This window comes from Neoroseomonas eburnea, from assembly GCF_018129005.1.
GTDB classification, from domain to species: domain Bacteria; phylum Pseudomonadota; class Alphaproteobacteria; order Acetobacterales; family Acetobacteraceae; genus Neoroseomonas; species Neoroseomonas eburnea.
The window spans coordinates 56,123-112,729 of record NZ_JAAEDL010000005.1 but is presented as its reverse complement, the minus strand read 5'-3'; the positions used below and the strand labels follow the sequence as shown (position 1 = coordinate 112,729).

50 protein-coding genes and 1 tRNA gene (2 of these 51 only partly in view) are annotated in these 56,607 nt (G+C 71.6%); 25 read left to right on the top strand and 26 right to left on the bottom strand.

Annotated features, from left to right (window positions below; genetic code table 11):
• A protein-coding gene (locus GXW74_RS06990; protein WP_211845762.1) for a DUF6311 domain-containing protein crosses the window boundary here: on the bottom strand, positions 1–941 show its 5' portion. The gene continues 688 nt to the left of window position 1, outside the view; the window shows 941 of its 1,629 coding nt (coding positions 1–941); it begins with the start codon at positions 939–941; its stop codon lies off the left edge, out of view.
• A 387-nt stretch (positions 942–1,328) separates the two neighbouring features.
• Here GXW74_RS06990 and GXW74_RS06985 point away from each other — a divergent pair, with 387 nt between their 5' ends.
• The 9 genes from GXW74_RS06985 (at position 1,329) to GXW74_RS06945 (ending at position 10,184) form a co-directional block, all read left to right on the top strand.
• Complete coding sequence (locus GXW74_RS06985) at positions 1,329–1,916, top strand: sugar transferase (RefSeq protein ID WP_246523017.1); 588 nt, start codon at positions 1,329–1,331, stop codon at positions 1,914–1,916.
• A 28-nt stretch (positions 1,917–1,944) separates the two neighbouring features.
• Complete coding sequence (locus tag GXW74_RS06980; RefSeq protein WP_211845760.1) at positions 1,945–3,456, top strand: flippase; 1,512 nt, start codon at positions 1,945–1,947, stop codon at positions 3,454–3,456.
• Entirely contained in the window at positions 3,453–4,529 is a 1,077-nt protein-coding gene (locus GXW74_RS06975) for a glycosyltransferase family 4 protein (RefSeq protein WP_211845759.1), read from the top strand. The genes GXW74_RS06980 and GXW74_RS06975 overlap by 4 nt, the downstream gene beginning before the upstream one ends.
• Positions 4,526–5,650 carry a glycosyltransferase gene (locus GXW74_RS06970; RefSeq protein WP_211845758.1) on the top strand — a complete coding sequence of 375 codons (1,125 nt, stop codon included), beginning with the start codon at positions 4,526–4,528 and terminating at the stop codon, positions 5,648–5,650. Before GXW74_RS06975 ends, GXW74_RS06970 begins: the two co-directional genes overlap by 4 nt.
• A complete protein-coding gene (locus GXW74_RS06965) occupies positions 5,647–6,522 on the top strand; it encodes a glycosyltransferase family 2 protein (RefSeq protein ID WP_211845757.1) in 876 nt (291 codons plus the stop codon). The genes GXW74_RS06970 and GXW74_RS06965 overlap by 4 nt, the downstream gene beginning before the upstream one ends.
• Positions 6,522–7,391, top strand: a complete 870-nt coding sequence (locus GXW74_RS06960; RefSeq protein ID WP_211845756.1) for a glycosyltransferase family 2 protein — start codon at positions 6,522–6,524, stop codon at positions 7,389–7,391. The genes GXW74_RS06965 and GXW74_RS06960 overlap by 1 nt, the downstream gene beginning before the upstream one ends.
• 182 nt (positions 7,392–7,573) lie before the next feature.
• On the top strand, positions 7,574–7,990 hold the full coding sequence (locus tag GXW74_RS06955; RefSeq protein ID WP_211845755.1) for a Zn-ribbon domain-containing OB-fold protein: 417 nt from the start codon (positions 7,574–7,576) through the stop codon (positions 7,988–7,990).
• A 4-nt stretch (positions 7,991–7,994) separates the two neighbouring features.
• Entirely contained in the window at positions 7,995–9,143 is a 1,149-nt protein-coding gene (locus GXW74_RS06950; protein ID WP_211845754.1) for a thiolase C-terminal domain-containing protein, read from the top strand.
• A gap of 69 nt (positions 9,144–9,212) precedes the next feature.
• Complete coding sequence (locus GXW74_RS06945; protein WP_211845753.1) at positions 9,213–10,184, top strand: Bug family tripartite tricarboxylate transporter substrate binding protein; 972 nt, start codon at positions 9,213–9,215, stop codon at positions 10,182–10,184.
• A 295-nt stretch (positions 10,185–10,479) separates the two neighbouring features.
• Here GXW74_RS06945 and GXW74_RS06940 read toward each other — a convergent pair whose 3' ends face one another.
• Together GXW74_RS06940 and GXW74_RS06935 are read right to left on the bottom strand one after the other, a co-directional pair.
• The gene (locus GXW74_RS06940; protein ID WP_211845752.1) at positions 10,480–11,685 is read right to left on the bottom strand and encodes an LLM class flavin-dependent oxidoreductase; all 1,206 of its coding nucleotides are present in this window, start codon (positions 11,683–11,685) and stop codon (positions 10,480–10,482) included.
• A gap of 45 nt (positions 11,686–11,730) precedes the next feature.
• Positions 11,731–12,438, bottom strand: coding sequence for an NUDIX hydrolase (locus tag GXW74_RS06935; RefSeq protein ID WP_211845751.1), 708 nt, complete (start codon positions 12,436–12,438; stop codon positions 11,731–11,733).
• A 97-nt stretch (positions 12,439–12,535) separates the two neighbouring features.
• Between GXW74_RS06935 and GXW74_RS06930 the strand changes: the two genes are divergently transcribed.
• The gene (locus tag GXW74_RS06930) at positions 12,536–14,077 is read left to right on the top strand and encodes an AMP-binding protein (protein WP_211845750.1); all 1,542 of its coding nucleotides are present in this window, start codon (positions 12,536–12,538) and stop codon (positions 14,075–14,077) included.
• A 136-nt stretch (positions 14,078–14,213) separates the two neighbouring features.
• Here the strand turns inward: GXW74_RS06930 and GXW74_RS06925 are convergent, their stop codons facing one another.
• The 8 genes from GXW74_RS06925 to GXW74_RS06890 form a co-directional block, all read right to left on the bottom strand.
• On the bottom strand, positions 14,214–15,182 hold the full coding sequence (locus GXW74_RS06925) for a Bug family tripartite tricarboxylate transporter substrate binding protein (RefSeq protein WP_211845749.1): 969 nt from the start codon (positions 15,180–15,182) through the stop codon (positions 14,214–14,216).
• Between the two features lie 151 nt (positions 15,183–15,333).
• Positions 15,334–16,494, bottom strand: coding sequence for an acyl-CoA dehydrogenase family protein (locus tag GXW74_RS06920; protein ID WP_211845748.1), 1,161 nt, complete (start codon positions 16,492–16,494; stop codon positions 15,334–15,336).
• Between the two features lie 151 nt (positions 16,495–16,645).
• Positions 16,646–17,770, bottom strand: a complete 1,125-nt coding sequence (locus GXW74_RS06915; protein ID WP_211845747.1) for a CaiB/BaiF CoA transferase family protein — start codon at positions 17,768–17,770, stop codon at positions 16,646–16,648.
• Between the two features lie 3 nt (positions 17,771–17,773).
• A complete protein-coding gene (locus tag GXW74_RS06910) occupies positions 17,774–18,514 on the bottom strand; it encodes an enoyl-CoA hydratase/isomerase family protein (RefSeq protein WP_211845746.1) in 741 nt (246 codons plus the stop codon).
• A 1-nt stretch (position 18,515) separates the two neighbouring features.
• Positions 18,516–19,478 (bottom strand): Bug family tripartite tricarboxylate transporter substrate binding protein, encoded by a 963-nt coding sequence (locus tag GXW74_RS06905; protein WP_211845745.1) that lies wholly within the window; start codon positions 19,476–19,478, stop codon positions 18,516–18,518.
• Positions 19,475–21,622: an acetate--CoA ligase family protein gene (locus GXW74_RS06900; RefSeq protein ID WP_211845744.1), complete on the bottom strand. Its 2,148-nt coding sequence runs from the start codon at positions 21,620–21,622 to the stop codon at positions 19,475–19,477. The genes GXW74_RS06905 and GXW74_RS06900 overlap by 4 nt, the downstream gene beginning before the upstream one ends.
• Before the next feature lie 42 nt (positions 21,623–21,664).
• A complete protein-coding gene (locus GXW74_RS06895) occupies positions 21,665–22,537 on the bottom strand; it encodes an MBL fold metallo-hydrolase (protein ID WP_211845743.1) in 873 nt (290 codons plus the stop codon).
• A 16-nt stretch (positions 22,538–22,553) separates the two neighbouring features.
• Entirely contained in the window at positions 22,554–23,759 is a 1,206-nt protein-coding gene (locus tag GXW74_RS06890; protein WP_211845742.1) for an MFS transporter, read from the bottom strand.
• Positions 23,760–23,964: 205 nt separating this feature from the next.
• Here GXW74_RS06890 and GXW74_RS06885 point away from each other — a divergent pair, with 205 nt between their 5' ends.
• The gene (locus tag GXW74_RS06885; protein WP_211845741.1) at positions 23,965–26,265 is read left to right on the top strand and encodes a heavy metal translocating P-type ATPase; all 2,301 of its coding nucleotides are present in this window, start codon (positions 23,965–23,967) and stop codon (positions 26,263–26,265) included.
• Positions 26,266–26,418: 153 nt separating this feature from the next.
• Here the strand turns inward: GXW74_RS06885 and GXW74_RS06880 are convergent, their stop codons facing one another.
• The gene (locus GXW74_RS06880; protein WP_211845740.1) at positions 26,419–27,165 is read right to left on the bottom strand and encodes a dienelactone hydrolase family protein; all 747 of its coding nucleotides are present in this window, start codon (positions 27,163–27,165) and stop codon (positions 26,419–26,421) included.
• 103 nt (positions 27,166–27,268) lie between these two features.
• On the opposite strand from GXW74_RS06880, the gene GXW74_RS06875 reads away from it, so the two are divergent.
• The gene (locus GXW74_RS06875; RefSeq protein ID WP_211845739.1) at positions 27,269–27,868 is read left to right on the top strand and encodes a glutathione S-transferase N-terminal domain-containing protein; all 600 of its coding nucleotides are present in this window, start codon (positions 27,269–27,271) and stop codon (positions 27,866–27,868) included.
• 127 nt (positions 27,869–27,995) lie between these two features.
• Here the strand turns inward: GXW74_RS06875 and GXW74_RS06870 are convergent, their stop codons facing one another.
• A complete protein-coding gene (locus tag GXW74_RS06870; protein ID WP_211845738.1) occupies positions 27,996–28,709 on the bottom strand; it encodes a creatininase family protein in 714 nt (237 codons plus the stop codon).
• Positions 28,706–30,298, bottom strand: coding sequence for an ABC transporter substrate-binding protein (locus tag GXW74_RS06865; RefSeq protein ID WP_211845737.1), 1,593 nt, complete (start codon positions 30,296–30,298; stop codon positions 28,706–28,708). The genes GXW74_RS06870 and GXW74_RS06865 overlap by 4 nt, the downstream gene beginning before the upstream one ends.
• Before the next feature lie 17 nt (positions 30,299–30,315).
• Here GXW74_RS06865 and GXW74_RS06860 point away from each other — a divergent pair, with 17 nt between their 5' ends.
• The 5 genes from GXW74_RS06860 (at position 30,316) to GXW74_RS06840 (ending at position 35,983) form a co-directional block, all read left to right on the top strand.
• On the top strand, positions 30,316–31,362 hold the full coding sequence (locus GXW74_RS06860; protein WP_338148168.1) for an ABC transporter permease: 1,047 nt from the start codon (positions 30,316–30,318) through the stop codon (positions 31,360–31,362).
• Positions 31,359–32,219, top strand: a complete 861-nt coding sequence (locus GXW74_RS06855; RefSeq protein ID WP_211845736.1) for an ABC transporter permease — start codon at positions 31,359–31,361, stop codon at positions 32,217–32,219. The genes GXW74_RS06860 and GXW74_RS06855 overlap by 4 nt, the downstream gene beginning before the upstream one ends.
• Positions 32,216–33,187 (top strand): ABC transporter ATP-binding protein, encoded by a 972-nt coding sequence (locus GXW74_RS06850; protein ID WP_211845735.1) that lies wholly within the window; start codon positions 32,216–32,218, stop codon positions 33,185–33,187. The genes GXW74_RS06855 and GXW74_RS06850 overlap by 4 nt, the downstream gene beginning before the upstream one ends.
• Positions 33,184–34,164 (top strand): ABC transporter ATP-binding protein, encoded by a 981-nt coding sequence (locus tag GXW74_RS06845; RefSeq protein WP_211845734.1) that lies wholly within the window; start codon positions 33,184–33,186, stop codon positions 34,162–34,164. The genes GXW74_RS06850 and GXW74_RS06845 overlap by 4 nt, the downstream gene beginning before the upstream one ends.
• Before the next feature lie 205 nt (positions 34,165–34,369).
• A complete protein-coding gene (locus tag GXW74_RS06840) occupies positions 34,370–35,983 on the top strand; it encodes a GMC family oxidoreductase (protein ID WP_338148167.1) in 1,614 nt (537 codons plus the stop codon).
• A gap of 12 nt (positions 35,984–35,995) precedes the next feature.
• Here GXW74_RS06840 and GXW74_RS06835 read toward each other — a convergent pair whose 3' ends face one another.
• Positions 35,996–36,328, bottom strand: coding sequence for an FKBP-type peptidyl-prolyl cis-trans isomerase (locus GXW74_RS06835; RefSeq protein ID WP_246523016.1), 333 nt, complete (start codon positions 36,326–36,328; stop codon positions 35,996–35,998).
• Positions 36,329–36,553: 225 nt separating this feature from the next.
• Positions 36,554–37,876: a C69 family dipeptidase gene (locus GXW74_RS06830; protein ID WP_211845731.1), complete on the bottom strand. Its 1,323-nt coding sequence runs from the start codon at positions 37,874–37,876 to the stop codon at positions 36,554–36,556.
• A gap of 143 nt (positions 37,877–38,019) precedes the next feature.
• Here GXW74_RS06830 and GXW74_RS06825 point away from each other — a divergent pair, with 143 nt between their 5' ends.
• The 3 genes from GXW74_RS06825 to GXW74_RS06815 all read left to right on the top strand — a co-directional run bounded on the left by GXW74_RS06825 (position 38,020) and on the right by GXW74_RS06815 (position 42,106).
• Positions 38,020–39,624: a GMC family oxidoreductase gene (locus GXW74_RS06825; protein WP_211845730.1), complete on the top strand. Its 1,605-nt coding sequence runs from the start codon at positions 38,020–38,022 to the stop codon at positions 39,622–39,624.
• Positions 39,625–39,641: 17 nt separating this feature from the next.
• On the top strand, positions 39,642–41,237 hold the full coding sequence (locus GXW74_RS06820; protein WP_211845729.1) for an ABC transporter substrate-binding protein: 1,596 nt from the start codon (positions 39,642–39,644) through the stop codon (positions 41,235–41,237).
• A gap of 89 nt (positions 41,238–41,326) precedes the next feature.
• Complete coding sequence (locus GXW74_RS06815) at positions 41,327–42,106, top strand: enoyl-CoA hydratase-related protein (protein WP_211845728.1); 780 nt, start codon at positions 41,327–41,329, stop codon at positions 42,104–42,106.
• Between the two features lie 216 nt (positions 42,107–42,322).
• Here GXW74_RS06815 and GXW74_RS06810 read toward each other — a convergent pair whose 3' ends face one another.
• From GXW74_RS06810 to GXW74_RS06800, 3 genes are read right to left on the bottom strand one after another with little or no spacing between them, the layout of a single operon-like run.
• The gene (locus GXW74_RS06810; RefSeq protein WP_211845727.1) at positions 42,323–43,486 is read right to left on the bottom strand and encodes an acyl-CoA dehydrogenase family protein; all 1,164 of its coding nucleotides are present in this window, start codon (positions 43,484–43,486) and stop codon (positions 42,323–42,325) included.
• A gap of 18 nt (positions 43,487–43,504) precedes the next feature.
• On the bottom strand, positions 43,505–45,586 hold the full coding sequence (locus tag GXW74_RS06805; protein ID WP_211845726.1) for an acetate--CoA ligase family protein: 2,082 nt from the start codon (positions 45,584–45,586) through the stop codon (positions 43,505–43,507).
• Between the two features lie 10 nt (positions 45,587–45,596).
• Complete coding sequence (locus tag GXW74_RS06800; protein WP_211845725.1) at positions 45,597–46,388, bottom strand: enoyl-CoA hydratase/isomerase family protein; 792 nt, start codon at positions 46,386–46,388, stop codon at positions 45,597–45,599.
• Between the two features lie 121 nt (positions 46,389–46,509).
• Between GXW74_RS06800 and GXW74_RS06795 the strand changes: the two genes are divergently transcribed.
• Positions 46,510–47,928, top strand: coding sequence for an MmgE/PrpD family protein (locus tag GXW74_RS06795; RefSeq protein ID WP_211845724.1), 1,419 nt, complete (start codon positions 46,510–46,512; stop codon positions 47,926–47,928).
• Positions 47,929–48,067: 139 nt separating this feature from the next.
• Here GXW74_RS06795 and GXW74_RS06790 read toward each other — a convergent pair whose 3' ends face one another.
• The 5 genes from GXW74_RS06790 to GXW74_RS06770 all read right to left on the bottom strand — a co-directional run bounded on the left by GXW74_RS06790 (position 48,068) and on the right by GXW74_RS06770 (position 52,479).
• The gene (locus GXW74_RS06790) at positions 48,068–48,877 is read right to left on the bottom strand and encodes a GntR family transcriptional regulator (RefSeq protein ID WP_211845723.1); all 810 of its coding nucleotides are present in this window, start codon (positions 48,875–48,877) and stop codon (positions 48,068–48,070) included.
• A 264-nt stretch (positions 48,878–49,141) separates the two neighbouring features.
• Positions 49,142–49,285, bottom strand: coding sequence for a hypothetical protein (locus GXW74_RS06785; protein ID WP_211845722.1), 144 nt, complete (start codon positions 49,283–49,285; stop codon positions 49,142–49,144).
• A 16-nt stretch (positions 49,286–49,301) separates the two neighbouring features.
• On the bottom strand, positions 49,302–49,865 hold the full coding sequence (locus tag GXW74_RS06780; protein ID WP_246523014.1) for an invasion associated locus B family protein: 564 nt from the start codon (positions 49,863–49,865) through the stop codon (positions 49,302–49,304).
• A gap of 135 nt (positions 49,866–50,000) precedes the next feature.
• On the bottom strand, positions 50,001–51,698 hold the full coding sequence (locus GXW74_RS06775; RefSeq protein WP_211845721.1) for a sensor histidine kinase: 1,698 nt from the start codon (positions 51,696–51,698) through the stop codon (positions 50,001–50,003).
• Entirely contained in the window at positions 51,664–52,479 is an 816-nt protein-coding gene (locus GXW74_RS06770; RefSeq protein WP_246523012.1) for a response regulator transcription factor, read from the bottom strand. The genes GXW74_RS06775 and GXW74_RS06770 overlap by 35 nt, the downstream gene beginning before the upstream one ends.
• Positions 52,480–52,481: 2 nt before the next feature.
• Here GXW74_RS06770 and creD point away from each other — a divergent pair, with 2 nt between their 5' ends.
• The 3 genes from creD to GXW74_RS06755 all read left to right on the top strand — a co-directional run bounded on the left by creD (position 52,482) and on the right by GXW74_RS06755 (position 55,613).
• On the top strand, positions 52,482–53,813 hold the full coding sequence (gene creD / locus GXW74_RS06765) for a cell envelope integrity protein CreD (RefSeq protein WP_211845720.1): 1,332 nt from the start codon (positions 52,482–52,484) through the stop codon (positions 53,811–53,813).
• A gap of 175 nt (positions 53,814–53,988) precedes the next feature.
• The gene (locus GXW74_RS06760; protein WP_211845719.1) at positions 53,989–55,173 is read left to right on the top strand and encodes an MFS transporter; all 1,185 of its coding nucleotides are present in this window, start codon (positions 53,989–53,991) and stop codon (positions 55,171–55,173) included.
• Positions 55,174–55,340: 167 nt separating this feature from the next.
• Positions 55,341–55,613, top strand: a complete 273-nt coding sequence (locus GXW74_RS06755) for a DUF2190 family protein (RefSeq protein WP_211845718.1) — start codon at positions 55,341–55,343, stop codon at positions 55,611–55,613.
• A gap of 326 nt (positions 55,614–55,939) precedes the next feature.
• Here GXW74_RS06755 and GXW74_RS06750 read toward each other — a convergent pair.
• A tRNA-Glu gene (locus tag GXW74_RS06750) sits at positions 55,940–56,015 on the bottom strand.
• A gap of 133 nt (positions 56,016–56,148) precedes the next feature.
• Complete coding sequence (locus GXW74_RS27910) at positions 56,149–56,424, bottom strand: DUF6476 family protein (protein WP_338148166.1); 276 nt, start codon at positions 56,422–56,424, stop codon at positions 56,149–56,151.
• Between GXW74_RS27910 and GXW74_RS06745 the strand changes: the two genes are divergently transcribed.
• Positions 56,411–56,607: the 5' portion of an RluA family pseudouridine synthase gene (locus GXW74_RS06745; RefSeq protein ID WP_408903860.1), read on the top strand. 808 nt of this gene lie beyond the right edge of the window; 197 of the gene's 1,005 nt are visible here — the first part of the coding sequence; it begins with the start codon at positions 56,411–56,413; its stop codon lies beyond the right edge, outside the window. The genes GXW74_RS27910 and GXW74_RS06745 overlap by 14 nt on opposite strands.

Here is a 56,607-nt window from a genome sequence, read left to right as displayed (position 1 = left end):
GGCATCAGGACGACCACCGCGAGCATCCCCGCGATCAGCCCCGCACCGAGCCAGTTGTAGCCTTCCCATCCGCCATGGCCGGTGGCGTCGATCTCGCCCGAAACCAAGCCCGGCAGCAGGCCGGAGCGATGCGGCCAGAATGGCGAGAGCAGGTTCAGGGCAAAATCCCCGAAGCCGCCGTCGCCCCGCGCGCCGAGATAGCCGAAGGCTGCCATCGTCGCGAGCACCGCCCCGGCCGCCGCGCAGAAGCCTGTCGCCGCCCCCATCCAGCGCCGGTCCGACCGCAGCAGCAGCGTCGCCGGCGCGGCGCCGAGCAGCGCCAGGACCATGGCCGCAAGGTAAGGGTGGACGAGCAGCGTCGCGACCGCCGCGACAACTGCCCCCGCCCACAGCGCGGGCGAGGGCACCCGCACCAGCCGGAGATAGAAGCCGAGCGCGATCAGCAGCGTGAAATGCCCGGTCAGCGCCGCATGGCCATAGCGATTGATGAAGGCCGGCATCGAGGCCGCGGCGAGTGCGATCGCCACCGCCGGCAACACCCGCTTCTCCCCCGTGCCGCGCAGGCACCAGACCGCCGCCGCCGGCTGCGCCAGCCAGGCGATGCCGTAGAACAGGCCGATGCCGTGAAAACCCTCGGGCAGGGTGCCGCGCAGCAGCTTCAGCACCAGCGCGAGCAGCGGGATTCCGTCGGAGAAGGCGATGTTGAGGCCATCGGGCGGGAGGATGTTGCGCGCCATCAGGGGCGGCCAGCGCCAGTCGTCGCCCAGGAAATAGCGCTGGGCGATGGCGTGCTGCGCGGCATCGCCCTGTGGCGCCCAGTCGATGCCGGCATGCGGCAACAGGAAATCGATCGGGAAGGTCGCGGCCACCAGCACCGCGCCGAGCAGCAGCGCGAAGCCGTAGGACAGGACCGAAGCGACGCGGGGGGTCAGGGCGCGCACTCCGTTAGGGGGCGCTGGCCGTCTAGGGCCGGGCCATGGAGCGAGCAAGCGGCACCGTCACGAAAGATTCCGGGCGTGGCCGGCCGTCGCGCCACAATTGCGCCGCAAGCAGGTCCCAAATCCGTCAGCGCCAAGGGTCATGTCTAGGGTCATTCCGAGGACCGGCCTCGCCCCCTCCCCGCAGATGCGGAAGGGCGATGAGGTCCAAGGGCCCCCTTTGGCCGTTGCCGGACCCCCGCCGGCAGCGGTGACACCAGAAGGCCGTTATCGCTCATGTCCAGCGTTCCGGTTGGTCCCCTCCCCCCACATGGCGCCCCTGCCGGCGCCGTCGCCGGCGTTTCCGCCCGCGACCGAGCCGCCCGCCGGCTGCCGCTCGCCAAGCGCGCGATGGACATCGCCATCGCCGGCGCGGCGCTGCTGGTCGCCCTGCCCTTCTTCATCATCGTCGGCGCGCTGGTGCGGGCCGATGGCGGGCCGGCCTTCTACGCCCACCCGCGCGTCGGCCGCGGCGGCCGCATCTTCGGCTGCCTCAAGTTCCGCTCCATGGTGATCGACAGCCAGGCGCGGCTCGACGCGCTGCTCGCCGCCGACCCCGCCGCGCGCGAGGAGTGGGAGGCGACCCGCAAGCTGAAGAACGACCCGCGCATCACCGCCATCGGCCGCTTCCTGCGCGCCACCAGCCTCGACGAGTTGCCTCAGCTCATCAACGTGCTGAAGGGCGAGATGAGCATCGTCGGCCCCCGCCCGGTGCAGCAGTCCGAGCTGGACCGCTACTACGGCGCCGCCGCCGCGCACTACCTGACCGTCCGCCCGGGCATCACCGGCCTGTGGCAGGTGAGCGGCCGCAGCGAGACCTCCTACGACCAGCGGGTGGCGCTCGATGTCGCCTATGTCTCGCAGCCCTCGCTGCTGGCCGACATCCGCATCCTGCTGAAGACCCCGATGGCGGTGCTGTCGCGCCGCGGCGCACACTGAGCCCCGGGGCCACCAAGGAATCCATCCCATGACTGGTACGGCGTCCGAGGGCCCGGAGGACCGGGCCGGCGGGCGCCGGCTTGTCTCCGGCGTGCTGTGGAACGCGTTCGGGCGCGGCATCCCGCTGCTGGTCGCGCTCCTCATCACCCCGGTGCTGGTGCACCTGCTGGGGACGGAGCGCTGGGGGCTCTTCACCCTCGCACTCGCCATGATCGGCATCTTCGGGGTCTTCGACCTCGGGCTCGGCATGGCGCTGACCCGCGCGGTGTCGGAGCGGATCGGCGAAGGCCGCGGCGCCGAGGCGCCGGCCCTGGTTGGCGCCGCCCTCTATGGGCTGCTCGGCCTCTCGACCGTGACGGCGGGCCTCGCCTGGTTCTTCATGCCGGTGCTGATCGGGCGTGTGCTGCTGGTGCCGCCGGGGCTGGAGGCCGAGGCGCTCGTCGCCTTCCGCGTCCTCGCCGCCGCGGCGCCGCTGGTGGTGATGAACGCGGCGCTCTGGGGCGTGCTCGCGGCCTGGCAGCGCTTCCGCGCGGCCAATCTCGTGAACATGCCGGTCAGCATCTTCTACTACCTCGGCCCGGTGATCGCCCTGCTGCTGTGGGACAGCCTGGTGAGCGTGATGCTGGCGCTGGTCGTGGTGCGGCTGGCGAGCGGCCTCGGCTATGCGGCAATCGCCTGGAAGATCGTGCCGGGGCTGGGGCTTGCGCGGCCGCGCTTCGGCCTGCTGCGGCCACTGCTGCGCCAGGGGGGGTGGATGAGCCTCTCCGGGGCGCTGACCCAGGTGCTGCTCTATGCCGACCGCTTCCTGGTCGGCGCGCTGATCGGGCTGACGGCCGTCGCCTTCTATGCGACACCGCTCGACCTCGTCATGCGCATGTGGATCCTGCCCGTGGCGGTGGCACAGACGCTGCTGCCGGCCATCGCCTCCTCCTTCCGCACCTCGCCGGAGCGCACCGCGCTGCTGGTGCGGCGCGGCGCCCTGATCGTGGCCGGGCTGGCGCTGCCGGCCTGCCTGGTGCTGGTGACGCTGGCCGAATGGCTGCTGTGGCTGTGGCTCGGCACCGCCTTCGCCGAGGGCGGCGGGATGGTGCTGCGCATCCTCGGCGTCGGCATCTTCTTCTCCTGCCTCGCCTTCGTGCCCGGGACGATGCTCGACGCGATCGGGCGGCCGGAGGTGACGGCGACCTTCTCCCTGGTGCAGGCGGCGGTGTTCCTGCCGCTCGGCGCGCTGCTGCTGGTGCTGATCGGGATCGAGGGCGCGGCCATCGCCTGGACGCTGCGCGCGGCGACGGATTGCGCGGGGCGCTTCCTGCTTGCCGCGCGCTTCTACCCTCCATCGGCGGAGGCCGGGCGCGCGCTGATGCCGATGCTCGTCGCGGCCGGCGCGGGGATGGCGCTGATGGTGCCGCTGCCGGGCCTGGTGCTGCCTGCGCTGCTGGGGGCCGTGACGCTCGGCGCCGTGCTGTGGCTTGGCTGGCGGGTCGCCCCGGCCGATGATCGCGCCGCGCTGCTGCGCCGGATCGGAAGGGGGGCCGCATGAGCGGCATCGTCATCAACGGCCGCTTCCTGACCCAGGGCATGACCGGCGTGCAGCGCTTCGCGACCGAGATCGTCGCCGCGGCGGATGCGCTCGCAGGCGCCGGCGCCTGGCCGTCGGCGCGGGTGCTGCATCCGGCCGGAGCGCGCGACCCGGGGCTGAAGCACCTGCGCGGCGAGGCCGTCGGCACGCGCGGCGGCCAGGCCTGGGAACAGATCGACCTGCCACGCGCGGCGAAGGGCGATCTCCTGGTGAACCTCGGCAACACCGGGCCGCTGCTGGCCGGCGCGCGACAGGCCGTAGTGATCCACGACGCCGGCGCCTTCGACACGCCGGACTCCTATTCCTTCGCTTTCCGCACCTGGTACCGGCTGCTGCAGAAGCGCCTGGCGCGGGCGGGCGCACGGCTGCTGACGGTGTCGGAATTCTCGCGCGGGCGGATCGCCGCGGCGCTCGGCGTGGATGCATCCTCGATCGGCGTGCTGCCGGAAGGCGGGGAGCACATCCTGCGCGTGCCGGCAGACGAGACCGTGCTGGCGCGGCACGGGCTGGAACCCGCGCGCTACGCGCTCGTGGTCGGCAATCCGGCGGCGCACAAGAACCTCGCGGCATTGACGGCGGCGGCGGATGTGCTCGGCCGGCACGGGCTGACGCTGGCGGTCGCCGGCGCGGCGGATCCGGCGGTGTTCCGTGGCGGCGGCGGCGTGGCGGCGGAGGCGGCGCGGGTGCTCGGGCGCGTGTCGGATGGGGAGTTGCGCGCTCTGTACGCTAACGCGCTCTGCCTGGTCTTCCCTTCCCGCTATGAGGGCTTCGGCCTGCCGCCGCTGGAGGCGATGGCTTGCGGCTGCCCGGTGATCGCCGCGCATGCCGGCGCCGTGCCTGAGGTCTGCGCCGAGGCCGCGCTCTGGTTCGACCCGGCGCAGCCAGCGAGCCTGCAGGACGCCCTGGCGCGGCTGGTCGAGGAGGAAGGGCTGCGCGACGGCATGCGCGATGCCGGCCTCGCCCGCGCCGCGCGCTTCACCTGGGAACGGGCGGCGCGCGAACTGCTGGCGCAGATCACGGAGGTCGCCGCATGAAGGTCGCCATCGTCCATGAATGGCTGGATTCCTTCGCCGGCTCCGAACGCGTGGTGGAACAATTCCTGGCCGAATGGCCGGAGGCGGATCTCTTCGTCCTCTGCGACTTCATGCCGGAAGCGGAGCGCGGCTTCCTCGGCGGCAGGCCGGTGCGCACCAGCTTCATCCAGCGCCTGCCCTTCGCCCGGAAGCACTTCCGCAAGTACCTCGGCCTGATGCCGCTGGCGGTCGAGCAGTTCGACCTGTCCGGCTACGACCTGGTGCTGTCCTCCTCGCACGCCGTGGCCAAGGGCGCGATCACCGGGCCGGGCCAGGTGCATGTCTCCTACGTGCACAGCCCGATGCGCTACGCCTGGGACCTGCAGCACCAGTACCTGCGCGAGGCGGGATTGGATCGCGGGCTGAAGGGGCTCTACACGCGCCGCCTGCTGCACCGCATGCGCATGTGGGACCGCGCGAGCGCGGCCGCCCCCGACGTGGTGCTGGCCAATTCCACCTACATCGCCGAGCGCATCCGCAAGGCCTGGCGGCGGGAGAGCATCGTCGTCCATCCCCCGGTGGACGTGGAGCGCTTCGCCCTGCGCGCGGAGAAGGAGGATTTCTACCTCACCGCCTCCCGCATGGTGCCCTACAAGCGGATCGAGCTGATCGCCGAGGCCTTCCGCCGCATGCCGGGCCGGCGCCTCGTGGTGGTGGGCGACGGCACGAATGAGGCGCGCGTGCGCGAGGCCGCCGGCGGCGCCCCCAACATCGAGTTCCGCGGCCGCGTCAGCACCGCGGAGCTGGTCCGCCTGACCCAGGCCGCCCGTGCCGCCGTCTTCGCGGCGGAGGAGGATTTCGGCATCGCCACCGTCGAGGCCCAGGCCTGTGGTACCCCCGTCATCGCCTTCGGCAAGGGCGGCGCGCGGGACATCATCGTCGCGCCCCCGGCCGGGCAGCCGACCGGCCTCTTCTTCGCCGAGCAGTCGGCAGGCGCGATCATTGCCGCTGTGGAACGCTTCGAGACCCTGGCTTTCGTGCCACAAGATTGCCGCACCAATGCGGGACGTTTCAGCCGTGAAGCCTTCCGTGCCGCGATGCGCCGCATCGCCCGGGAAGCTCTCGAGGGACTGCAGGGATGAAGTTCTCGCTCGTCGTCGCGACCATCGGCCGCGACAGGGAGATCGCCGAGCTGATCGACAGCCTGCTCGCGCAGGGCCGGTCGGATTTCGAGGTGATCATCGTCGACCAGAACGAGCACGACCGCCTCGCCGAGCTGGAAACCGCCTATGCCGGCCGGGTCGAGCTGCGGCGCTTCCGCTCCTCCGTGCGCAATGCGAACCATGCGCGCAACCTCGGCCTGCGCCATGCGCGGGGCGAGATCGTCGCCTTCCCGGACGATGACTGCTCCTATCCGCCGAACGTGCTTGACCGCGTCGAGGCCGCCTTCGTCGCCAACCCGGCGCTCGGCGCGCTGACCGGTCCGGCCGCCTCGCCCGAGGGCGGGCTCGGCTCCGGCCGCTGGCGCGCCGAGGGCGGGTCGATCGACCTCGGCAACGTCTGGACCAGCGTGATCGAGTTCAACCTCTTCCTCCCCCGCGCCATCGCGCTGGAACTCGGCGGCTTCGACGAGCGGATGGGGCCGGGCACGGTCTTCGGCTCGGCGGAAGGCAACGACCTCGTCTGCCGTGCCCTGGCCCGCGGCCTCGAGGCGCGCTACGACCCGGAGCTGCGGATCATCCATCCCGACAAGCGCCTGACCGAGGTCGCGGTGGCGCGCGCGGAACGCTACGGCCGCGGCCTCGGCTTCGCGCTGCGGCGGCATGCCGCGCCGGTCTCCACCTGGTTCGCCTTCATGGTGCGGCCGCTGGGTGGCGCCGCGCTCAGCCTGCTGCGGTTGCGGCTGCACGACGCCGCCTACTACTTCATGACCTGGCGCGGCCGCGTGGCCGGCGCCCTCGCCGCCGAAGCCCGCCGTCCTGTCACCTTGCCGCCGCTGACCGAAACCGCCTGATGCGCCTCGCCATCGGCATCGCGACGCGAGGACGCCCGGCGATCCTCGCGGGGGTGCTGCGCGACCTGCAGCGCCAGACGCGCCCCGCCGACCGCACCATCGTCTGCCACGTCACCCCGGACGACGTCGCCGGCTGCGACGCCATCGCGGGCGTCGAATTCATCACCGCCTCGGCCGGCCTGCCGCGCCAGCGCAACGCCATCCTGGAGGCGGCGGGCGATTGCGACGTGGTGCTGTTCCTCGACGACGACTTCCTCTGCGCGCCCGCCTTCCTCGCGGTCACGGAAGCGGCCTTCGCCACGCATCCCGACATGGTCGTCGCCACCGGCGTCGTCGTCGCGGACGGCGCGAAGGGGCCGGGCTACACGCTTGAGGAAGCCGCGGCGCTGCTGGCCGCCGATGTCCCCCCCGCCGATGCCGGCGCGGTCGAGCCTGCCTTCAACGGCTACGGCTGCAACATGGCGTTCCGCATGGCGACGGTACGCGAGCACGGCATCCGCGTGGACGAGCGCCTGCCCCTCTACGCCTGGTACGAGGACATCGACGTCACGCGCCGCCTCGGGGAACATGGCAGCATCCTGCGCCTGCTCGGCGCGCGCGGCGCGCATCTCGGCGCCAAGTCGGGCCGCGTGCAGCAGGTGCGGCTCGGCTACTCGCAGGTGGTCAACCCGGTCTACCTGGCGCGCAAGGGGACCTTCCCCTGGAACCACGCCATCCCGAGCGCGGCGCGGCATTGCATCGCCAACCTCGTGCGTTCCCTCGCGCCGGAACCCTGGGCGGATCGCTGGGGCCGCTTCCGCGGCAACATGATCGGCCTGTGGGACCTGCTGCGCGGGCGAGCCGCCCCGGAACGCATCCTCGAACTCTGATGCCGCCGGGCCGTGCCGGCGCTGCTCGGCATCGGCGGGGCAATCGTGTCGGCACGCGGGCCTCGTGTGGCGGCTGCCCGCGATACGAAGCGTCTCGCACAAAGCCTTCGGCCCGCCCCCTCTTCCGTCCGGCGCCGCTTCGCGCGACGATGCGCCGAACCCAAGGAGGAGGAAGCGCTCGCATGACGCTCGAACCAGGCCGCCCGCGGCCGGAACCGACACCAGAGACGAAACATTTCTGGGAAGGCACGAAGAACGGCAAGCTGCTGCTGCAGCGCTGCGGCGATACCGGCCGCGCGTATTTCCCCCCGCGCCCGTTCAGCCCCTACACCGGCACGCGCAACGTCGAGGTGTTCGAGGCCTCCGGCCGCGCGACGCTGCATTCCTACGTCATCCACCACCGGCCCGTGCCGGGCTTCAAGCCGCCCTACGCCATCGCGGTCGTGGAGCTCGAGGAAGGCCCGCGCATGATGACCAACATCGTCGACTGCGCGCAGACGCCCGAGGCGCTGGTGCTCGACATGCCGCTGGAAGTCGCCTTCACGAAGATGGACGACGACATCACGCTTGCCCTGTTCCGCCCGGCGAAGGGGGCCTGACGCCATGATCCGTCCCGGAGAGATCGCGATCGTCGGCGCCGCCGAATCCACCCGCATCGGCGCCGTGCCCGACATGGCGCAGATCATGCTGCATGCCGATGCGGCGCTGAACGCGATGGCGGATGCAGGGCTCAAGCCCTCCGACATCGACGGCGTCGCCTGCGTCGGCCCGATGATGCCGCAGCAGATCGCCCACTACCTCGGCATCACGCCGAAATGGGTGGACGGTACCGGCGTCGGCGGCTGTTCCTTCATGCTGCATGTCCGCCACGCCGCGGCGGCTATCCATGCGGGCTACGCCAAGACCATCCTCATCACCCATGGCGAGAGCGGCAAGTCGCGCGTCAACGCGACGCCGCGCCCGCCCGAGCCGCAGAGCCTGCAGGGCCAGTTCGAGATGCCCTTCGGCCCGATGGGCCCGCCGACGCTCTTCCCCATCCCCGTGCTGCGCTACATGAAGACCTATGGCGTCACGCACGAGCACCTGGCGCAGGTCGCGGTGGTGCAGCGCGAATGGGCGGGGAAGAACCCGCGCGCGGCGTTCAAGGACCCGATCACCGTCGCCGACGTGCTGAACAGCAAGATGATCGCCTACCCGTTCCGGCTGCTGCAGTGCTGCCTGGTGACGGATGGCGGCGGCGCGCTGATCCTCACCTCCGCCGACCGTGCGAAGGATTTCCCGCAGAAGCCGGTCTACATCCTCGGCAGCGGCGAATCCGTCGAGACGACGATGGTCAGCCAGATGGAGGACTTCACCTCCTCCCGCGCCTTCCGCGTGGCGGGGCCGGAAGCCTTCCGCATGGCCGGGCTGAAGCACGAGGACGTCGATCACCTGATGATCTACGACGCCTTCGCGCATCTGCCGCTCTACGGGCTGGAAGACCTCGGCTTCGTCAAGCGCGGCGAGGCGAAGGACTTCATCTGGGAAGGCAACACGCGCCCCGGCGGCAAGCTGCCGCTCAACACCAATGGCGGCGGCCTGTCCTACACGCACACCGGCATGTACGGCATGTTCGCCCTGCAGGAGAGCGTGCGCCAGGTGCGCGGCGTCGCGCCGGCGCAGGTGCCGGACGTGACGATCAGCGTCTGCCACGGGGTGGGCGGCATGTTCTCCGCCTCGGGCACCGTCGTGCTGTCCAACGAACGGCCCTGAGCCGCATTCCGGCCCCGCGGCAAGGACCGCGGGGCCGGCACCAACAAGATCCCTCGGGAGGATACGAGAATGACCATCACGACGTCCCGTCGTGCCCTGCTCGCCGCCGGCGGCACGATGCTCGCCGCGCCCGCCATCGCGCAGTCCGGCTTCCCCAATCGCCCCATCCGGCTGATCGTGCCCTGGCCGCCGGGCGGCTCCACGGACGGGCAGCTCCGCTCCCTCGCCGACATCGCCCAGCGCCATCTCGGCCAGCCGGTCGTCATCGAGAACCGCAGCGGCGTGAGCGGCACGATGGGCGCGCAGATGATGGCGGCCGAAGCGCGCGGCGACGGCTACCTGATCGGCCAGATGCCTGTCACCGCCTTCCGGCTGCCGCTGATGTCCGCCCGCCCGGGCTGGGATCCGCTGAAGGATTTCTCCTACATCATCCACCTCACCGGCTACCTGTTCGGCGTGGTGGTGAAGGCGGACAGCCCCTGGCGCACCTGGCAGGAATTCATGGCCTACGCCAAGGCGAACCCCGGCAAGATCGCCTATGGCTCCCCCGGCGTCGGCAGCACGCTGCACATCACGATGGAACGCATCGCGGCGGAGAACGGCATCGACTGGCTGCACGTGCCCTTCCGCGGCGGGGCGGACAACATCCAGGCGGTGCTGTCCGGCCAGACCCAGGCGAATGCCGATTCCACCGGCTGGGCCCCGCTGGTCGAGGCGGGGCAGCTTCGCCTCCTCGTCACCTGGGGCGAGCAGCGCGCCGCGCGCTTCCCGGACGTGCCGACGCTGCGCGAGGTCGGCATCAACATCGTCTCGGCCTCGCCCTATGGCCTCGCCGGCCCCAAGGGGATGGACCCGGGCGTGGTGCGCGTGCTGCACGACGCCTTCAAGGCCGCGCTCCATGACCCCGCGCATGCCGAGGTGCTGCGGCGCTACGACATGCCCATCATCTACAAGAACACGGCGGACTACACCGCCTATGTCGGCCAGGTGATGGAGGAGGAAGGTGCCATGATCCGACGCCTCAATCTCCGCATCAACTGACCCATGGCGCGTCGCCCGGCGCGCCTCATACTGGCGGCATGATACGAGCGGCACGAGTTCTCGACTCATGCCGAGGCCGCGAATGCGGCCCGCCGGCAGTCCGGCGAAGCCAAGCAAGCCGGAGGTTTGCGCGTCACCCCGGAAGCGTGCCTCCGGCACGACGCGCCGGAGGGCATGAAAAGGCAAATCCAACGGTCGCTGCTCGCGACCCTTGGCATCAGCCTGTGCCCAGGCGAGTGCCGGTGCGCAGGCCGCGATGCGATGCCGGGCTGGAATGCCGCAGGGCGCGGGGAAATCACCCCTTCGGCAGTTCCACCTTCCCGGTGTGCAACTGCAGGCGCGAGAATTCCGGCGCTTGCTGACCCGCATCGCGGAAGGCCTGCTTCAGCGCCGCGATGTTCGGCGCGAGGATGGTCTCCCGGTTGGCGCTGACCCAGTCCCGCGACTTCTGCGGCATGGCGAGCGAGCCCTGGAAGCGCGGCATCACCCAGCGGGCGAAGAGTTCGAAGGACCGCCAGGTCGCCTCCCGATCGGCCCATTCATGGGCGCGGAACAGGATGCCGCCGGCGCCGCCATCGGTGAAGGAGAGCAGCCGCTCGATCCCCGCCGCGACCGTCTCCGGCGAGCCGACCAGCGTCGAACCCTGCGCGAGCCCGTCGCGCAGCGGGTCCTCGGATCGCATCGGCGGGCGGCCGAGCGTTTCGCTGAAATAGGTCAACGTTTCGAGCTGTTCGCCGATGCGCACCTCGCGCAGGGCGCGTTCGTCGTCCTCGGCGCAGTGGAGGTTCACGACCAGCCGCCAGTTGCGGCGGTCCATGGTCTTGCCGTGCTTCGCCGCCTCGGCCTCCGCCATGCGCCACTGGTCGGCCAGCATCTTCGGCCCGCCATGCAGCCCGGCGCCGAGCGAAAGCAGCCCGACACCGTGCTTGCCCGCCGCCAAAGCGCCCGACGGCGTGGTCGAGGACGCGACGGAGATCGGAAAGCATGGCTCCGAATACGGCGCGAGATGCAGCCGCGCGTCGCGCAGCGTGAACCAGTCGGTCTCCATCGTGACCGGCTCCTCGCAGGCGAGGAGCCTCATGATGGCGGTCAGCGATTCATCCATCCGCCGCCGCTGATGCCCGGGGTCGATACCCATCATGTAGGCGTCGGACACCAATGCCCCCGGACCGCAGCCGAGGATGACGCGCCCCTTCGTCATGTGGTCGAGCTGCACGAAGCGCTGCGCCACCAGCAGCGGGTGGTGGTAGGGCAGGCTGGTCACGCCCGTGGCGAGCCTGATGTGCTTCGTGCGTTCCGCCACGGCGCCGATGATGATCTCGGGGCTCGCGATCGTCTCCCAGCCGGCGGAGTGGTGCTCGCCGATCCAGGCCTCGTCATAGCCGAGATGGTCGAGCCACTGGATCAGCGCCATGTCGCGCTCGATCGCCAGCGTCGGATTGTCGCCGACCCGGTGGAAGGGGGCGAGGAAGATGCCGAAGCGCAGGCGTCGCGGGGTCATGGCGTGTCCTTGTGCTGGTGTCTGCCTGGAGGCCCCGCCGTGCCGTCACATCGACGGCGGGTCGCCGGCGAGGAATTCCTCCCCGCCGTAGTCGGCCTCGATCGGGATGCGGAGGTAGCGACCCTCGGGCGTGTCGCGCTGGATCGGCAGGACCGTGACGACGGGCCGCGCGCGGGCGGCGGCGAAGGCCTCGGCGACCGAGGTGCTGCGCGCCAGCTTGTTCAGGTTCATGCGCGTGGGGAAGACGATCTTCTTCGTGCCGGCCTCGGCTTCGGCGAGGGCATCGATGGGGCGGATCCACACGCTGTCCACCGCCTCGTGGCCGTCATGCAGCGCGTCCTGGTCCACCGGCGCGGCGGCGAGGAAGAAATGCGTGTCGAAACGCTTGGGCACCGGCAGCGGCGTGATCCAGTGGGCGAAATGCGCAAGGCCGCTGGTGTCGGGCACCAGCCCGCGGGCGGCCAGCATGGTGGCGAACTCGCCCTCCGCCGCAGGCGGCACGCCGGGCGCCGCGAGCAGCACGCCGCATTCCTCCCAGGTCTCGCGGATGGCGGCGATGCGGAAGGCGCCCTGCGCATCGCCCCCGGCCAGCACCAGGTCGGAAGCCTCCACCCGCCCGCCCGGGAAGACCAGCGCACCGGAGGCGAAATCGATCTGGTGGTGGCGTACCACCATGAATACCTCGAGCCCGCCCGGCCCGTCGCGCAGCAGCAGGACGGTGGAGGCGGGGCGGGCGGGGGCGGGACTGGACATCATCCGCATTGCAGCGCGCCCGGGCCGCCACCGCAAGGCGCGTTGACGCCGCCGCCACGGCACAGCAGCCTTGCGCCCAACGAGGAGGAGCAACGACATGGCGCAGATCGCGCGCTGGGCCAGGGAAGCACCGGACAAGATCGCGGCGCATTTTCCCGATCTGGGCATCAGCATCACCTTCGGAGAGCTCGACGCCCGCGCCAACCGCGCCGCGCAATGGCTGATCTCCCTCGGGCTGGAACCGGGGGACGGCGTGGCCCTGCTGATGGACAACCGGCCCGAATTCATCGAGCTGGTCTTCGCCTGCCGCCGGGCGGGGCTCTACTACACGCCACTCTCGGTGCATCTGCGGCCGCAGGAAGTGGCCTACATGCTCGGCGATGCCGGGGCGAAGGCGATCATCGTCTCGCCGGGCCTGGCCGAGCTCGCCACCGCGCTGCTGCGGGAAGGCGCGACCGGGGAGGTGCCGCGCTTCGCGATCGGCGAAGGCCTGCCGCGCTACGGATCCTACGAGGCGGCCCTCGCGGCCTTCCCGGCGCCGACACGCCTGCCCGAACGGCCGGTCGGCCGGGAATTCCTCTATTCCTCGGGCACCACCGGCCTGCCCAAGGGCATCAAGCGCCCCCTCCTGTCCTGGGAGAACCGCAACACGCCCGACTGGGACACCACCTGGAAGTCGATCTACGGCTTCGGTCCGGACACGGTCTATCTCTCGCCCGCGCCGCTGTACCACGCGGCGCCGCACGGCTTCACCATCCGCCGGACCATCGCCGAAGGCGGCACCGCCGTGGTGATGGCGAAGTTCGACCCGCTGCGCGCGCTCGAGCTGATCGAGCGCTATCGCGTCACCCACAGCCAATGGGTGCCGACCATGTTCGTGCGGCTGCTCGCCCTGCCCGAGGCCGACCGCATGCGCTTCGACCTCTCCTCCCACCGCTGCGCCATCCATGCGGCCGCCCCCTGCCCGGTCGGCGTGAAGCGGCGGATGATGGAATGGTGGGGGCCGATCCTCTGGGAATACTACGCGGGGTCCGAAAGCGTCGGGACGACCGTGGTCTCGCCGCAGGACTGGCTGGCGCGGCCCGGCACGGTGGGCAGGCCGGTCAACGGCGTGAAGCTGCACATCTGCGACGATGACGGCAACGAACTGCCCGTGGGCGAGGTGGGCCGCATCTGCTTCGAGGGTGCGCCGCGCTTCGCCTACCACAACGCGCCGGAGAAGACGGCGGCCGCCTACAATGCGCGCGGCTGGGCGAGCCTCGGCGACCTCGGGCGCGTGGATGAGGAGGGCTGGCTGTTCCTCTCCGACCGGCGCGCCGACCTGATCCTCTCCGGCGGCGTGAACCTCTACCCGGCGGAGATCGAGGCGGCGCTCGCACGCCATCCGGAGGTGGCGGAGGTCGCCGTCGTCGGCATCCCGAACGAGGATTTCGGCGAGCAGGTCCACGCCGTGATCGTGCCGCGCGACCCGCGTGCGGATACGCGGGCGCTGCAGGCGTCGCTGGAGGCGCTGTGCAAGGAGCACCTGGCCGGGCCGAAGCGGCCACGGTCCTGGGAATTCGCGGAGGAACTGCCGCGCAGCGAGGCCGGGAAGCTGCTGCGCAGGATCCTGAAGGAGCGGTATCTCAAGCCGGCATAGGCAGGATCGAGAGGGGCGCCGCCCCTCTCGAACTCTCCCCGCCAAAGGCCGAAGGGCCTTTGGAAACCGTCACTTCGGCATTCGCGGGTGCGGGGGGCCGTGTCCGCTGCCGGGGGAGTTCGGCCCCCTCGAGCCCTCACCCGGTGCGCAGGCCGAGCCGTTCCACGCGACGGCGCTCGGCCTCGTAGGTCTCCAGCATGTTGCGCGCATAATCCTCGGTGTTGAGGTATTCGATCGGCTGGTCGAGCCGGCGCAGCGTCGCGACATGCGCGGGGTCGTAGAGTGCCGCCTTGAAGCCGTCATGCAGCGCGCGCGTGATGGCCGGGTCGAGACCCGCCGGCGCGACCAGCCCGTAGGGCGAGGTCACCACCATGTCCGTGTAGCCGAGCTCGATCAGCGTCGGCACGTCGGGCCAGCGCGGAGAGCGCTCGCGCGACCAGACGTTGAGGAAGCGCAGCTTTCCCTCGTCGACAAGCTGGCCGACGCCCGAACCGCCGGCGCCGCCCTCGATATGTCCGCCGAGCAGCGCCGGCGTCATGTCGCCCTCGCCGCGGTAGGGGACGTGCACGACCTCGATCCGCTCGCGCTCGGCGAGGTCCACCAGGGTCAGGTGCGGCGTGCCGTTGGCCCCGGTATTGCCGAGCCGCACCTGGCCCGGCCGGCGCCGCGCATCGGCCACCAGGTCCTGCCAGGTGCGATAGGGGCTCTCGGCGCGCACCGTCACGGCGAAGAGATAGCCGGTCAGATGGATGATCGGCGTGAAGTCCTTGGTCACGTCATAGGGCATGCGCTGCATGTGCGGCAGGCGCAGCGCCGGCAGCGTCATCTGGGAAACGGTGTACCCGTCCGGCCGGGCGCGCGCGACGGCGGCCGCGCCGAGCGTGCTGCCGGCACCCGGGCGGTTCTCGACCAGTACGGTCTGGCCGAAATGCCGCGTCGCGGCCTCGGCGAAGGAGCGCATCTGGACGTCCGTCGCTCCGCCCGCGGGGAAGGGGACGTAGATCGTGATCGGCCGGTTCGGGAAGCGCTCCTGCGCGGCCGCACCCCTGACGAGAGGCACTGCGAGGGTTGCGCCGAGTGCGGCGCGGCGGGTGATCGATGTCATTCCTTCTGGTCCTCCCGGTTGTGGTTCTCGTGCCGGTCGCCGGAGCTTCGACTCACGACGACCGGCCATGGCGAGCGGAGCGACCGCGCGCAAGGCGAAGGCGGATGCCGGCTCCACCGGGGTCGTCCCCCGGCGGAGCCGGCGCGACGCATCACAGCGTGCGCGCGATGATCTCCTTCATGATCTCGGAGCTGCCGCCGTAGATGCGGCCGACGCGCGCATCCGCCCAGGCCCGGCCGATCTCGTACTCGGCCATGTAGCCGTAGCCGCCATGCATCTGCAGGCAATCGTCGAGCAGGCGGTTCTGCATCTCCGTCCCCAGCAGCTTCGCCGTCGCCGCCATCTCGATGGTGAGCTGGCCCTGCATGTGCAGCGCCAGGCAATGGTCGGCGAAGATGCGGAACATCGTCGCGTTGGCCCTGAGCTCGGCCAGCTTGAAGCGGTTGTGCTGGAAGTCGAAGACCGTCTGGCCGAAGACCTTGCGGTCCTTCGCGTAGTCGATGGTCTTCTGCAGCATCACCTCCATCGACATCGCGCTTCGGATGGCGATGACCAGGCGTTCCTGCGGCAGGTTCCTGATGAGGTAGGAGAAGCCGGCATTCTCCTCGCCGAGGAGGTTCTCCGCCGGCACGCGCACATCGTCGAAGAAGAGCTCGGAGGTGTCGGCCGCATGCATGCCGATCTTCTCGAGGTTGCGGCCCTTGGTGAAGCCCTTCGTGCCCTCCTCGACGCAGATCAGGCTGATGCCCTTGCGCCCCGCGCCGGGGTCCGTCTTGCACACGACGATCACCAGGCCGCAGTTCTGGCCGTTGGAGATGAAGGTCTTGGACCCGTTGATGACCCAGTCCGAGCCATCCCGCCGCGCGGTGCTGCGCACGGCCTTGAGGTCGGAGCCCATGCCCGGCTCGGTCATGGCGATGGCGGTGATGATCTCGCCGCTCGCCATGCGCGGCAGCCATTCGCGCTTCTTCTCCGGCCGCGCGAATTCCTCGATGTAGGGCACGACGATATCGGAATGCAGCGGGAAGCCGATGCCGGAGGCGTTGGTGCGCGCGATCTCCTCGATGATCACGGCGGCATAGCCGAAATCGGCGCCGGCGCCGCCGTACTCTTCCGACATCATCGGGCAGAGCAGGCCTTCGGCGCCTGCCTTGCGCCAGACCTCGCGCGGGACGATCTGGGCACGCTCCCAGTCGCGGTGGTAGGGCACGACCTCGCGCTCGAAGAAGCGGCGCACCTGCGTGCGGAAGAGCTCGTGCTCGGCGGTGAAGACGCTGCGCGCAGTGCCGGCGCCCGGGGTCGCGGTGTCCATGGATGTTTCCTCGGAGTTTGCGGGCAAGCCTAGAGCAGAACCCGAGCAGGTGGAATCACCAGATCGGACGAAGATGCGCACGACGCCAGGGCCGGGGGCGGTCGCCACCACCCGTCGCGAACGGAAGCCGCTCGCGCGGCCGGACGCGCAGTCAGCGATCGTCGAGCAGCGCCGCGGCCTCCACCGGGGAAAACCCCCAATCGACCAGTGCCGCCGCCCCGTCCGCGCCACGCGTCGTCGCCGGCCGAGGTTCCGGCGCCGGCGTGCGGGAGAAGCGCGGGCTCGGCGCCGGCTGCGCGCCGCCGCCGCGCATGAAGAAGGTGCCGCGCGCCGCATTGTGCGGGTGGCGTGGCGCCTCCTCCAGGTCCAGCACCGGTGCCACGCAGGCATCGGTGCCGTCGAAGACCGCGGCCCAGTGGTCGCGCGGCTTCTGCCGGAAGATGGCGGCGAATTCCGCCTTGATGGCGGGCCAGCGCGCAGGATCCGTGCGGTCCGCGAAGCGCGCGGCGTCGAGCCCGAGCCCCTTCAGCAACAGCACGAAGAACTGCGGCTCCAGCGCGCCGACCGCGACGTATCTGCCATCCGCGCATTCGTAGGTATCGTAGTAGGGGCAGGCGCCGTCGAGCATGTTGCTCTCCCGCGCATTCTTCCACCGGCCCTGCGCGAGCTGCCCGAAGAAGGCGCCCATCAGCGTGGCGGAACCGTCGGTCATGGCGGCGTCCACCACCTGGCCGCGCCCGCTGCGGTTCGCCTCGAACAGCGCGGCCATGATGCCATACGCCAGCAGCATGCCGCCGCCGCCGAAATCCCCCACCAGGTTGAGCGGCGGCACCGGCCGTTGGCCCGCGCGGCCCATCGACCACAGCGCGCCGGTCAGCGCGATGTAGGTGATGTCGTGCCCCGCCGCCTGCGCCAGCGGCCCTTCCTGCCCCCAGCCCGTCATGCGGCCATAGACGAGGCGCGGATTGCGCGCATGACACGCCTCCGGCCCCAGCCCGAGGCGTTCCATCACGCCCGGGCGGAAGCCTTCCACCAGCACGTCGGCGCGCTCGACCAGGCGCAGCACCGCCCCGACCGCGGCGGGCTTCTTGAGGTCGAGCGCCAGGCTGCGGCGGCCGCGCCCGGGCACATCGGCCGGATGCCCGCCTGGCGGGCCCTCGGGCCGGTCGATGCGCAGCACCTCGGCGCCGAGATCGGCCAGCATCATGCAGCAGAAGGGGCCGGGGCCGATGCCGGCCATCTCCAGCACGCGCAGGCCGTGCAGCGGACCCGGCATGGCTCAGCGCCCCTCGAAGCGCGGTGCGCGCTTCTCGCGGAAGGCGGCCTTGCCCTCCTCGAAATCCGCCGAGGCGCGGATCGCCGCCATGCGCTGGCCATGGATCGCCATCTGCTCGGAAGGGCCGCGCGGGATGATCTCCTCCGTCACCATGCGCTTGATCTCGTGCAGCACCAGCGGCGCCATCTCCGCCAGTTCCAGCGCCCATTCCCTCGCCTTGGCAAGCGCCTCGCCTTCGGGGACAACCTCGTTCACCAGGCCGATGCGCTCGGCGCGGTCGGCATGCACGGTGCGGCAGAGCAGCATGATCTCCATCGCGACCTTGTGCGGAATGCGGGAGACGAGGCCCGAGATCATGCCGCCGGTCAGGCCGAGCTTCGCCTCCGGGTAGTAGAACTTCGCCGTGGAGCCGCAGACCATCAGGTCGCACATCATGGCGAGCACGATGCCGCCGCCGACGCACCAGCCCTCCACCGCGCAGATCACCGGCTTGAGCGGGCGGTAGCCGACGGTCGGCACGGCGCGCCACAGCTCCGGCGGATCGGCGACATCGGCGCCGAAGGTGAAGGCGCGCGTGCCGGCGGCGGTGAGGATCGCGACGCGCAGGTCGTCGCGCCGCTCGAACTCCTTCATCGCAACCTGCACCTGCTCGGCCATCGGCTTGCTGATGGCGTTGCCCTTGGCCGGGTTGTTCAGCGCCACGATGCGGACCGGACCCTCGTCCGTGACAGTCACCAGTTCCACGTCAGTTCACCCCTGCTCCAGTACGGCGCACGATCGCGCCGAAGATGTCGCGGTCCCGCCGGATGCGGTTGGCGAAGGTCTCGCCGGTCTCGAAGGCGGGCCAGAGGCCGCCCACCGCCATGGCGCGCGCGACATGCCCGGGCTTCAGCGCCTCCTCGAGCGTCGCGGCGATACGGCCAATAATCTCAGGCGGCGTGCCGGTCGGCGCGGCGATGCCGAACCAGGACATCGCACCGCGCTCGGCGAGGCCGAGTTCCATCAGCGTCGGCACGTTCGGGAATTCGGGATGGCGGCGCTCTCCGAACGTCGCGAGCGGGACCAGCCGCCCGTCGCGCACGCCGGGCAGCGCGACCGGGTCGCAGATGATCTGCACACGCCCGGCGAGAAGATCGGTGAAGGACGGGCCGGACCCGCGATAGGGCACGTGCTCGAGGCGCAGGCCGGCAGCCTCGCCGAACATCTCGCACTGCATCTGGGTGATGGTGCCGTTGCCGGCGGAACCGAAGCGGATCTCGCCCGGCCGCGCCCGCGCATAGGCGACGAAATCCTGCATGCTGCGCACCGGCACCGAGGGATGCATCACCACGAAGGCGTCCGAGGCGGCGACACGGGCGACCGGCACGAAGTCGCGATCGACGTCGTAGGGCAGCCGCATCATATGCGGGCTGATGGTGAAGATCGCGGTCGGGAAGAGCAGCAGCGTGTACCCATCATTGCGCGACCGCGCGACCTGGTCCGCACCGATCGAGCCGCCCGCGCCGCCGCGGTTCTCGATCACCACCGGCTGGCCGAGCACACGACCCCATTCCTGCGCGAGCGGCCGCGCGACCGTGTCCGTGCTGCCGCCGGGCGGGTATGGCACGACCAGGGTGACCGGGCGTTGCGGCCAGGCCCCCTGCGCCCACGCCAGCGCCGGGGTCAACAGCGCGGCGCCGAGCATTCGGCGGGACAGGGAAGCGGTCATCGCGTCGTCTCCTCCGTCAGCGTCGCGCGGGCGTCCACGACGATGGCGCCCTGACCCGCCGCGCGCAGGATCAGGGGGTTCACGTCCAGTTCCACCAGGCGCGGCCCGAGGTCCGCGGCGAGCCAGGAAAGCCGCACCAGCGCCTCGGCCGCGGCCTCGACATCCGAGCCGGGCCGTCCACGCAGGCCGCGCAGCACCGGCGCGACGCGCAGGCCTTCGATCAGCGCGCGCGCATCGGCGGCAGACAGCGGTGCCGGTGCCATCCGCACGTCGTGCAGGAACTCCACCAGCACGCCGCCGGCGCCGGCCAGCACCATCGGGCCGAATTGCGGGTCGTGGGTCGCGCCGAGGAAGAGTTCGGCCTCGCCGCGCGCCATCTCCTGCACCACGCAGCCTTCGGCCTGGCCGGGTGCGGCGGCTTCCAGCGCGGCGGCCACCTCGGTGAAGGCCGCGGCGAGGGCAGCCTCGTCGCGCAGCTTCAGGCGCACCAGGCCGAGGTCGCTCTTGTGCACCACCGCGCGACTGACGCCTTTCAGCACGACCGGGAAGCCGATGGCCCGCGCGGCAATGATGGCCTCCTCGACCGTCGCGGCGGCGCGCTCGCGCGTCACGGGGATGCCGTAGGCGGCGAGCAGGCGCTTCGCCTCGCCCTCGGTCAGCGCGCCGGGGGGCAGGGCCGGCGCGGGGCCGGCGCCATCCGGCCGCGCGGGCGGCGGCGCCGCGGCGCGCAGGCGTCCGGCGGCCTCCGCATCCAGCGCGCGGGCCACCGCCAGCGCATCCGACATGCGATCGAAGAACGGAAAATCGGCCGCGCGCATCACGGCGCGGGACGCATCGCCGACCGCGCCCGCCGTCATCAGGTAGAGCAGCGGCTTGCCGCCTTCGCGCGCGAGCGGCGGAAACAGCGCGGTACGGCCCGCCATGTCGGGTTGCGTCGTCATCGGCACCACCACGGCGCCGACATCCGGGTCCGCCATGAAGGCGCGGATGCAGGCCGAAAGGCCATCGCCGCTCGTGCCCTCGTGGAAGGATCCCGTATCGACCGGCAGGGCGACGTGGCTCTCGGGCATCCAGCGGCCGAGCACGGCGCGCGTCGCCGTCGACATGCGCGCGACCCGCAGCCCCGCGCCCGGCAGCATGTCGGCGAAGGTGACCGTGCTGCCGCCGGAGGAGGCGATCGGCGCAAGACCAAGCTCCGCCGCCGGCCAGCGCGGCAGGCGGATCGCCGCGTCGCAGGCGAGCACCATCGCCTGCGGGTCCTCCATCAGCACCGCGCCGGCGTCGCGGCAGACGGCCTCGAAGGCGGGGAAGGCGCCGGCGAGGCTCGCCGTGTGGGACCGCGCCGCCTGGGCGCCGGCCTCGCTGCGCCCGGCCTTGACGATGAAGACCGGCTTGCCGGCCTGCCGCGCCGTGCGCAGCAGGCCGCGGAAGCGCGCGGGGTCGCGCAGCCCCTCGATGTAGAGGCCGATCGCGCGCGTCGCCGCGTCCTCCAGCAGGAAGGCGAGGAAGTCCTCGAGCGCCAGGTCCGCCTGGTTGCCCACCGAGATGCAGCGGCTGAAGCGCGCGCCATGATGCCGGCCGAAGGACAGCAACGTCCCCATCAGCGCGCCCGACTGGCTGACCAGCCCGATGCCGCCCGGCGCGTAGCCGTCCTCCTCCAGCGCGAGGCTGGAGGACAGCATGGCGCGATCGACCGGATTGAAGATGCCGAGGCAGTTCGGCCCGACCAGCCGCATGCCCGCCGCGCGGGCGATGCCGAGCACACGGTCCTGCAGGGCCGCCCCCTCCAGCCCCGCTTCCGCGAGCTTGCCGGTGATCACGATGCAGGCACCGACACCGGCCGCGGCGCAATCCGCCACCTGCGCTTCCAGCGAGGCGGCCGGCACGGCGAGGATCGCGACATCCGCCGGCTCGGGCGCCGCGCTGACGCGCGGATAGGCCGGCAGGCCGCGGATCGTCGCGCGGTTCGGGTTGATCGGCAGGATCCGCCCGGGAAAGCCGTGCTTCTGCAGGTAGTGGATGACGCGGCCGCCGAACTTGCCGACATCCTCCGAGGCGCCGACGACTGCGACCGATCGCGGCGCCACGATGCGCGCGATGGGCAGGCTTCGCCCGGGTATCGCTTCCTCCACGCCCGTCTCCATCCGCGGGTCCGATGGAGAGGCTAGGACAGTCTCCGCCGCGCGTCAGCCCACCGGATCGGCGCGGAAGCCATTTCCCCAGCGGGACAGGCGCGCCCGCGAAGGCGAGGGGAAATGCGCGAAGCACAGCAGCGTGCGTGCCTCGCAGGCACATTCCAGCACCTGGCGGCGCGTGCGCGCGGCCAGCGCCGGGTCCCAGTCCGCCCGCATCGAGATCTCCGGATAGCGCGCCTGCAGGGGTGAATGGATCAGGTCGCCGGTGAACAATGCCTCCTGGTCACCCTTGCCCACGCGCAGCGCGACGTGGTGCGGCGTGTGGCCGGGCGTCGGCTCCAGCCGGATGTTCTCGGCGATGGCGTGGTCGTCGGCGACCATCTCCGCACGCCCGGCCTCGACCACCGGCAGGACGGAATCCGCGAAGGGCGGCACGGGCGCCCTGGCGTTCTCCGCGCTCCAATGCGCGAATTCCTGCGCCGAGAAGACATAGCGCGCCTTGGGGAAGGTCGGCACCCAGCGCCCGTTCTCGAGCCGCGTGTTCCAGCCGACATGGTCGACATGCATGTGCGTGCACATGACGATGTCGATGTCGTCCACCGTCAGGCCCAGCGCCGCGAGGCCGCGCATGTAGGCCTCCCCGCGCATGCGGTTCCAGAAGGGATGGTTCGGCCGGTCCTTGTCGTTGCCGACGCAGGTGTCGACCAGGATGGTGTGGTGCCGCGTGCGCACCACCCAGGACTGGATGCAGAGGATCAGCTTGCCGGTGACAGGGTCGAGCGCCGCCGGCTCGAGCCAGGCGCGGTTCTCCTCCAGCACCTCCTTCGTCAGGTTGGGGAGGAAGGTGAGCGGGTCGAAGATCGGCCGCTCCTCCTCGACGATGCGCTGGATGGTGATGTCGCCGAGCGCGAAGCCCTGGGTCATCGGTCGCCTTCCCTTCCTATCGCGCCATGTGGTCGCGCGGCGCGCGCAGCAACGCAATCCCGACCACCAGCGCCGGCAGCCCGCACGCCGCGAAGCCCAGCCCGTAGCTGCCGGTCGCGAGCAGCACGCCGGAATAGAGCAGCGGCAGCAGCAGCCCGCCCAACTGGCCGAAGGAGAGCACGCCGCCGGTCGCCGCACCGCGCTGGCCCGGGGCCGCGAGCCGCGCCGCCTCGGCCAGCAGCACGCCGTGCCAGGACATCACCGTCGCGCTCAGCACCGCCGCCACCAGCCCGACGAGCAGCAGCGGCCAGCGGGGCCCGAGCAATCCCATCAACGCAGCACCCCCCGCCATGCCAAGGGCCAGCCAGCACATCACCACCGCCGGATCCACCCGCCCGCTGCCGAGCCAGCCCCAGAAGAGGCGCCCCGGCACCGCGACCACCATGGCGACGGAGAAGACGAAGCCCGCCGCCGCGAGGCCGTGGCCGAGTTCGGTCAGCGCCACCACGAAGTAGGAGGTGAACACCGTCTGCAGTCCGTTGAAGGCGAAGCAGGCGAAGGCCAGCCGGCGCAGGTCGGGCGTGCCGATGACGCTCAGGATGGTCGTGTGGAAGTCCGACAGCCGGAAGGTCTGGCTCGGCACGCGGTCGGCGTCGAATTCGGTGCGCAGCGGCTGGAGCATGGCGGCGAAGACCAGGCAGGCGAGCGCGGAGATCAGCAGCGCGCCGCGCCAGCCCGTCAGCTCCGTCAGCAAGGGGCCGAGCAGCCCCGCGAGCAGCAACCCCGCCGGTACCGCCGTCTGCTTGATGGAGAAGACGAGCGGCGCCTGGCGCGGCGGCGAATAGCGCCCGAGCAGATGCGAGCTGGCCGGCGTGGACATCGCCGCCGCGCCGCCGCCGATGACGCCGGAGACGAGGAACAGGACCTCCGCCCCCAACGTCGCCACCGCCATGCCGAGGCCGAGCAGCACCAGCGCCGCCTGGCTCATGCGCATCGCGCCGTAGCGCAGGATGAAGCTGCCGCAGCCGAGCTGGAACAGCAGCGCCGAGAGCGCCGCGGCGCTGACATAGATGCCGAGCCAGGCCGGATCGATCGCCAGGTCCTGCAGGATCACCGGCGCGATGATCGGCGGCAGGGAGCGGCCGAGCGTCGCGAAGGTCTGCTGGAGGAACATCGCGCCGAGCACGATCAGCAACAGCTTCGTCGATCGGTCGGCCTGCATCTCGGTCCGTTCGGACGTTTCCCGCAGCGGTGCCGGCACCGCCCTAGGGTCACGATAGGCACAGCGAGGGCACGATGGTAAGCCCCCCTTGCCCGCCGCACCCGCCGGCGCTCGGCCGGGCGGCGGCGGTGCGTTGACCTGTTTCCCGGCAGTCCACGCCCCCGGGCCCGGCGGCAGACTGCGCCGCCTGAGGAAGAGGCCCCGCATGCGCCGCTACCTGCTTCTCGCCTGGGTACTGTTCGGTCTCGCGGCCGGTGGCGTCGCGCATCTGATCGGCCGGCCCGAAGCCGCCCCCTGGATCTGGTCGGCCGCCGCGCTGCCGGTCGCGGTGCATGTCGGCTTCGGGCTGTTGCGCTCCCTGCTCGGCGGGCGGGTCGGCGTGGATGCGGTCGCGCTCTTCGCCATCCTCGGCGCCGTCGCGCTGGAACAGGAAGCCGCCGCCGCGGTCATCGGCCTGATGGTCGCCGGCGGAGAGGCGCTGGAAGCCTGGGCCGAGGGCCGCGCGACGCGCGCGCTGACCGACCTCATCGCCCGCGCGCCCCGCCGCGCCGCCCGCATCGACGGCGAGGCGATCGAGGAGATCGACGTCGCCGCCATCCGCCCACGCGACCTGCTGCTCGTGCGTCCCGGCGATACCGTTCCGGCCGACGGCACGCTGGAGGACGAGGCCGCCACGCTCGACGAGAGCGCGCTCACCGGCGAGCCCCTCCCGGTCGAATTCCGCAGGGGCGCCGAGCTGCGCAGCGGCGGCGTCAATGCCGGCGCGGCCTTCCGCCTGCGCGCGGCGCGCGATGCGGCCGGCAGCACCTACGCCGCCATCCTGCGCCTGACGCAGGAGGCCGCGGCCGCGCGCGCGCCGCTCGCCCGGCTGGCGGACCGGTGGGCGGTGGGCTTCGTGCTCTTCACCGGCGTGCTCGCCACCGCGGCCTGGGCGCTCACCGGCGATCCGCTGCGCGCGCTGGCGGTGCTGGTGGTCGCCACCCCCTGCCCTCTCATCCTGGCGGCGCCGGTCGCGCTCATCGCCGGCATCGGGCGCGCCGCGCGGCGCGGCATCGTGGTGAAGGGCGGCGGCGCGCTGGAACGCCTCGCGCGCATCCGCACCGTGCTGTTCGACAAGACCGGCACGCTGACGCCGGGGCGCCCGCGTCTTGCGGCCGTCGACGCCGATCCGGAGCTGGGGCGGGAGGAGGCGCTGCGCCTCGCCGCCGCGCTGGCGCAGGGTTCGACTCATCCGGTCTCCGCCGCATTGGTCGCCGCCGCGGCGGCGCGCGGCATCGCCCTGCCGATGCCCGAGACGGTCGCGGAGATCCCCGGCGGCGGCGTGACCGGCATGGTCGAGGACCGGACCCTGCTGCTCGGCGCCGAGGGCTTCCTGCACGCCGCGGGGATCGACACGCGGGCCGGCTTCGCCATCGCCGCCCAGGTGGCGGCGGCGGCCGGCTCGGTCGCCTGGCTGGCGGTGGATGGACGCGCCGCGGCAGCCTTCGTGATGGCCGACGGCCTGCGCCGGGAAGCGCCTCGCACGGTGCGGCGGCTGCGCGCGCTCGGCGTGCGGCGCATCGCGCTCGTCACCGGGGATCGTGCGGCGGCGGCGGGCTCGCTGGGCCGCGCGCTGCGGCTCGACCAGGTCTTCTCGGACCAGGCTCCGGCCGACAAGATCGCCGTGGTGCGCGCGGAGGCGGCCGCCGCGCCGACCGCCATGGTGGGCGACGGGGTGAATGACGCGCCGGCGCTGGCCGCGGCGGATGTCGGCATCGCCATGGGCGCGGCGGGCACCGCGGCGGCCGCCGAGGCCGGCGACGTCGTGCTGCTCGTCGATCGCGTGGATCGGGCAGCCGAGGCCATCGCCATCGCCCGCCGGTCCCGTCGCGTCGCGCTGCAGGCGATTGCCCTCGGCATGGGCATGTCGGGCGTCGCGATGAGCGTGGCGGCGGCGGGGTGGCTGACGCCGCTCGCCGGCGCGCTGGTGCAGGAGGCGATCGACGTCTTCGCCATCCTCTACGCTCTCGGCGCGCTGCGGCCAGGCACGGAGGAAAAGGTGCCGGACGGCCTGCCCGCCGAGGCCGGGCTCGACGAGCGCTATGAGGAACACGCCGGCCTGCGGCAGCTCGCCGAGGCTCTGCGCGAGGTCGGCGAATCGATCGGCACGACGCCGGGCGCCGTGCCGGATCTCAGCTCGATCGAGAGCCGGCTACGCGGCGAGTTGCTGCCCCATCAGCGGGAGGAGGAGCGCGCGCTCTACCCGGAGGCGGCGCGCCGCCTCGGCGGCCGCGACCCCATGGGGCCGCTGATCCGCATGCATGCCGAGATCGAGGCGCTGGCCGATCGCGTGGCGGTGCTGCACCGGCTCGCGGAACGGGACGGAAGCTGGGAGGCGACGGCGCCCGAGCTTCGCCGCACCCTCTTCGCGCTCGAGGCGCTGCTTCGGCTGCACCTGACCATCGAGGAGGAGACGCTGGCCGAGCTGCACGGCCCGCACGGCCACGAGACGCGGTCCGCGCGCTGACGCGGCGGCGCGCCGCTCAGAGGCCGTTTGGAAAGTCCGGCACCAGCCGCACCCCCACCCGGCCACCCATTCCAGGATACTGACGTGGGTGGCCGGGTGGGGGTGCGGGCCGGCGCCGGAAACGCGCCGCGAGGCGCGTTTCCAAACGGGCGCTCAGCCCCCGCCGAGCCTCCGCCTGTACAGCGCGATCAGCCTCTCCCAGTGCCGCTCCGCCGCCGGCTTGTCGAAGCACCAGCGCTGCGGGAAGGCGAAGCCATGGTGGACGCCGGGATGGATTTCGAGCTCGCCCGCGGCGCCGGAGGCCTCGAACAGCTTGCGCAGTTCCTCGACCATCGGCAGCGGCGCGAGCTCGTCATGCTCGGCGCAGGAGATGTAGAGCTCCGCCTCGCCCTGTCCGAGCGTCAGGTGCGGGCTCTCCTCCGCATCGCTCACCAGCCAGGTGCCGTAGAACGATGCGGCGGCGGCGATCCGTCCGGGGTAGCGCGCGGCGGCGGCGAGCGCGTAGGGGCCGCTCATGCAGTAGCCATGCGCGCCGACCGGGCCCGGCCGCGCGATGCCCTCGCGGTCGAGGAAGGCCAGCATCGCCGCGACGTCCTCCATCACCGGCGGGATCGTCATCCTCGTGCGAATGGCACGCATGCGGTCGCGCTCGGGATCGCCGGCGGTCAGCACGCCGGGGCCGAACCTGGTGTCGCGGCCGGCGCGATAATAGAGATTCGGCAGCAGCACGCAGAACCCCACCGTCGCGAGGCGGCGGGCCATGTCGTGAAGCTCCTCCCGGATCCCCGGCGCATCCATCAGCATCAGCACGGCCGGATACGGACCGTCGCGCTCGGGGCGGACGATGAAGGTCTCCATCGCGCCGTCGCGCGTCGGGATGTCTTCGGTGGCCTCGATCATCCTGCTTCCTCCGGGCTGCTCTTGCCGCGACGCTAGACCCCGGCTGGACGGATGGCGATGGGCGCAGGAAAGTCGCCGCCCCGCATCGGAGGAAGCCCCGCCCATGAAGCTCGCCTACTCGCCCGCCAGCCCCTACGTCCGGAAGTGTCATGCCTGCGCCATCAAGCGCGGCATCGACGGGCGGATCGAGCTGTGGAAGATCGGCACCACCGACCCGGCGCTCGCCGCGGTGAACCCGCTGTCGAAGATCCCGACGCTGATCACCGATGACGGGACGGTGCTCTACGACAGCCCGGTGATCTGCGAATACCTCGACAGCATCGGCGACGCGCCGAAGCTCTTCCCGGCCGAGGGGCCGGCACGCTGGAAGGCGATCACCCAGGCGGCGCTGGCCGACGGCATCCTCGATGCGACGCAGCCGCGCCGGCGCGAGGTCGCGCTGCCGCAGGACGAAGGGCGCCGCACCTATATCGAGACGCAGCAGGCCAAGGTCTCGCGCGCGCTCGATGCGCTTGAAGCGGAGGCCGACAGCCTCGGCATGCTCGATACGGTGGGCGAGATCGCGATCGGCTGCGCGCTCGGCTATCTCGACTTCCGCTATCCGCACGAGCCCTGGCGGCCTGGGCATCCGAAGCTGGAGGCCTGGTACGCGAAAGTCCTGGACCTGCCGCCGCTCGCGCGCACCATGCCGCCGGCGGGCTAGGCGACGAAGGGCGAGGCTCCGCCTCGCGCTCCGCTCGGGGGCGCCGCCCCGAGACCCCCGCCAGGGGACCGGGTCCCCTGGACCTCCGGTACAAGGGGCCGCCGTGCCGGGGAAGATGCCGCCTGCGTCAGGCGGAAGGGCCGGGCCACGGCCCTTCCAGCGCGGCGCGCGTCTCCTCCACGCCAACAGCCCAGATGCGCGCCATGACGTCGTCGGGCATCTGCCAGGGGCCGCCATAGCTGCCGTCGCCGAGCGCTGCCCGCACCTGCGCGGGCGCGCTCGCCTTCAGCAAGGCCATGTCCGCGGCAGACTTCGACCCTTCCGGCGCAGGCGCGCTGGCGAGCCGCGTCCACGGAAAGTTCTCCATCCAGTTGCCATGGCTGCCGGAAGGGTCCGCCGCCATCGCCGCGGCCCAGGTGCGCGGCGCGTTCCACCAATTGTGGAACCTGATCGAGAGCGCGGGATTCTCCGCCATCAGCTCCTGCGCCAGCGCGCCGACCGGCGCATTGCCGCCATGGCCATTGACCATGAGGATGCGGCGGAAGCCCGCCCGCGCGACGGAGGCCACCAGGTCCCGCGCGACCGCGAGCAGCGTCTCGACCCGCAGCGAGACGCTGCCCGGAAAGGCGGCGAAGTACGGCGCCAGCCCGAAGGGCATCGCCGGATAGACCGGCACGCCAAGCGGCTCGGCCGCCTCCACGGCGACCCGCTCGGCCAGGATGGCATCGACGCAGAGCGAGAGCTGCGCATGCTGCTCCGTGCTGCCGAAGGGCAGCACGCAACGGTCGTCGTGGCGCAGATACGCCTCGACCTGCATCCAGTTGAGATCGGCGATCCTCACCGCGCGACCGGCGTTACGTCCCAGGCGTAGGTTTCCTCGTCGCTGCGGCCGACGCGCAGGGTCACGCGGTCGCGCCGCATCGCCCAGGCGGAGCCGACGGCGGCGATCGGGATCACGACGCGCTCCGCCATGAACAGCGCGCCCACCTGCTGCAGCAGCTCCCGCCGCTTCGCCTCGTCGAGCTCGACATTGGCCGCCTGGATCAGCCGGTCGATCTCGGGGTTCGAATAGCCGTACCAGTTGAAGGCGCCGAGGCGCAGCTCGCGGTTGTTGGTGTGCGCATTCGCCGAGTAGTAGTAGTTCGCCTCGCCGGTCAGCGTGCCCCAGCCGGCCATGATGTTGGAGAGCTCGCCGCGCGCACGGGCGGGGAAGATCACCGCCGCGGGCTGGCCGGCTGCCTGCACCTCGATGCCGACCCGCGCCAGCATCTGCGCCATCGAGGTGCCGACGCCGTTGTCCCCCGGCAGGCGGTTGTTGGTGAAGTTCAGCACCATGCGGAAGCCGTTCGGATAGCCGGCCTCGGCCAGGAGCTGCCGGGCGCGCGCCACGTTCGGCGTCGGGATCTGGATGGCCGGATTGTAGCCGAAGATGCCCGGGGTCACCATCTGGCTCTGCGGCGTGCCCATGCCCTCCATTGCCACTTCCGCCAGCGCGCGACGGTCGAGCGCGAGGTCGATCGCCTCCCGCACGCGCGGATCGCGATAGGGGTTGGCGGCGAGGCGCGAGCCGTCCCGCGCCGTCACCTGCGGCGTCGTCTCGCGCTGGTCGAGCGCGAGGTTGAACACGTAGACCGTCTCGGCCTTGAGCACCGTCATGTTGCGGTCGCGCTCGAGCGTCGGCACGTCGGCGGCGGGCACGCGGACGATCATGTCCACCTGGCCGGTGCGCAGCTGCGCGACGCGCGCGGCGGGGTTGGCGATCTCGCGCCGGACATGCCGGGCCCAGGCGGGGCGGCCGCCCCAGTAGCCGTCGTTGCGCTCCACCGTGAACTGCTCCCGCGGCGTCCAGGAGCCGAAGCGGTAGGGGCCGGTGCCGATCGCCGCGCGGCCGCTGTTGAAGGCCTCGTTGGAATTCTCCGGCGTCAGCCCCGCGGTGGCGCGGGCGGAGACGACGAAGAGGCGGATGAAGTCATTCGGCAGGGTGGGCGCCGGGCCGTCGGTGATGACCTGGATGGTGTGCGGATCGACGATCCGCACCTCCTGCACGCGGCGCACGTAGATACGCGTCGGGTTCGGGCCGGACAGGGTCTGCATCCGGCGGATCGAGGCGGCGACATCCTCCGCCGTCATGTCCGAGCCATCGTGGAACGTCACGCCGCGGCGCAGGCGGAATTCCCAGGTGGTCGGGTTCACGATGCGCCAGGATTCCGCGAGGCCCGGCTCGATCTGCAGCCGGTCGCCCGAATGGGTCAGCGTGTCGAAGACATGCTTCAATGCCTCCGAATGCGTGCCGGTGGCGGTGTAGTGCGGGTCGATGCTCTCCGGCCCGGCGATGGCGCCCATGGTCAAGGTCTGGGCGGATGCTGCGCCGGCGAGCAGCGCACTGGCGGCAGCGGTGGCAAGCGCGAAGCGCCGGATATCGCTCAACATGGCCGGTTGTTCTCCCGTTGAAGCATCCTGTCGGCGGGATGCTGGAATGCCTTGCGCCCGGTGTCCACTGCCCGATACTCGGTGCGATGCTCGGCTACGTCATCCAGCGCCTCCTCCAGGCCGCTCTCGTCATGCTGGCGATGTCGGCGCTGGTCTTTGCCGGCGTCTACGCGATCGGCAATCCGATCGACGTGCTGATCTCCCCGGATGCGACGCAGGACATCCGGGCGGAGGCGATCCGCCGCTACGGCCTCGACCTGCCGCTGTGGCAGCAGTACCTGGCCTTCCTCGGCCGGCTGCTGCGCGGCGATTTCGGGCAGTCCTTCGTCTTCGGCATGCCGGTGCTCGACCTCATCCTCTCGCGCCTGCCGGCGACGCTGGAACTGGCGCTGGCGGCGGTGCTGATCGGCACGCTGCTCGGCGTGCCGCTCGGCATCCACGCCGGCTACCGGCCGGACAGCGCGCTGTCGCGCGCCATCATGGCGGTCTCGGTGCTCGGCTTCTCGGTGCCGACCTTCTGGGTCGGGCTGATCCTGATCCTGACCTTCGCGGTGAACCTCGACTGGCTGCCGGCCGGCGACCGCGGCCCGACGCTGGAGGTATTCGGCGTCGGCTGGTCCTTCCTGACGCTCGAAGGCCTGTCCTTCCTGCTGCTGCCGGCGCTGAACCTCAGCCTGTTCAAGCTGGCGATGATGATCCGCCTCTCCCGCGCCGGCACGCGGGAGGCGATGCTGACCGACACGGTGAAGTTCGCCCGCGCCGCCGGCCTGTCGGACCTGACCATCCTGCGCCGGCACGTGCTGCGGCTGATCTCGATCCCGATCGTCACCGTCTTCGGGCTGGAACTCGGCTCCACCCTGGCCTTCGCGGTGGTGACGGAGACCATCTTCTCCTGGCCCGGCGTCGGCAAGCTGATCATCGATTCCATCACCTCGCTCGACCGGCCGGTGATGGTCGCCTACCTCGTGCTGGTCGCCTTCCTCTTCGTCACCATCAACCTGGTGGTGGACCTGTCCTACGCGCTGCTCGACCCGCGGCTGCGGCGCGGCGGGGCGGCGGCATGAGGGCCTTCTGGCGCGAATATGCCGAGAACCGGGTCGCGCTCGCCGCGCTGGCCGTGGTGCTGGCGATCGTCTGCGCGGCGCTCGCCGCGCCGCTGCTGGCGCCGCAGGATCCCTACGACCTCGCCAGCCTGGACCTGATGGACGCGCGCCGGCCGCCGGGCTTCGTCGGATCCTCCGGCTATGCGCATCTGCTGGGGACGGATGCGCAGGGGCGCGACCTGCTCTCGGCGATCCTCTACGGGCTCGGCATCTCGCTGCAGATGGGGCTTGCCGCCGGCACGGTGGCGCTGACCGTCGGGGCGGTGCTCGGCATCCTCGCCGCCCAGGCCGGCGGCTGGGTCGAGACGGCGATCATGCGCGTGGTGGACCTGCAGCTCTCCTTCCCCGCCATCCTGCTGGCGCTGGTGCTGGTCGCCGTGCTCGGCCAGGGCAAGACGCAGCTCGTGATCGCGCTGGTCGCCGCGCAATATGCCTATTTCGCCCGCACCGCCTACGGCGCCGCCAGCGCCGAGCGGCGCAAGGACTATGTCGAGGCCGCCGCCGCGACGCCGCTCTCCACCGCGCACATCGTCTTCCGCCACGTGCTGCCGAACGTGCTGCCGCCGCTGATCGTCGTCGGCACGGTGCAGGTGGCGAACGCGATCTCGCTGGAGGCGACGCTGTCCTTCCTCGGCCTCGGCCTGCCGCCGACCGAGCCCTCCCTCGGCATGCTGATCGCCAACGGCTTCCAGTACATGATGAGCGGCCGAACCTGGATCTCGGTCTATCCAGGCATCGCGCTGATCGTGCTGATCGTCGCCATCAACCTGGTGGGCGACCAGCTTCGCGACCAGACCAACCCGAGGCTTCGCCGATGACTGCGCCGCTGCTCGAGGTCGAGGGGCTGCGCACGCATTTCCTCACCCGGGCCGGGGTGGCGAAGGCGGTGGATGGCGTGTCCTTCGTGCTCCAGCCGGGGGAGATCCTCGGCCTGGTCGGCGAAAGCGGCTCGGGCAAATCCGTCACCGGCTTCTCGCTGATCGGCCTGGTGGACCCGCCCGGGCGGATCGTCGGCGGTTCCATCCGCTTCGCCGGCCAGGAATTGGTCGGGCTGCCGGCGGAGCAGATGCGCGCGCTGCGCGGCCGGCGCATCGCCATGGTCTTCCAGGACCCGCAGGCGACGCTCAACCCGGTGCTGACCATCGGCACGCAGATGGCGCTCGCCCTGCAGGCGCATGACCGCGTCTCCGACCGCGCGGCGGCGGAACGCGCCGCCACCATGCTGACCCGTGTCGGCATTCCCGATGCCGCCGCGCGCCTTGGCAATTATCCGCATGAATTCTCCGGTGGCATGCGCCAGCGCGTCGCCATTGCCATGGCGCTGCTGAACGGGCCGGAACTGATCATCGCCGACGAGCCGACGACCGCGCTCGACGTCTCCATCCAGGCGCAGATCCTGCACGAGATGAAGGCGCTGGCGGCGGAAAGCGGCACGGCGCTGATCTGGATCTCGCACGACCTCGCCACCGTCTCCGCCCTCGCCCATCGCGTGCTGGTCATGTATGCCGGCCGCATCGTCGAAAGCGGGCCGGTCGGCGCGGTGCTGCGGGCACCGCTGCACCCCTACACGCGCGGGCTGCTCGACAGCCTGCCGGCGATGACCGAGCCGGGGCGGCGGCTGCGGCAGATCCCCGGCACGGCGCCCTCCCTGCTCGCCCTGCCGCCGGGCTGCCCCTTCGCGCCACGCTGCCCGCGCGCGGACGCCGCCTGCACCGCGCCGCCGCCGCGCGTCGATCACGCCGAACGCCGCGCCCTCTGCCATCATCCGCTGGAGGCGGCGGCGTGAGCGACATCGTCCAGGCCAGCGCGCTGACGCGGCGCTTCGACCCGCGGCTGTCCCTCGGCGACCGCATCGCCGCCGCCTTCGGTGCGCGGGTCGAAACCCGTCCGGTGCGCGCCGTCACCGATGTCTCCTTCGCCATCCGCCAGGGCGAGACGCTCGGCCTCGTCGGCGAATCCGGCTGCGGCAAGTCGACCCTCGGCCGCATGGTCGCGGGAATCCTGCCGCCGAGCGCCGGCGACCTCCGCATCGACGGCGAGCCGGTGATGCGCCACGGCCGCAAGACCACGACGCGCATCCAGACCGTCTTCCAGGACCCCTTCGCCTCGCTGAACCCGCGGCGGCGGATCGGCGCGACGATCAGCGAGGGCCCGATCGCCCATCGCCTGATCCGGCGCGCCGAGGCCCCGGCCTTCGTCGCCGACTGGCTGGCGCGCGTCGGCCTCGATCCCGCGGTGGCGACGCGCTTCCCGCACCAGTTCTCCGGCGGCCAGCGCCAGCGCGTCGCCATCGCCCGCGCGCTGGCGATGCGCCCGGACATCCTGGTCTGCGACGAGCCGGTGGCCTCGCTCGATGTCTCGATCCAGGCGCAGATCCTGAACCTGTTCCTGGACCTGCGGGAGGCGCTGGGGCTGACCTGCCTGTTCATCTCGCACGACCTGTCGGTGGTGCGGCATGTCTCGCATCGCGTCGCCATCATGTATCTCGGCCGCATCGTGGAGATCGGGCCGGCCGCGCAGGTCTATGCGGCGCCGCGCCACCCCTACACGCAGGGCCTGCTCGACAGCGTGCCGAAGCTGCGCCTCGACGCGGAGGATGTCTCCTTCCAGCCGATCGCGGGGGAGCTGCCCTCGCCGCTCTCGCCGCCTTCCGGCTGCGCCTTCCATCCGCGCTGCCCGCGCGCGACGGATCTCTGCCGTGCGCAGCGGCCGGAACTCGCGCCGCATCCGGGCGAGGTCGCCGTCGCCTGCCACCACGCCTAGTATCCGCGGCACGAATTCTTGACTCGCGCCGAGGCCGCGAATGCGGCCCGCCGGCAGTCCGGCGAAGCCCTGCATTGCGCCCGGCGACCGAGGGCAGGAAGAGCCTCATGCCAACGGCCGCGAAGCGCGGCCGATGGTACGGGGGGGCTGTCAGCGCCATCGGTTCGGCTATCCTCCCCGCAACGACCAAGAGGGGAATGGAACCGTGACCGACAGCGTCCGAGAGGCCGACTATGTCATCCTGGGCGGGGGCTCCGCCGGCTGCGTCATGGCGGCGCGGCTGTCGGAGGACCCGGGCGCCAGGGTGGTGCTGCTGGAAGCCGGCCCCTGGGACCGCAACCCCTGGATCCACATCCCGATGGGCTTCGCGCGGCTCTACGTGACCAAGAAGTTCGACTGGAACTACCAGACCGAGGCCGAGCCCGAGCTCGGCGGCCGTCAGGTCTACTGGCCGCGCGGGCGCGTCATTGGCGGCTCCGGGAGCGTCAACGGCCTGGTCTTCCTGCGCGGCTCGCCGCGCGACTACGACCGCTGGTCGCAATCCGGCGCACGCGGCTGGTCCTATGAGGACTGCCTGCCGGCCTTCCGCAGGCTCGAGACCTTCGCCGGGCCGGAGAGCGAGTACCGCGGCAAGGACGGTCCCGTGCAGGTCGGCGAGGTGCCCGAGCCCTCGCCCGGCTGCCGCGCCTTCGTCGAGGCCTGCACGCGGCTCGGCTTCGAGCGCAACCCCGACAACAACGCCGCCTGGTTCGAAGGCGTCGCGCCGAACCAGCTCAACGTCCATCGCGGCTGGCGCTGGAGCCCGGCGACGGCCTACCTCAAGCCCGCGCTCGGCAGGTCCAACCTCGCGGTGCACACCGAGCGCGTCGGGCAACACGTGCTGATCCGGGACGGGCGCGCCGTGGGCGTCGTGGCGCGCGGCCCGCAGGGCGACGAGACCTGGCTCGCCCGGCGCGAGGTCATCCTCTGCGCCGGCGCGATCGAGAGTCCGAAGCTGCTGATGCTCTCGGGCATCGGCGACGGCGCCGCGCTGCAGGCGATGGGCATCCCGGTCGCGGTGCATGCGCCGGAGGTGGGGAAGAACCTGCAGGACCATTTCATGGTCCGCTTCGCGTTCCGCACCAGGCCTTGCGGAACGCTGAACGAGATCATGGCGAACCCGGTGCGCGCGGCCGGCCTCGGCCTCGGCTGGTTCCTGCGGCGCAGGAACCAGATGGCGGTGGGTGCCTCGGAAGCCAGCCTGTTCGCCCGCGTGCTGCCGGGCTCAGAGGAGCCGGAGGTGCAGTTCCAGTTCGTGAACTTTTCCCTCGGCGACCAGGGCACCTCGTCGAGCTCGCTCGCCAAGCACCCCGGCTTTACCTTCAATTTCTGCGTCTGCCGCCCGGACAGCCGCGGCGAGCTGACCCTGCGCGCGCCGAGCGCGGAGGTGAAGCCGGTGATCCGCGCCAACTACCTGACCGCCGCGTCCGACATCCGCATCATGCTGGAAAGTGCCAGGCTTGGCCGCCGCATCGCTGCGACGGAGCCCTTCGCGGGACTGATCGAGGAAGAACTCTCCCCCGGCCGCGCGACGGCGAGCGACGAGCAGATGCTCGACTACATCCGCGGCGCCGGCACCACCGTCTATCACCCCTGCGGCACGAACCGGATGGGCGCGGATGATCGTTCGGTGGTGGACCCGGAACTGCGGGTGCGCGGCGTGCGCGGCCTGCGGGTCGCGGATGCCTCGGTCTTCCCGCTGGTGCCTTCCTCCAACATCCACCCGGCGGTGCTGATGCTGGCGGAACGCGCGGCGGAGATCGTCCGCCGCGCGGCGTAGGGCGCGTCGCGGTCAGCCGACGGCCAGAAGTTCCACCTCGAAGAGCAGCGTCGCATTCGGCGGGATGACCCCGCCGGCGCCACGCGCGCCGTAGCCCTGCTCGGGCGGGATCACCAGCGTGCGCTCCCCGCCCACCTTCATGCCGGCAAAGCCATTGTCCCAGCCGGCGATCACATGCCCGGCGCCGAGTTCGAAGGAGAAGGGATCGCCGCGGTCGCGGGAGCTGTCGAACTTGCGCCCCTTGTTGTCCGGCGCCGCCGGGTCGAAGAGCCAGCCCGTGTAGTGCACGGTGATGTGCTGGCCCGGCGTCGCCTCGGCGCCCGTTCCGATCTTCGTGTCCGTCATGTGCCGGTCTCCCATGGCGTTGATTCGCGGTTGGTACAGCCAAGCCGAAGCGGCCGCCATCCCCCGCGCGGGCTCATGCCAACGGTCGGCATTCGCGACCGCTGGCATTCGTCCTTTCGCGGCCTTACGCGCCGGGAGCAAACCTACGTCCTGCTCGGCTTCGCCGGACCACCGGCGGCGTGCCTTCGGGCACCCGGCATGAGCCGAGGCCTCACGCCGACGGCTTCAGGCCACCGACCGGCGAGACGCCTGCCGCGCCAGCGCGTCATGCGCCGTCCAGGAGGACCGGTGGTCCACCGGCACATCGGCGAGCGGCGCCGCCTGAGGCCAGGCTGCTTCGATCGCGTCGGCCTCCCGCCAGCAGGCGGCGACGGCACCGGCGGGGTCGCCGCCCGGGCGAAGCGCCTCCTCGATGCGGGCGGCGAAGCGGGCCTCGGCGGCGTCGCGCGCCGCGGCGATGGTCGCGAGCCAGCCGGCGAAATCGCCGGTCGTGGCGGCGCGGTGCAGCGCCTCGTGCCGCCACCAGCGGCTGGCGGGATCGGCCTGGTCGGTCGGCGAAGGGCCGTGCGGAGGGATCGCGATGCCCGGCAGCAGCGGGCGGAAGATCGCGGTGCAGGGCGCCGAGGCCGCCGTCACCCAATGCACCGCGCGGCCATCGGCGCGCAGCTCCGACACCATCGAGGCGACGGTCTGGCCGCGCCGCTCTCCCTCGCCGGCATGCATGCAGATGGTACGGCCGATGGTATGGGCGGGATGCCAGTCCGCCCCGGCGCCCGCGCCGTGGTCGCGCAGCGCACGCATCATGTCGGCGCGGGTGAGAGCACCGGTGCGCGCCCGCAGCAGCGTCGTCGCGCGGTCGCAGCGCAGCCGCCCGCGGGAGACCGCATCGCGCGCCTCATTCAGGTAGCGCGCAGCGAGATCGAAGCCGGCCAGCCCGCCCTCCCCCGCCTCCGCGACCAGCGAGGCGCTCGCGCGCTCGATGCCGCCGCGGCCGATCGACAGCGCGTTGGAGATGGCGCGGATGCCCGCGACGCGCTCCACCGCCCAATGGCGGCCGATGGTCTCGATGACGAAGGCCTCGCGCGCATCCGCGACGAGGAAGCCGTTGTCGTAGAAATGCTCGTGCAGATGGCCGCAATCGCCGCCCTGGCCGTGCGCCTCCAGCAGCGTCGTGATGACGTCGACCGCCGCGGCCGCGCTCGATGCGCGCTCGAGCCCGAGGCGCACCAGGTCCATGCCGATCAGTGCCGGCTCGCGCGACGGCGGGATGGTGGCGAAGACCGCCTCATTGCCGATGACGACGCCATGCTCATTGGCGCCGATCTCCGCCCCCCAGCACCAGAAGGGGCGGGAGAGCAGCACGGCATGCGTCTCCGCGGCCTGCGGAATGGTGATGTAAGTGCAACGAAGAGCTGCCCCGGACGCATGGCGCGCGCGCGCGTGCCACTCGATCGGCTGCGCCTCGTTCCTCTCGCGATCGCTGTTCTTCGCGAAAAGCACACCGCCATCGGCCGTCGCCGGCGGCAGCGCCACCATCGTGTCGCACATCGCTGATCTCTCCTGCCGCAATCTTCGCAGCCGTCGGGCTCCGTGCCAATATCGGCGCGGCGTGGAGTGCGCGATGGACCCGGTCATTCAATTCACCCGCGCGCTGCCTCGGCGGGCGGCGCGCGCCGCCTGCGAGGTTCCTCATGGCCGATGACGTCATCGAGGCCGACTACGTCGTCATCGGCGCCGGCAGCGCCGGCTGCGTGCTGGCCTCGCGGCTGTCCGAACGGCCGGACGTCTCGGTGGTGCTGGTCGAGGCCGGGCAGCGCGAACGCATCGGCCTGACGCGCCTGCCGGCGGCGCTGATGCGCACCATCGGCAACCCGCGCTACGACTGGGCCTACCGGTCCGAGCCCGACCCGACGCGCAACGGCCAGTTCGAGGACTGGCCGCGCGGCAAGGTTCCCGGCGGGTCTTCCGCCATCAACGGCATGATCTTCATCCGCGGCGCGGCGGCGGATTACGACGCGTGGGAATCGCTCGGCTGCGCCGGCTGGGGCTGGCGCGACGTGCTGCCGCTGTTCCGCCGTCTGGAGACCGCCGACGCGCCGGACAACGGGACCCGCGGCGGCATGGGTCCGCAGCGCGTCTCGGCGCTGAGCTGGCGGCACCCGGTCTCGGCCGATTTCATCGCCAGCGGAATCGCCGCCGGCATCCCGGCGAATGACGACCTGAACGGCGCGTCGCACGAGGGTATCGCCTGGAACCAGGGCTCGACGCGCAACGGGCTGCGGCATTCCTCCTTCGACGCCTTCATCCGGCCGAATCTCTCGCGTCCCAATCTGCGCGTGCTCGATGGCGTGCTGGTGGAACGCATCACCTTCGCCGGCCGCCGCGCCACCGGCATCGCGGCGCGGCGCGACGGCGGCGCGGTGACGATCCGCGCACGGCGGGAGGTCGTGCTGACCGCGGGCGCGATCAATTCGCCGCACCTGCTGATGCTCTCCGGCATCGGCGAGGCGACGGAGCTCGCGCGGCACGGTATCGCACCCGTGGTGGAAAGCCCCGAGGTCGGCCGCAACCTGATGGAGCATCCCGGCCTCTACGTGCAGGCCGAGATGACGGTGCCGACGGTAAACGCTGAGGCCGCACCGCTGCGCGCCGCCTGGCAGTTCCTGCGCTGGGCGGCGGGCCGGCCTTCGCCCTTCGGCATTCCGACGGCGCAGGTGCTCGCCTTCCTGCGCAGCCACCCGGGCGCGGTGGAACCGGACCTGCAGTTCCACCTCTTCCCCTATGGTTCCACGCTGAAGAACGGCAAGCGCATCATTCCGCGCACCAATCTCGCGACCATCCTGGTCAATGTGAATCATCCGCGCTCGCGCGGGCGGCTCGCGCTGCGCTCCGCCGATCCGGCGGCGCCGATCGCGATCCATCCGCGCCTGCTGGAGGACGAGCAGGACATCGAGACGCTGCTGCGCGGCCTCGACTGGGTGCGCCGCATGGCGACGACGCCACCCTTCGGCCCAAAGGTGAAGGAGCTCATCGGCGTGCCGCCGGCCGATACGGGGCGGGAGGCGGACATCGCCTTCCTGCGCTCCGCCGCGCGCCCCTTCTACCACCCGGCCGGCACCTGCCGCATGGGCGCGGATGCGGGGGCGGTGGTGGCGCCGGACCTGCGCGTCAACGGCGCCGAGGCGCTGCGCGTCGCCGACATCTCGATCTTCCCGCGCCACATCGCGGGGAACACCAATGCCACCGCGCTGATGATCGGCGAGAAGGCGGCGGAACTCATCACGACCGGTTCTTGACGGAGGAACGTAAGACCATGTTCGGACACTGGACGCGCCGTGCGGCGCTGGCAGCCGCGATCGCGGCACCGATGGCGGGCAGCGCGCTCGCGCAGGTTCCCGCGGGGCAGCAGCCCGCCAGCCAGATCACCGCGGTGATGCAGGCCGATGTGCGGATCATGGATCCGCATGTCTCGACCGTCTACATCACGCGCAACTTCGCCTACATGCTATGGGACACGCTGTTCGCCATGGACAGCCAGGGCAACATCCGCCCGCAGATGGTGGAAAGCCACACCGTCTCCGACGACCGGATGACCTGGACCTTCACCCTGCGCGAAGGCCTGAAGTTCCATGACGGCCAGCCCGTCACCTCGGCCGACGTCGTCGCCAGCCTGCGGCGCTGGGGTCCGGGTGATGGCCTCGGGCGGCACCTGATGGCGGCGACGGCGTCGCTCGACGTGGTCGATGCGCGGACCTTCCGGCTGGTGCTGAACCGGCCCTTCGGGCTGGTGCTGGACGCGCTCGGCAAGCCGTCCTCGCTGGTGCCGGCGATCATGCCGGAACGGCTTGCGCAGCGGCCGCGCACGGAGCAGAACAGCGAGCTGATCGGCTCCGGGCCCTTCGTCTTCCGCCGTGACCTGTCGGTCTCCGGCGCGACGCAGGTCTTCGACCGCTTCCGCGACTACCGTCCGCGCGAGGAACCGGCGGACTTCCTCGCCGGCGGCAAGCGCGTGCATGTCGACCGCGTGACCTGGCGCGTCATCCCCGATGCGGCGACGGCCGCGAACGCATTGACCACCGGCGAGGTCGACTTCATCGAGATGCCGGCCTTCGACCTGCTGCCGCTGCTGCGCCGCAACCGCGGCGTGCGCGTGGTGCCGCTGGCCGGACCGAACATGTGGCAGGGCTTCGTGCGCGTGAACTCCGCGGCCGGCCCGTTCGCCGACCCGGCGGTGCGCCGCGTGCTGATGATGGCGGTGGACCAGTCCCAGGGGCCGCAGGCGCTGGGCGCGACCGGCGACCTGGCGCTGGCGCAGTGCCTGTCCTTCTGGATGTGCGGCGGCGCGCTGGAGACGACCGCCGGCAGCGAGATCGCCGCGCGCCCCGATGTCGCCCGCGCGCGGGAGGCGCTGCGCCAGACCGGTTATCGCGGCGAGCCGGTCGTCATCATGCAGGCGACGGACATCGACGCGCCGCGCGTGGGCAGCGAGGTCGTCGCCGCCCGCCTGCGCGAGGTCGGCTTCAACGTCGAGCTGCAGGCCATGGACTGGGGCACGGTGGTGGCGCGCCGCGCGCGGCGCGATGCCTCCTGGTCGCTGTTCGGCGTGCATGCGCAGGGCTTCGACCTCTCCTCGCCGCTCACGCATTTCTATATCGGGACCAACTGCCAGGACTTCCCGGGCTGGCACTGCGACGAACGGCTGAACCCGCTGCTCGAACGCTTCGCCCAGGCCGCGACGCTGGAGGAGCGCCGCGCCATCGCCGCCGACATCCAGCGCATCACCTATGAGATCGTGCCCGCGGTGGTGTGGGGCCAGTTCACCCAGCCGATCGCCTACCGCACCTCGCTCGAGGGCGTGATCCCGAGCGGCATCCCGGTGTTCTGGAACATCCGGCGCGCCGCACGCTGACCGCAAGGCGGGGCCGAGGCACCCTCGACCTCGGTCCCGCCTTGCTTCAGGCTGCGTCGCAAGACGCAGACAATCGGGGGAACGCCGCCATGACGGAATACCGCTACTGCCAGGTCCAGGACGAGGGCCGGCTGCGCATCGTCACGCTCAACCGCCCCGAGGTGATGAACGCACTGCACAGCGAGGCTCACCACGAGCTGGAGAAGGTCTGGGACGAATTCGCCGCGAACCCCGACCTCTGGGTCGCCATTGTCACCGGCGCCGGCGACCGTGCCTTCTCCGCCGGCAACGACCTCAAGGTGCAGGCCGCCGGCAAGCGCGGCCCGACGCCGCCCTCCGGCTTCGCGGGGCTCACCCTGCGCTTCGACCTGGACAAGCCGCTGATCGCCGCGGTGAACGGCATCGCCATGGGTGGCGGCTTCGAGATCGCGCTCGCCTGCGACCTGATCATCGCGGCGGAGAACGCCGTCTTCGCGCTGCCGGAACCGCGCGTCGGCCTGATCGCGGGCGCGGGCGGCGTGCACCGCCTGCCGCGCATGATCGGGCAGAAGCAGGCGCTCGGCATGATCCTGACCGGGCGGCGCGTCTCCGCGCAGGAAGGCAGGACGCTCGGCTTCGTCAACGAGGTGGTGCCGCAGGGCCAGGCGCTGGATGCCGCGAAGCGCTGGGCAGCGACGATCCTCGAATGCTCGCCGCTGGCGGTGCGAGCGTCCAAGCAGGCGGTCTATGCAGGGCTGGACGAGCCGACGCTGCGCCAGGCCATTGCCACCATGTACCCGGCGCAGCAGCGCAATCGCGACAGTGAGGACTACATCGAAGGGCCGAAGGCCTTTGCGGAGAAGCGCAAGCCGAACTGGCAGAACAAGTGATCGAGGGGGCGCTGCCCCCTCGAACTCCCCCGCCAGGGGACACGGTCCCCTGGACCCGCGGTGACTCAAGTATCGGTTTCCAAAGGCCTTTCGGCCTTTGGTGGGGTGGGTCCGGGAGGGGCAAGGCCCCTCCCGGGGCGCGCAGCCGCCACACCAACCCTGCGCGCGATGCCGCCGCGCCTCGCCGCCGACAGGTCGGCAGCAAGGCCCGGCGGATCAGACCCCACCGCGCCGCAGCACGCGCTTCGCGATCGCCATGCGGTGCACTTCCGTCGGCCCCTCATAGATCCGCATCAGCCGCGCCTGCTGGGCGAAGAGCTGCAGCGGCAGTTCCTTCGTCATGCCCATCGCACCGAAGGTCTGCATCGCCTGGTCTAGCACGTCCCGCGCCATCTCCGTCGCGAAGACCTTGATCATGGACGCTTCGTCCTTGACGTCCTCGCCCGCATCCATCTTCTCCGCCGCCGAGAGCACCATCAGCCGCGTCGCGTGAATCTTGATCGCGGCGTCGGCGATCCACCACTGGATCGCCTGGCGGTCGGCGAGCTTCACGCCGAAGGTGACGCGTTGCTTGGCCTGCTCCGTCATCATCTCGATCGCACGGCGGCACATGCCGACGCAACGCGCGCCCATCTGCAGCCGGCGCACGTTCAGGCGGAGCTGCATCGGCGCATAGCCCTGGCCGATCTCGCCGAGCACCTGGCTTTCCGGCACGCGGCATTCGTCGAACACCAGCTCATAGGTCAGCCGGCCGCCGATCATCTTGATCTCGCGCTCGATGATGAAGCCGGGCGCGTCCTTCTCGACGATGAAGGCGGTCATGCCCTCGGCGCGCTTGCCCTCGCCGGTGCGCGCCATGACGATGATGAAGTCCGCCGCCGGGACGCGGCTGACCCAGATCTTGCGGCCGTTGATGACCCAGTCGCTGCCATCCTTGCGCGCGCGGGTGATCATCCCGGCGGGATCGCCGCCCGCGCCGGGTTCGGAGATCGCGATGCCTGACTTCGCCTTGCCATCGGCATAGGGCTGGAGATACCGCTCGCGCTGATACTCGTTCGCGACCGCCATCATCATGTGCAGGTTCGGGCTGTCGGGCGGGAATTCGAAGGGTGTGATGGTGCGGGAGACCTCCTCCTCGACCAGCATGCGCGTCACCGTGTCGAGATTGGCCCCGCCCATCGATTCCGGCACGTCGAGACCCCAGAGGCCGAGTTCCCTGCACTTGGCGAGGATCGGCGCCTCCTCCTCCTCGGTCAGGGCCCATTTCTGGCCCGCCGCCTCGCGCGCCAGCACCGCGGGCTCGAGCGGCATCAGCTCGCGTTCCACGAATTTCGCGACGAGGTCCTGCAGCATGCGGGCCTCTTCGGTGATGATCGTCATTCTGCGATGTCCTGCACGTCAGCGGAGGGCGATGAGACCGTCCACGGCGACGGCCCCCTGCCCTTCGGCACGGATGATGAGCGGATTGATCTCGGCCTCCTGCACGGCCTCGCCATCCAGGCAGGCGAGCAGCGAGATCGACCGGATGGCGCGCGCGAGAGCCGCGACGTCGCCGCGCGGCAGGTTGCGGAAGCCCTGGATCAGCTTCAGTTCGGGCAGTTCCGCGATCATCTCCATCGCGGTGGCTTCGGACACCGGGGCGAGGCGCACGCAGTAGCTGCGCTTCAGCTCGGCGACCACCCCGCCCATGCCGAGCATGACCACCGGCCCGACTTCCGGGTCGCGACGGTAGCCGAGGATGACCTCGGCAAGGCCGCGATGCATCGGCGCCACCAGCACGCCCTTCACCTGCGCCCGGGGGAAGCTGTCGCGCGCGGTGGCCAGCAGTTCGGCGACGGTCGCGCCGATGGCGGCGTCGCCCTCGACATTCAGCCGCACCAGGCCGGCATCCGTCTTGTGCAGGATGTCGGGCGACAGCAGCTTCACCGCAGCGAGGCCCGTGAAGCCCTTGACCTCCTCGGGCGCCGTCACGACGCGGCTTCCGGGGCCTTCGATGCCCAGCGCCTCGAACACCGCGCAGGCCTGCGCCTCGTCCAGCCGCGGCGCGCCGATAGACCGCAGAAGGTCCGCCGCGGCACGCCAGGACGCCACGCCGACCGCTTCGACCGGCTTCGGCGCGCGCCAGCTGAGGAAGGCATGCAACGCATCGGCGCAGGTCTCTGGCGTGCGGAAGCCGGCCACGCCGGCCTCGTCCAGGATGCGCAGCGCCCGATCCGCCTGCGGCGCGGCAAAGACGGCGATCGGCTTGCTGCCGTCATAGACGTCGAGCACGTTCTCGTTCACCTGGGTCGGCCGCAGCCGCGCGGTGGAACCCAGCACCGCCACCACCGCGTCACAATGGTCCGATGCGACCAGTTCCTTCAGCACCGTCGTGTACTCGCCGCGCCCGCCGCCCATGGGCAGGTCGATCAGAGGCGAGTCGCCGATGTGAATTCCCTGGACGGCGAGGCGCTCGCGCATCTCCGGCGTCGGGCCGACCACTTCATCGCCGCGCAGTCCGACGCCATCCACCACCATCGCGGCACCGCCGCCCGTGCCGGTCAGCACCGCGACGCGATTGCCCTTCGGCGGCGTGCGGCCGAGCACCAGGCGCGGCAGCTCCACCAGCCCCTCCAGCGTCTCGACGCGCAGGATGCCGTTCTCGCGGAAGAAGGTCGCGGCGAGTTCGTCGGCGCCGACCATCGCGCCGGTGTGCGAGACGGCAATCTGCCGCCCGACATCCGACCGCCCGAGCTTGTAGACGATCACCGGCTTGCCGAGCGCATGCGCGCGACGTGCCGCGGCCGCAAGCCTCGGGGCATCGCGCAGCGTCTCCAGGAACAGCAGGACGCATCGCGTCGCCTCGTCCTCGACCATCATCTCGGCCATCTCGCCCGCGCCGATGTCGCTCTCGTTGCCGACCGAGACCAGCTTCGCGAAGGTGAAGCCGCGCGCCATGGCGCGCGACAGCAGCGCCCCCATCATGCTGCCGCTCTGCGAGACCACGCTGAGCCAGCCGGGCTTCAGGTCCTCGGCCTCGACGGCGGCGTTGTTGGTGATCGGAACGCCGTCCGTCACGTTCACGAGGCCGAGGCAGTTCGGCCCGATCAGCCGCAGCCCGCCCTCGCGCGCCATCGCGACGATGCGGTCCTGGCGCTCGCGGCCCTCGGCGCCCAGTTCGGCGAAGCCGGCGGAATAGAGCGTGGCGACCTTCACGCCCTTCTCGACGCAGCCGGCGATGGCGTCCGGCACGGCGGCGGCGGGCACCATGATGAAGGCGTGGTCGATCGGCCCGGGTGCGGCGCGGATGTCGGGATAGGCGACATCGCCCATGATCTCCGCCGCCTTGGGATTGATCGGCAGGATGCGGCCGGCATAGCCGTTCTTCTTCAGCACGCGCTGGGCGCGGGCGTTGTTCTTCGTCTCGTCGGCGGTGGCGCCGATCAGCGCGATGCCGCGTGGACGGAAGATCGCCTCGGCGAGCACCGCGCGTTCGTTCACCGCATTCATCTCAGCGGCCCTTGAAGCGCGGTTCGCGGCGTTCGGCCATGGCGGCACGCCCTTCGGCGAAGTCTTCCATCTGCCGCTGCCAGACCTGCTGCTGGTATTCGCGCTCGGTCGCCGCCTCGAAGGCATCGGCGATGCCGCGGCGCATGGAGGCGCGCACGCCCTGCACGGCGGCGGGGGAGGAAACCGCGATCTCGGCCGCCAGCGCCTGCGCGGCGGAGAGCACCTCCGCCTGCGGCACCAGCATGTCCGCGAGGCCGATGCGGTGCGCCTCCGCCCCGTCGATGCGCCGCCCGGTGTAGAACAGCAGCGCGGCCTGCTGGTTCCCGATCAGCCGCGGCAGGGTGAAGGACAGCCCGAAGCCCGGATGGAAGCCGAGCCGGGTGAAGTTCGCCGAGTACCGTGCCTCGGCGCATGTCACGCGGAAATCCGCCACCACCGCGAGGCCGAGCCCGGCGCCGATCGCCGCCCCCTGCACCGCCGCGATGATCGGCTTGCGGGTGCGGAACAGCCGCGCCGCCTCGACATAGAGCGTCCGGCCGGGCGCGCCTTCCGGCGAGGCCAGGCCGCCCGAATCTCCTTTCGAGAAATCCGCCCCGGCGCAGAAATGCCTGCCTGCTCCGGTCAGCACCACGACGCGGCAGGCCTCGTCCACGTCCAGCGCTTCCAGCCGTTCGGCCAGCGTCACCATCAACTCGCGGTTGATGTGGTTGTTCGGCGGGCGGTTGATGGTCAGGGTGGCGACATGGCCGTCCCGGGCTTCGAGCAGGGTCTCGGGGGTCGCCGTCTCGGCCATGGTCGCTTCCTCGCAAGCACGATCGTTGTGCCCGGCTTGCGCCGGGGCGGTCGAGGTCATAATCTTGTTCGCACAAGATGACAACATGGCCGCCGCGCCGCCCGACCACAAGGAAACGCCCATGGACATGCCGATCCCGGACGCCCAGGCCGCCACCACCGGCCCCACGCGAGCGCTGGCGGAATTCGTCGCAGGGCTCGACCTCGCCCAGGTCGACGACTTCGCACGCCATGCGGCGCGCCGCCATCTGATCGACACGCTCGGCGCCATGATCGCCGGCGCGACGCAGGATGCGACGCTGTCGGTGGAAAAAGCCTTCGCCGCCGCGGGCATCGGCGCCGGCGCCGTGCCGATGGCCGGCGTCAGGCAGCGCTACGACGCGCTCTCCGCCGCCTATGTCGGCGGCACCTCCGGCCACGGGTTGGAGCTGGACGACGGCTATCGCGCCGGCTCGGTGCATCCGGGCGGCGTGGTGGTACCGGCGGCGCTCGCCCTCGGCGCGCAGCGGCACGCCGACGGCGGAACCTTCCTGACCGCCATCGTCGCCGGCTACGAGGCCGCCTGTCGCATCGCGGCGGCCTGCCATCCGCGTTCCCGCTGGCGCGGCTTCCACAATACCGGCACGGCGGGTGTCCTCGCGGCTGCCTGCGCCGCCAGCGTGCTGCTGCGCCACGACGCGGAGCAGGTCGAAAGCGCGATCGGCACGGCCGCCTCCTCGGCCGCGGGGATCTTCACCTTCCTCGCCGGCGGCGACGTGAAGCGCACCCATCCGGGCCATGCGGCGCGCGAGGGCCTGCTCGCGGCCCTGCTGACCGAAGCCGGCCTGCCCGCCCCGCGTGGCGCGCTGGAATTCAAGGATGGCTTCTTCAACGCCTATGCCGGCGACGACGCCGGCGCGGTGGACTACAGCAGGCTCGACATTCTCGCGGCGGGCGACAACCACCCGCGGTCACGTTTCGCCATCGCCAACTGCTACATGAAGCCCTATGCGGCCTGCCGGCACATCCACGCCATGGTCGACGCGGTGCTCGACATGGCGACGCAGGACGGGCTGACGGCGGACCAGGTGAAGGCGGTCGAGATCGGCAGCTACGCCGTCGCCGCCACCCACGGCCAGGTCGGCTGGTCCGAAATGACCACGGCGCAGATGAGCATCCCCTTCGTCGTCGCCACCGCGATCGCGCGCGGCCGCGTGACACTGGCGGATTTCGGCGAGGCACAACGCGGCGACCCCGCCGTGCTCGCCCTGACCGGCCGCATCACCACCGGCATCGACGCGGAATGCGACGAGATCTATCCGCGCAAGCGCGGCGCCAAGGTGGCGGTGACGACGACCGACGGGCGCGTGCTGGAACGAACGGTGATGGAACCTTTCGGATCGGCCTCCAAGCCGCTGAGCGATGCGGGCGTGGCGGAGAAGTTCCTCGGCCTCGCCACGCCGCGCCTCGGCGAGGCGCGCGCCGAAGCGGCGCTCGAGATGCTGTGGCGGGTGGATGGGCTCGCGGACATCGCGCCTCTGGCGGAGATGCTGGCGGCGTGAAGGGGGGCGCCGGTGCGACTTCGCCCTTCCGGGCCACGCCGCCACGGGTTCCGATCCATGTTGCGACGCAAACCGGATAGGCGCCCCTCGCCCGAAAGACCCTTGGAAACCGCGCCCTGATGTTGGGCGAGGCCTCGGTTCAGCTTTCGTCCGGCGCACCCAGCCGCAGGGTGTAGACGAACTGGTCGGCGGCGGCGTGGATGTTCGTCGTCGCCTCGACGAGGCGGCCGGCGGCGGCGAAGAACTGGCGGCGGATGGACAGGCCGGGCGAGCCGGGCGCGACGCCGAGCGTCTCCGCCTGCGCCGCATCCAGCGCAATGGCGCCGATGTCCTGCTCCACCGCCTCCACCGGGATGCCGCGCCGGCGGGCGATCAGCCGATAGGCCGGCACGGTCGCGAGCTCCGGCGAGTCGGCAATGTCGGCGAAGTCCTCCGCGATGTAGAGATCGCAGATCGAGATGGGGGCGGCGCCCCCGTCCGCCGGCCGCCGCAGCCCTGCCACGTGGACCCAGCGCGAGCCGGGCAGGCAGCCGATGAGCGCGGCAAGCGCCGCATCGGCCACGATCCTCTCCCGCGACCGGATATCGAGATGCACGCGGGCGGCATAGCCCATCACATCGGTCACGGACCGCACCGCCAGCACGTAGCGGCCGCGGGGCTGATCGGCGATCACCCGCGTGCCGACGCCCTGCGCGCCCGCGACCAGGCCGAGCTCGCCGAGCCGCCGCAACGCCTGGCGCACGGTGGAGCGGCTGACGCCGAAGGTCCGGCAGAGCTCCTGCTCGGTCGGCAGAAGCGTGCCGACCGGACGCCTGCCGTCGAGGATCTCGGCGGCCAGCGCCATCGCGACCGTCGCGTAGCGCGGCTGGCTGCCGGCCAGCAACTGCGCCGCATCGGCCATGGCCGCCGGGGCCGAGGGAAGGCGGGTCGCTCGCGGGCGTCGCACCATGGTCATCGGGTCCACCGGAACAGAACAATCTTCATGTTCGTACAAGAATACCACATCGTCGACGCTCGATGGCATCCATGGCGACCAGCCCCGAAGGCGGAAGGGTGGCGATCCTCTGCCCGCCACGCGATCGGCACCGCCGCAGGCCGCACCGGGCTCCCGCCCGGCGGGCCGCCCATTGCGCGGCGCACGTCAGGAGGTCGGACCGCCGGGCGGGCAGCGCCGGCCCGCGCGCTCCATGCACTGGCGCGACAGGCCAGGATCCTAGGCGATCGGCTTCAGCAGGTCGTGGCCATACTGCGGCGAGGAGATCGCCGCCCCGGCGACGGTTTCCCGTCGCGTCGGCCCGCCGCAATCACTCCGGGCTCCTGTCGTCGCGATCATCTTCCCGCGATTGAACAGTCCCACCTGGCCGGAATCCGCTTCAGCGCCCGCGGCGTCGCGGAGGGCATTCGCGGCTGATCGCAGCGTAGGCGGCGCTGAACCCGCGCAGGCTGAAGCTGTCCGTCACGGTGCCGCGCCGCCCCGCCGCGCGAGGGCCGCGCGCCACGGCCTCGGATCCGCCGCGAAACGCCGCCACGGCCCTTCGTCCGTCGCGGGCATAGGCGGCGCCGTCTTCGGTGAAGAACGGGAGCTGCGTCCGGCCGACAGCGACGGAGACGGCGGCATTGCGCGGATAGGTGTAGCCCGAGGCGATCGCCACCTGATCGCGCATCCGGGCGCGGTGCGTGACGCTGAGCACGACCTCGCTGCGCGGGTGGCTCATGCGCTGCGCGCGCGTGAAGGCGAAGCACATCTTCTGCCCACGCTCGCTATGGACCGCCGCCGTCCAGGCACCGAACTCGCCCAGGCGCCTGGGCCATTCCTGAGCCAGCGCAGGAACAACGAACAAGGCGGCGAGCGCGGGAAGCATGAGAGCGATTCGCATGACATACTGGTAATGATGCCGATAGCCGGAGGCAACCCGATGAGTCGGCGCCGCGCGCAATCCACCGCTCAAGGTTGAGCAGTGCGTCGCCCGCCTTGGTGCTGAAGGGCCGGAACACCGACCATGGCGTCGCCGACCTGCGCGACGCCCCGCCGGCGATCAGAGCCTGGCCTCGGTCGCCGAGCGCCGTATCGCTTACGGACCTTTCCCGGTCCGAGGAGACGCCGGGCGGGAAACAATGCCCTCCAATGAGGTTCGAGGCGTGGCCGACGCTCGCGGCAAATTCAATTCCAGGACAGTCCCGCCTGTCCCGGATACGAGATCCAGCTGCCCGTCGCCTGCCTCAGCCAGACTGCGCGCGATCGCGAGCCCAAGCCCCGTGCCCCCGGCTTCCCTGGCCGTCGTGAAAAAGCGCTCGAACACCCGCGCGGAATTCGCGGCGGAAATGCCGCGTCCGGTGTCGCTGACCCGGATGCGCAATCGATCGCCTGTCGCCTCGCAGGAGACGTGGCACCGTGCCCCTTCCCCGGCATGCTGCCGGACATTCTCGAACAGGATGGCAAAGATGCTCCGCAGGGCTTCGGGCGCGATCGCCGCCTCCGCATCCGGCCGCCCCTCGAAGGCGATCTCCAGCCCCGCCGCCACGTGCGGCTCGGCGGCGTCGCGCACCGCTTGCCCGACCTCGGCGCGTCCGGGCGCATGCGGATGCGGCGCCTCGGCCCGCGCGAGGTCGAGCAGCCGGGTCACCAGCCGGTCCAGCCGCAGCACGTCGTCCATGCACTGTGCGAGGAAGGCCGCGCGCTCCGCCTCCGTCATCGTCGGCCCGTGGTCCTGCAGCAGTTCCAGCGCGCCGCGCAGCGCGGCGAGCGGGGTCTTGAACTCATGGCTGACCGCGGCGGCGAATTCGCTGATGTAGGTCGCGCGCCTCTCGAGCGTGCCCGCCATGCCGCCGATCGCCGCGGCGAGCTCGTCGGCCTCGCGCACCGCGCTGCGGCGCACGCGCTGAACCTCGACGCGCGCGCCGGATGCCACCGCCCGCGCCTGGTCGGCGACCGCGCGGATCGGCCGGCTCACCGTATAGGCGGTGAAGCCGGCGAGCGCCGCGGCGACGAGCAGCATCGCCAGCGTCAGCGCCGCCAGTTCCCAACGCTTGCCGTGCAGCGCCTGGCGGATGCTCGACGGCGTGCGGGAGAGCAGCACGGCGCCGATGACGTGCCCGCCCTGCTGCACCGGCAGCGCGACGAAGACGCGGAAGGGCGCGTCCCGGCTGATCGCGCCTGCGCCGGCGGCGACCGCTTCGCGCCGCGCGCGCACCCGCGCGGCGGGCTGGCCGGCCAGCGCGGCGGCCACCTCCTCCAGCCCCCGCAGCGAGAGGCCGCCCTCCCCGCCCGTGCTCGCCACCACCACGCCGGCGCCGTCCGTCACGCGCATCGCCGCGAGGGTGACGCGCTGCGCCTCGGCGAGCACCGGCGCCAGCGCCGCCCCTGCTGCGCTCGCCACCGGATCCGCAGGGTGCGCCGGCGGCGCGGCATCGGGCGGCGGCGGAAGAATGGGGTCGCGCGCGAGGTCGAGAGTCGCGAAGCGCGGCGCCCAGCCCTCCGGCTGCGGCGCAGCCGCCGGCAGGCGGGCCAGCAGCGCCGGTGCTTCCGGCCCGGCCTCGCGAAGCCAGCCCGCGCGATGGGTTGCGGCGATCACGGCAGCCTGGGCCACCAGCTCCGTCTCCGTCTGGCGCACCAGCGCGCTCTCGTAAAGGCGCAGCATCCACAGCCCGCCGAGCGGCAGCGCCAGCAGCACCAGGTTCACCAGCAGCAGCACGGTCAGGATGCGCGGCTTGCGCCGCAGGACGGGCGGCACCCGCTCAGCCTTCGTCCCGGTAGCGGTAGCCGAGGCCATGCACCGTCTCGATCGGCGCGGCGCCCAGCGCGGCGAGCTTGGCGCGCAGGTGCCGCACATGGCTGTCGATGGTGCGGTCGCTGACGATGCGCGGCTCGGCGTGCGCGGCGCCCATCAGCATCTCCCGCGTGAAGACACGGCCGGAATGCGTCGCCATGGCCTGCAGCAGCCGGAATTCCGTGACGGTCAGCGGGATCGGCGCCTCGCCCCAACGTGCCTCGAACCGGTCGGCATCGAGCCTGAGCGGGCCGCGGCGCAGCGGTCCGGCCGCGCGCGGCCCGTCGGTCACGCGGCCTTCCCGGCGCCGCAGATGCGCGCGCACGCGGGCGACCAGCTCGCGCGGGCTGAAGGGCTTGGTCATGTAGTCGTCGCCGCCGAGTTCGAGCCCGAGCACGCGGTCAAGCTCCTCCCCGCGGGAGGAGAGAAAGATGACCGGCACGTCGCTCTCCCGCCGCAGCCGGCGGCACAGCTCGGTGCCGTCCATCTCCGGCATCATCACGTCGAGGATCAGCAGGTCGGGCCGCTCGCGCGCGACGAGCTCGAGCGCGGCGGCGCCGTCCGCGGCCTCGATGGCGGCGAGGCCGTCCCGCGCCAGGGCGAAGCGGATGACGCTGCGGATATGCGGGTCGTCGTCGGCGATGAGGATCTTGGGCATCCAGGCGCGGCCGCCATGCTCTGCACGGTATTTGCACCAGACATCCCAGGAGCCTGCAAGGTCGCGACACGCGCAGTGCACATGCAGCGTCCAGGCTGGACGGACCGTCCAATGCAGGAGGTTCATCCATGTCCGACAGCCCGGCCGTGCCGGATTCCGCCCCGCCGCCAGGCGCCGCCATCGCAAGCGGCGCGCGCATCATCGGCCCGACCGGCATCAAGCTGGGGCTGATCGCCGCGCTCGTCGTCGCGCTGCTGATCCCGCAGTATTTCGTCGCCGGCCTCATCGCCGAGCGCGAGGCACGTCAGCGCGAGGTCCGGGCCGAGATCGGCCGATCCTGGGGCGCCTCGCAGACGGTCCTCGGCCCGGTGCTGGTCGTGCCGCTGCGCGCGCCCGCGGGAGGCGCCTCGGAGCCCGGCGCCATCGCCATGCCGGCGACCGAGCTGACCATGGCGGCGACCCTGGTGCCCGAGCGCCGCCGGCGGGGACTCTTCGAAGCCGTTGTCTATACTGCGCGCATCGACATTGCCGGCCGCATCGGCGACGTGGCCCCATCCCTGCCGACGGATGCCGAGCCCGACTGGCGCGCCGCCTATCTGATGACCGGCGCGACCGACCTGCGCCCCGCCACCGATGCCCCGACGCTGGCCTTCGCCGGGCGGGCGCTCGCGGTCGTGCGTGAAGGCAGCACGCGGTGCGGGGTGGTGGAGGCGCTGCGCTGGCCGCTTGGCCTCGACGGCCCGCCCGAGCCCGGCACCGGCTTCGCCGGCACGATGGAACTGCGGGGCACCGAGGCGCTCTCCCTCCTCCCGGTCGCGCGGCGTGCGCGGCTTTCCATCGAGGGCGCCTGGGAGACGCCGAGCTATTTCGGCGCCAGCCTGCCGCACCGGGCATCCTCCGAGGGCGAGGCCTTCCGCGCGGAATGGGTCGGCGGCGTGGCCGACCGGGCACTGCGGCTGCCAGACGACGGCTGTGGCCCGGTGCTCGAACGAAGCGCGGGGATGGGCGTCGCGCTGCTGGAGGCCGTGCCGACCTACCGCATGGTGACCCGCACCGCGAAATACGCGGCGCTGTTCGTCCTGCTCGCGGTGATGACCTACTGGCTCTTCGAACTGGTCTCCCGCGTGCGCATCCATCTCGTGCAGTACGGGCTGCTCGGCCTGTCCATGGTGCTGTTCCCGATGCTGCTGCTGGCGATCTCGGAGGCTGCGGGGTTCGGCATCGCCTATGTCGTCAGCGCGGCGATGGTCATGGGGCAGGCGAGCTTCTACACCGCGGCGGTCACCGGGCGGGCGCGGCTCGCCATCGTCTTCGCGGGCGTGCTCGCGATCCTGTTCGGGTTCCTCTACGTGGTGCTGCGGATGGAGAGCATGGCGCTGCTGGCGGGTGCGCTGGGGCTCTTCGCGCTGCTGTCCGCCGTCATGATGGCGACGCGCCGGATCGCTTCGCACGAGGCGTGAGCCGGCTTGGGGTGGCCGGCGGCAGGGCAATGTCGAGCACGTGCTTCTTCGTGCTCTCCGGAATGGATGCGGCCGGCGTCGACGTGTCGACGTGTCGACATGTCGACGCCGACTTGTGCTGAGATTCCCGGAGTGCGAAGGCTCTCGCGATTCGGCGATGCGGCGGAGGCCCCATATGATGCTGGGACGTTGGGGCGAGGTCGCAGTATTGGCGCTCGCCCGGATTTCAATGGGCGCGCAACTTCAGGTCGTGGGCGCGCTAGGGCCCTTGCTCATTGGAAGCCTGGTCACGGACTGGGCCGCGCTCGGCACGTTGATCGGCACCTATTCCCTGGCCGGCGTCTTCGTCGCCCTGCCAGCAGGATGGTTGCTGGCGCGGTTCGGCGACCGCGTCGTGCTCTTGGTGGGGGTGGGGCTCATGGCGCTGGGCGGCGTGTTGCTGGCCCTGGCGCCGGACTTTCTTCTCGCCGTGCTGGGCCGACTCGTGTCTGGCATCGGGGGCGCCCTGCTCACCATCGCGGGCGCCAAAATGGTGCTCGACCGATTCTCGGGTGCCCGCGTCGCGCTCGCTATGGGACTGATGCTGATGGCATGGCCCTTTGGCATCGGCTTGGCCTTGCTCGTGCTTCCCATGCTCGGTGAGGACTGGAAGTCGGGCCTCTGGCTCTCAGCGGCTTTCTGCACCGTCGCCTTCCTGCTGATCGCGGCGACCGTGCGCGGCGGGGGCCCCTCGGCTGCCAGCCATCGGCGCATGTGGCTGCTCCGCCATGAATGGCGCCCGCTGCTCGCGCTCGGTGTCGTCTGGGCCGGCTACAACGCTTCCTTCGCCGTGGCGGTCGGATTCACGCCGGCTTTCCTGGTGGCCAACGGCATCAGCCACGCGGAGGCCGGGGCGCTCGCCTCGTTGATTGGCTTCTCGATACTGCCCCTGCAGCCAATGGGCGGCGCCATCGCGGAGCGGCTCGGGCGTCCCTTGCTCGTGACCGTGATGTGCATCCTCGGCATGGTGGCGGCCCTCCTCGCGACAGCGGCCGGGGCGCCGCCCTGGCTGACCTTGCCTGCGTTTGGCATGCTGGCTGCGCCGCCCTCCAGCCTGATCATGGCATTCGCGGGACGCGCGCTCTCGGCCGAGAGCCGCGCCTTCGGGATGGGCGTGCACTACACGGTGTTCTACCTGGGGCTGGCATTGCTGCCGCCCTTCGCCGGCCTTGTGCGTGACATGACCGGTTCGCCCTCCGCGCCCCTTCTCACTGCGGCGGCTTTCCTCGCCGTGTGTCTGACGGCACTCGCTGTCTATGCGACTGCAATGGCGCAGCGCGCCCAACCTCGTCGAACCAATGAACTTCGCGATTCCGATTGAGAATCATTGGCAGTCAATATGCAGCATGTCCGACTGCGGCGAGCGGCCTGCCGGCGGCGGGGCGGGATAGATCCACGGCCACATGGTGGCGCGGCCTTCGCTCCTACGAGGGTCGTTGACACGCAAGGGAATGCCGCATGGCGCGGCGTGCCCGACCTGCGGACGCGATGCATGACTGGCTCCGCCCCGATCCCGCCTTCAAGCGCGAGGCGGAAGCCGCCGGGGCAGAGTTCGGCGCAGGGCTGTTCTCGCTCGCCAAGGTGACGGGCACGGCCTTCGACCTGGGCGACGTGCTGTTCTGGGACAACGCGGCCCACAACCTCGCCACGGACGACGAAGACAACCTTGCCGTGGGCATCTGCGTCGAGGCTGCCGGCTCGTCCGCCACCACGGCCAAGGTGAAGCTGGGCGCGCCGCCGGCCATGGTCGCCGGTGCCTGAGCACGCCGCCATGCAGGGACAGCGCCATGAGTTCTACGGGCGCGTCCGGGGCGACGGGCGCGTCGCGTACCGTTGCCCCTGCTGCTGGCGGGTTCGCACCTTTGGCTCGGATGGCAAGGTCGTGGGGCAGCGCGTCCTACGTACCAGCCATTGCCCTCGGCCGGCTGGCGGGGGACCGGTCGAGATCACGATCGACCATGTCCCGAAGCGCGTCCGTCACTGACGCCTTAGCCACTGGGCGGCAGGTGCGCTCGCGCCGGCGGCCTCGATATCAGGTATGACATCAGGTGCATGACCTGAGAAATCGGCCAACCCGTTGAAAAGCTTGGCGTCCCCTAGGGGATTCGAACCCCTGTTACCGCCGTGAGAGGGCGGTGTCCTAGGCCTCTAGACGAAGGGGACCCGGCCGGAGGCGCGCTTCTACCCGCCTCCCTGGTCGGGATCAAGCGCCCTTCTTGCGAAAATCGTCATGCGCCCCGGATGGCGCCCATCGCGGGACGTCGCGCGCGCCACCAGCAGCCACCCCAGCCCCCGGTCAGTCCCGCAGCCGGACCTCTCCCGTGCGCCGCCCGCTCGCCGGATCGACCAGGATCACCCTGTCGCCGTCCGGCCGCACCACCCAGATCGCCAGGGTGCGGTCCGTCCCGGCGATGCCGGCGATCCGCGCGCCATCGGGTTCCCCGAGAGACGCCGCCGCCTGCCGCCCCGCCTGCGGCTCGCCAAGCCGCTGGACGAGCAGCACCGCGAGGGCCACGGTGCCGGCCACGATCAGCACCCCCATTCCGATCACCAGAGCCTTGAGCGCAGCCACACCATCCCCCTCATCCGCCGTCGCCGAGCATATCGAAGCCATCGCACCGCTGGAGGCCGCCGGCGCGCGCGCCGACCGCTTCCTGGCGGACGCCATAGGTTCGCTCTCGCGCTCCCGGGTCAAGGCGCTGATCGAAGGCGGCCACGCGACGCGCGACGGCGCGCCGCTGACCGACCCGTCCGA

Bases quoted from the DNA above. Each gene is read 5' to 3' on its own strand.
- GXW74_RS06900 (WP_211845744.1), bottom strand. From the start codon at position 21,622: ATGGAGACGGGCGTGGAGGAAGCGATACCCGGGCGAAGCCTGCCCATC.
- GXW74_RS06815 (WP_211845728.1), top strand. From the start codon at position 41,327: ATGACGGAATACCGCTACTGCCAGGTCCAGGACGAGGGCCGGCTGCGC.
- GXW74_RS06895 (WP_211845743.1), bottom strand. From the start codon at position 22,537: ATGACCCAGGGCTTCGCGCTCGGCGACATCACCATCCAGCGCATCGTC.
- GXW74_RS06920 (WP_211845748.1), bottom strand. From the start codon at position 16,494: ATGGACACCGCGACCCCGGGCGCCGGCACTGCGCGCAGCGTCTTCACC.
- GXW74_RS06935 (WP_211845751.1), bottom strand. From the start codon at position 12,438: ATGTCCAGTCCCGCCCCCGCCCGCCCCGCCTCCACCGTCCTGCTGCTG.
- GXW74_RS06875 (WP_211845739.1), top strand. From the start codon at position 27,269: ATGAAGCTCGCCTACTCGCCCGCCAGCCCCTACGTCCGGAAGTGTCAT.
- creD (WP_211845720.1), top strand. From the start codon at position 52,482: ATGTCCGACAGCCCGGCCGTGCCGGATTCCGCCCCGCCGCCAGGCGCC.
- GXW74_RS06905 (WP_211845745.1), bottom strand. From the start codon at position 19,478: ATGACCGCTTCCCTGTCCCGCCGAATGCTCGGCGCCGCGCTGTTGACC.
- GXW74_RS06825 (WP_211845730.1), top strand. From the start codon at position 38,020: ATGGCCGATGACGTCATCGAGGCCGACTACGTCGTCATCGGCGCCGGC.
- GXW74_RS06830 (WP_211845731.1), bottom strand. From the start codon at position 37,876: ATGTGCGACACGATGGTGGCGCTGCCGCCGGCGACGGCCGATGGCGGT.
- GXW74_RS06915 (WP_211845747.1), bottom strand. From the start codon at position 17,770: ATGCCGGGTCCGCTGCACGGCCTGCGCGTGCTGGAGATGGCCGGCATC.
- GXW74_RS06890 (WP_211845742.1), bottom strand. From the start codon at position 23,759: ATGCAGGCCGACCGATCGACGAAGCTGTTGCTGATCGTGCTCGGCGCG.
- GXW74_RS06980 (WP_211845760.1), top strand. From the start codon at position 1,945: ATGACTGGTACGGCGTCCGAGGGCCCGGAGGACCGGGCCGGCGGGCGC.
- GXW74_RS06940 (WP_211845752.1), bottom strand. From the start codon at position 11,685: ATGACCCCGCGACGCCTGCGCTTCGGCATCTTCCTCGCCCCCTTCCAC.
- GXW74_RS06965 (WP_211845757.1), top strand. From the start codon at position 5,647: ATGAAGTTCTCGCTCGTCGTCGCGACCATCGGCCGCGACAGGGAGATC.
- GXW74_RS06770 (WP_246523012.1), bottom strand. From the start codon at position 52,479: ATGAACCTCCTGCATTGGACGGTCCGTCCAGCCTGGACGCTGCATGTG.
- GXW74_RS06970 (WP_211845758.1), top strand. From the start codon at position 4,526: ATGAAGGTCGCCATCGTCCATGAATGGCTGGATTCCTTCGCCGGCTCC.
- GXW74_RS06800 (WP_211845725.1), bottom strand. From the start codon at position 46,388: ATGGCCGAGACGGCGACCCCCGAGACCCTGCTCGAAGCCCGGGACGGC.
- GXW74_RS06945 (WP_211845753.1), top strand. From the start codon at position 9,213: ATGACCATCACGACGTCCCGTCGTGCCCTGCTCGCCGCCGGCGGCACG.
- GXW74_RS06880 (WP_211845740.1), bottom strand. From the start codon at position 27,165: ATGATCGAGGCCACCGAAGACATCCCGACGCGCGACGGCGCGATGGAG.
- GXW74_RS06850 (WP_211845735.1), top strand. From the start codon at position 32,216: ATGACTGCGCCGCTGCTCGAGGTCGAGGGGCTGCGCACGCATTTCCTC.
- GXW74_RS06790 (WP_211845723.1), bottom strand. From the start codon at position 48,877: ATGGTGCGACGCCCGCGAGCGACCCGCCTTCCCTCGGCCCCGGCGGCC.
- GXW74_RS06810 (WP_211845727.1), bottom strand. From the start codon at position 43,486: ATGACGATCATCACCGAAGAGGCCCGCATGCTGCAGGACCTCGTCGCG.
- GXW74_RS06865 (WP_211845737.1), bottom strand. From the start codon at position 30,298: ATGTTGAGCGATATCCGGCGCTTCGCGCTTGCCACCGCTGCCGCCAGT.
- GXW74_RS06975 (WP_211845759.1), top strand. From the start codon at position 3,453: ATGAGCGGCATCGTCATCAACGGCCGCTTCCTGACCCAGGGCATGACC.
- GXW74_RS06985 (WP_246523017.1), top strand. From the start codon at position 1,329: ATGGACATCGCCATCGCCGGCGCGGCGCTGCTGGTCGCCCTGCCCTTC.
- GXW74_RS06855 (WP_211845736.1), top strand. From the start codon at position 31,359: ATGAGGGCCTTCTGGCGCGAATATGCCGAGAACCGGGTCGCGCTCGCC.
- GXW74_RS06930 (WP_211845750.1), top strand. From the start codon at position 12,536: ATGGCGCAGATCGCGCGCTGGGCCAGGGAAGCACCGGACAAGATCGCG.
- GXW74_RS06820 (WP_211845729.1), top strand. From the start codon at position 39,642: ATGTTCGGACACTGGACGCGCCGTGCGGCGCTGGCAGCCGCGATCGCG.
- GXW74_RS06835 (WP_246523016.1), bottom strand. From the start codon at position 36,328: ATGACGGACACGAAGATCGGAACGGGCGCCGAGGCGACGCCGGGCCAG.
- GXW74_RS06795 (WP_211845724.1), top strand. From the start codon at position 46,510: ATGGACATGCCGATCCCGGACGCCCAGGCCGCCACCACCGGCCCCACG.
- GXW74_RS06955 (WP_211845755.1), top strand. From the start codon at position 7,574: ATGACGCTCGAACCAGGCCGCCCGCGGCCGGAACCGACACCAGAGACG.
- GXW74_RS06760 (WP_211845719.1), top strand. From the start codon at position 53,989: ATGATGCTGGGACGTTGGGGCGAGGTCGCAGTATTGGCGCTCGCCCGG.
- GXW74_RS06885 (WP_211845741.1), top strand. From the start codon at position 23,965: ATGCGCCGCTACCTGCTTCTCGCCTGGGTACTGTTCGGTCTCGCGGCC.
- GXW74_RS06925 (WP_211845749.1), bottom strand. From the start codon at position 15,182: ATGACATCGATCACCCGCCGCGCCGCACTCGGCGCAACCCTCGCAGTG.
- GXW74_RS06950 (WP_211845754.1), top strand. From the start codon at position 7,995: ATGATCCGTCCCGGAGAGATCGCGATCGTCGGCGCCGCCGAATCCACC.
- GXW74_RS06755 (WP_211845718.1), top strand. From the start codon at position 55,341: ATGCATGACTGGCTCCGCCCCGATCCCGCCTTCAAGCGCGAGGCGGAA.
- GXW74_RS06775 (WP_211845721.1), bottom strand. From the start codon at position 51,698: ATGGCCTCGGCTACCGCTACCGGGACGAAGGCTGAGCGGGTGCCGCCC.
- GXW74_RS06960 (WP_211845756.1), top strand. From the start codon at position 6,522: ATGCGCCTCGCCATCGGCATCGCGACGCGAGGACGCCCGGCGATCCTC.